At 50.8% G+C, this 57,671-nt stretch carries 52 protein-coding genes (1 of these 52 running past the window's edge); 33 read left to right on the top strand and 19 right to left on the bottom strand.

What is annotated here, in order from left to right; all coding sequences use genetic code 11:
• Positions 1-995 carry the 5' end (the start) of a PKD domain-containing protein gene (locus KK083_RS16390; protein WP_254164657.1) on the bottom strand. Its footprint begins 2,614 nt before the window's first position, so the window shows 995 of its 3,609 coding nt (coding positions 1-995); the start codon lies at positions 993-995; its stop codon lies off the left edge, out of view.
• A gap of 6 nt (positions 996-1,001) precedes the next feature.
• A complete protein-coding gene (locus tag KK083_RS16385; RefSeq protein WP_254164655.1) occupies positions 1,002-2,162 on the bottom strand; it encodes a tail fiber protein in 1,161 nt (386 codons plus the stop codon).
• A 337-nt stretch (positions 2,163-2,499) separates the two neighbouring features.
• Here KK083_RS16385 and KK083_RS16380 point away from each other — a divergent pair, with 337 nt between their 5' ends.
• The 15 genes from KK083_RS16380 to KK083_RS16310 all read left to right on the top strand — a co-directional run bounded on the left by KK083_RS16380 (position 2,500) and on the right by KK083_RS16310 (position 19,491).
• Positions 2,500-3,672: a DNA topoisomerase IB gene (locus KK083_RS16380; RefSeq protein ID WP_254164653.1), complete on the top strand. Its 1,173-nt coding sequence runs from the start codon at positions 2,500-2,502 to the stop codon at positions 3,670-3,672.
• A gap of 164 nt (positions 3,673-3,836) precedes the next feature.
• On the top strand, positions 3,837-4,265 hold the full coding sequence (locus KK083_RS16375) for a CBS domain-containing protein (protein WP_254164651.1): 429 nt from the start codon (positions 3,837-3,839) through the stop codon (positions 4,263-4,265).
• Positions 4,266-4,401: 136 nt separating this feature from the next.
• A complete protein-coding gene (locus KK083_RS16370; protein WP_254164649.1) occupies positions 4,402-4,896 on the top strand; it encodes an NADH-quinone oxidoreductase subunit A in 495 nt (164 codons plus the stop codon).
• Positions 4,893-5,525, top strand: coding sequence for an NADH-quinone oxidoreductase subunit B (locus KK083_RS16365; protein WP_254164647.1), 633 nt, complete (start codon positions 4,893-4,895; stop codon positions 5,523-5,525). Before KK083_RS16370 ends, KK083_RS16365 begins: the two co-directional genes overlap by 4 nt.
• Before the next feature lie 178 nt (positions 5,526-5,703).
• Positions 5,704-7,452, top strand: coding sequence for an NADH-quinone oxidoreductase subunit C/D (gene nuoC, locus KK083_RS16360; protein ID WP_254164645.1), 1,749 nt, complete (start codon positions 5,704-5,706; stop codon positions 7,450-7,452).
• 79 nt (positions 7,453-7,531) lie between these two features.
• On the top strand, positions 7,532-7,996 hold the full coding sequence (gene nuoE / locus KK083_RS16355) for an NADH-quinone oxidoreductase subunit NuoE (protein ID WP_254164643.1): 465 nt from the start codon (positions 7,532-7,534) through the stop codon (positions 7,994-7,996).
• An 18-nt stretch (positions 7,997-8,014) separates the two neighbouring features.
• Entirely contained in the window at positions 8,015-9,298 is a 1,284-nt protein-coding gene (gene nuoF, locus KK083_RS16350; RefSeq protein WP_254164641.1) for an NADH-quinone oxidoreductase subunit NuoF, read from the top strand.
• Between the two features lie 71 nt (positions 9,299-9,369).
• Entirely contained in the window at positions 9,370-12,057 is a 2,688-nt protein-coding gene (nuoG, locus tag KK083_RS16345) for an NADH-quinone oxidoreductase subunit NuoG (protein ID WP_254164639.1), read from the top strand.
• A gap of 4 nt (positions 12,058-12,061) precedes the next feature.
• Positions 12,062-13,027, top strand: a complete 966-nt coding sequence (gene nuoH, locus KK083_RS16340; RefSeq protein WP_254164637.1) for an NADH-quinone oxidoreductase subunit NuoH — start codon at positions 12,062-12,064, stop codon at positions 13,025-13,027.
• 92 nt (positions 13,028-13,119) lie between these two features.
• A complete protein-coding gene (gene nuoI / locus KK083_RS16335) occupies positions 13,120-13,635 on the top strand; it encodes an NADH-quinone oxidoreductase subunit NuoI (RefSeq protein WP_254164635.1) in 516 nt (171 codons plus the stop codon).
• A gap of 1 nt (position 13,636) precedes the next feature.
• Positions 13,637-14,164, top strand: a complete 528-nt coding sequence (gene nuoJ / locus KK083_RS16330; protein ID WP_254164633.1) for an NADH-quinone oxidoreductase subunit J — start codon at positions 13,637-13,639, stop codon at positions 14,162-14,164.
• Complete coding sequence (gene nuoK / locus KK083_RS16325) at positions 14,161-14,469, top strand: NADH-quinone oxidoreductase subunit NuoK (protein WP_254164632.1); 309 nt, start codon at positions 14,161-14,163, stop codon at positions 14,467-14,469. The genes nuoJ and nuoK overlap by 4 nt, the downstream gene beginning before the upstream one ends.
• Before the next feature lie 51 nt (positions 14,470-14,520).
• Positions 14,521-16,404 carry an NADH-quinone oxidoreductase subunit L gene (gene nuoL / locus KK083_RS16320; protein WP_254164630.1) on the top strand — a complete coding sequence of 628 codons (1,884 nt, stop codon included), beginning with the start codon at positions 14,521-14,523 and terminating at the stop codon, positions 16,402-16,404.
• Between the two features lie 113 nt (positions 16,405-16,517).
• The gene (gene nuoM / locus KK083_RS16315; protein WP_254164628.1) at positions 16,518-18,059 is read left to right on the top strand and encodes an NADH-quinone oxidoreductase subunit M; all 1,542 of its coding nucleotides are present in this window, start codon (positions 16,518-16,520) and stop codon (positions 18,057-18,059) included.
• A complete protein-coding gene (locus KK083_RS16310) occupies positions 18,052-19,491 on the top strand; it encodes an NADH-quinone oxidoreductase subunit N (RefSeq protein WP_254164626.1) in 1,440 nt (479 codons plus the stop codon). The genes nuoM and KK083_RS16310 overlap by 8 nt, the downstream gene beginning before the upstream one ends.
• Before the next feature lie 183 nt (positions 19,492-19,674).
• On the opposite strand, the gene KK083_RS16305 is transcribed toward KK083_RS16310, so the two are convergent.
• Both KK083_RS16305 and KK083_RS16300 read right to left on the bottom strand, forming a co-directional pair.
• Positions 19,675-20,589: an aspartyl protease family protein gene (locus tag KK083_RS16305; protein ID WP_254164624.1), complete on the bottom strand. Its 915-nt coding sequence runs from the start codon at positions 20,587-20,589 to the stop codon at positions 19,675-19,677.
• Between the two features lie 350 nt (positions 20,590-20,939).
• Entirely contained in the window at positions 20,940-23,567 is a 2,628-nt protein-coding gene (locus KK083_RS16300) for a putative LPS assembly protein LptD (protein ID WP_254164622.1), read from the bottom strand.
• Positions 23,568-23,772: 205 nt separating this feature from the next.
• Between KK083_RS16300 and KK083_RS16295 the strand changes: the two genes are divergently transcribed.
• The 4 genes from KK083_RS16295 to KK083_RS16280 all read left to right on the top strand — a co-directional run bounded on the left by KK083_RS16295 (position 23,773) and on the right by KK083_RS16280 (position 28,346).
• Entirely contained in the window at positions 23,773-24,558 is a 786-nt protein-coding gene (locus tag KK083_RS16295; protein WP_254164919.1) for an N-acetylmuramoyl-L-alanine amidase family protein, read from the top strand.
• A gap of 41 nt (positions 24,559-24,599) precedes the next feature.
• Entirely contained in the window at positions 24,600-25,565 is a 966-nt protein-coding gene (locus tag KK083_RS16290; RefSeq protein WP_254164620.1) for an MlaD family protein, read from the top strand.
• 204 nt (positions 25,566-25,769) lie between these two features.
• The gene (locus KK083_RS16285) at positions 25,770-27,398 is read left to right on the top strand and encodes an acyl-CoA carboxylase subunit beta (RefSeq protein WP_254164618.1); all 1,629 of its coding nucleotides are present in this window, start codon (positions 25,770-25,772) and stop codon (positions 27,396-27,398) included.
• Between the two features lie 93 nt (positions 27,399-27,491).
• On the top strand, positions 27,492-28,346 hold the full coding sequence (locus tag KK083_RS16280; RefSeq protein WP_254164917.1) for a transglutaminase-like domain-containing protein: 855 nt from the start codon (positions 27,492-27,494) through the stop codon (positions 28,344-28,346).
• 150 nt (positions 28,347-28,496) lie between these two features.
• Here the strand turns inward: KK083_RS16280 and KK083_RS16275 are convergent, their stop codons facing one another.
• A complete protein-coding gene (locus tag KK083_RS16275; protein WP_254164616.1) occupies positions 28,497-29,936 on the bottom strand; it encodes an aminotransferase-like domain-containing protein in 1,440 nt (479 codons plus the stop codon).
• A gap of 214 nt (positions 29,937-30,150) precedes the next feature.
• Between KK083_RS16275 and KK083_RS16270 the strand changes: the two genes are divergently transcribed.
• From KK083_RS16270 to KK083_RS16240, 7 genes are all read left to right on the top strand, one after another.
• On the top strand, positions 30,151-30,372 hold the full coding sequence (locus KK083_RS16270) for a hypothetical protein (RefSeq protein WP_254164614.1): 222 nt from the start codon (positions 30,151-30,153) through the stop codon (positions 30,370-30,372).
• Entirely contained in the window at positions 30,362-30,757 is a 396-nt protein-coding gene (locus KK083_RS16265) for a type II toxin-antitoxin system VapC family toxin (protein ID WP_254164612.1), read from the top strand. The genes KK083_RS16270 and KK083_RS16265 overlap by 11 nt, the downstream gene beginning before the upstream one ends.
• 96 nt (positions 30,758-30,853) lie before the next feature.
• Positions 30,854-31,762, top strand: a complete 909-nt coding sequence (locus KK083_RS16260) for a LysR substrate-binding domain-containing protein (RefSeq protein ID WP_254164610.1) — start codon at positions 30,854-30,856, stop codon at positions 31,760-31,762.
• Positions 31,763-31,829: 67 nt separating this feature from the next.
• Positions 31,830-33,008 carry a threonine synthase gene (locus KK083_RS16255; protein ID WP_254164608.1) on the top strand — a complete coding sequence of 393 codons (1,179 nt, stop codon included), beginning with the start codon at positions 31,830-31,832 and terminating at the stop codon, positions 33,006-33,008.
• Positions 33,009-33,300: 292 nt separating this feature from the next.
• Positions 33,301-33,624 carry a hypothetical protein gene (locus KK083_RS16250; protein ID WP_254164607.1) on the top strand — a complete coding sequence of 108 codons (324 nt, stop codon included), beginning with the start codon at positions 33,301-33,303 and terminating at the stop codon, positions 33,622-33,624.
• A 107-nt stretch (positions 33,625-33,731) separates the two neighbouring features.
• Positions 33,732-34,244 carry a YfiR family protein gene (locus KK083_RS16245; protein ID WP_254164605.1) on the top strand — a complete coding sequence of 171 codons (513 nt, stop codon included), beginning with the start codon at positions 33,732-33,734 and terminating at the stop codon, positions 34,242-34,244.
• Between the two features lie 66 nt (positions 34,245-34,310).
• Positions 34,311-35,621, top strand: coding sequence for a TAXI family TRAP transporter solute-binding subunit (locus tag KK083_RS16240; RefSeq protein WP_254164603.1), 1,311 nt, complete (start codon positions 34,311-34,313; stop codon positions 35,619-35,621).
• A 218-nt stretch (positions 35,622-35,839) separates the two neighbouring features.
• On the opposite strand, the gene KK083_RS16235 is transcribed toward KK083_RS16240, so the two are convergent.
• The 12 genes from KK083_RS16235 to spt all read right to left on the bottom strand — a co-directional run bounded on the left by KK083_RS16235 (position 35,840) and on the right by spt (position 47,683).
• Complete coding sequence (locus KK083_RS16235; protein ID WP_262899548.1) at positions 35,840-36,442, bottom strand: TetR/AcrR family transcriptional regulator; 603 nt, start codon at positions 36,440-36,442, stop codon at positions 35,840-35,842.
• A gap of 232 nt (positions 36,443-36,674) precedes the next feature.
• A complete protein-coding gene (locus tag KK083_RS16230; RefSeq protein ID WP_254164599.1) occupies positions 36,675-37,628 on the bottom strand; it encodes a phosphatase PAP2 family protein in 954 nt (317 codons plus the stop codon).
• Positions 37,618-38,235 carry a sterol desaturase family protein gene (locus KK083_RS16225; protein WP_254164597.1) on the bottom strand — a complete coding sequence of 206 codons (618 nt, stop codon included), beginning with the start codon at positions 38,233-38,235 and terminating at the stop codon, positions 37,618-37,620. The genes KK083_RS16230 and KK083_RS16225 overlap by 11 nt, the downstream gene beginning before the upstream one ends.
• Positions 38,236-38,240: 5 nt before the next feature.
• Positions 38,241-38,795, bottom strand: coding sequence for a DUF4833 domain-containing protein (locus tag KK083_RS16220; protein WP_254164595.1), 555 nt, complete (start codon positions 38,793-38,795; stop codon positions 38,241-38,243).
• 5 nt (positions 38,796-38,800) lie between these two features.
• On the bottom strand, positions 38,801-39,556 hold the full coding sequence (locus KK083_RS16215; RefSeq protein WP_254164593.1) for a CDP-alcohol phosphatidyltransferase family protein: 756 nt from the start codon (positions 39,554-39,556) through the stop codon (positions 38,801-38,803).
• 9 nt (positions 39,557-39,565) lie between these two features.
• Positions 39,566-42,148 (bottom strand): DUF5686 and carboxypeptidase-like regulatory domain-containing protein, encoded by a 2,583-nt coding sequence (locus KK083_RS16210; RefSeq protein WP_254164591.1) that lies wholly within the window; start codon positions 42,146-42,148, stop codon positions 39,566-39,568.
• A gap of 25 nt (positions 42,149-42,173) precedes the next feature.
• Positions 42,174-42,545 (bottom strand): GtrA family protein, encoded by a 372-nt coding sequence (locus KK083_RS16205; RefSeq protein WP_254164589.1) that lies wholly within the window; start codon positions 42,543-42,545, stop codon positions 42,174-42,176.
• 5 nt (positions 42,546-42,550) lie between these two features.
• Positions 42,551-43,003 carry a phosphatidylglycerophosphatase A family protein gene (locus KK083_RS16200; RefSeq protein ID WP_254164587.1) on the bottom strand — a complete coding sequence of 151 codons (453 nt, stop codon included), beginning with the start codon at positions 43,001-43,003 and terminating at the stop codon, positions 42,551-42,553.
• Positions 43,004-43,014: 11 nt separating this feature from the next.
• Positions 43,015-44,340, bottom strand: coding sequence for an inositol-3-phosphate synthase (locus KK083_RS16195; protein WP_254164585.1), 1,326 nt, complete (start codon positions 44,338-44,340; stop codon positions 43,015-43,017).
• 33 nt (positions 44,341-44,373) lie between these two features.
• On the bottom strand, positions 44,374-45,360 hold the full coding sequence (locus tag KK083_RS16190) for an NAD-dependent epimerase/dehydratase family protein (RefSeq protein WP_254164583.1): 987 nt from the start codon (positions 45,358-45,360) through the stop codon (positions 44,374-44,376).
• Positions 45,357-46,478, bottom strand: coding sequence for a GNAT family N-acetyltransferase (locus KK083_RS16185; RefSeq protein WP_254164581.1), 1,122 nt, complete (start codon positions 46,476-46,478; stop codon positions 45,357-45,359). Before KK083_RS16185 ends, KK083_RS16190 begins: the two co-directional genes overlap by 4 nt.
• Complete coding sequence (spt, locus tag KK083_RS16180) at positions 46,475-47,683, bottom strand: serine palmitoyltransferase (RefSeq protein WP_254164579.1); 1,209 nt, start codon at positions 47,681-47,683, stop codon at positions 46,475-46,477. Before spt ends, KK083_RS16185 begins: the two co-directional genes overlap by 4 nt.
• A 991-nt stretch (positions 47,684-48,674) precedes the next feature.
• Between spt and KK083_RS16175 the strand changes: the two genes are divergently transcribed.
• The 7 genes from KK083_RS16175 (at position 48,675) to KK083_RS16145 (ending at position 56,175) form a co-directional block, all read left to right on the top strand.
• Positions 48,675-49,571: a transporter gene (locus tag KK083_RS16175; protein WP_254164577.1), complete on the top strand. Its 897-nt coding sequence runs from the start codon at positions 48,675-48,677 to the stop codon at positions 49,569-49,571.
• A gap of 72 nt (positions 49,572-49,643) precedes the next feature.
• The gene (locus KK083_RS16170; RefSeq protein ID WP_254164575.1) at positions 49,644-50,024 is read left to right on the top strand and encodes a response regulator; all 381 of its coding nucleotides are present in this window, start codon (positions 49,644-49,646) and stop codon (positions 50,022-50,024) included.
• Entirely contained in the window at positions 50,014-52,038 is a 2,025-nt protein-coding gene (locus tag KK083_RS16165; protein WP_254164573.1) for a chemotaxis protein CheA, read from the top strand. The genes KK083_RS16170 and KK083_RS16165 overlap by 11 nt, the downstream gene beginning before the upstream one ends.
• 30 nt (positions 52,039-52,068) lie before the next feature.
• Positions 52,069-52,569: a chemotaxis protein CheW gene (locus KK083_RS16160; RefSeq protein WP_254164571.1), complete on the top strand. Its 501-nt coding sequence runs from the start codon at positions 52,069-52,071 to the stop codon at positions 52,567-52,569.
• A gap of 20 nt (positions 52,570-52,589) precedes the next feature.
• Positions 52,590-54,254 carry a methyl-accepting chemotaxis protein gene (locus KK083_RS16155; protein ID WP_254164569.1) on the top strand — a complete coding sequence of 555 codons (1,665 nt, stop codon included), beginning with the start codon at positions 52,590-52,592 and terminating at the stop codon, positions 54,252-54,254.
• Positions 54,254-55,090 (top strand): CheR family methyltransferase, encoded by an 837-nt coding sequence (locus KK083_RS16150; RefSeq protein ID WP_254164567.1) that lies wholly within the window; start codon positions 54,254-54,256, stop codon positions 55,088-55,090. The genes KK083_RS16155 and KK083_RS16150 overlap by 1 nt, the downstream gene beginning before the upstream one ends.
• A gap of 17 nt (positions 55,091-55,107) precedes the next feature.
• The gene (locus KK083_RS16145; RefSeq protein ID WP_254164565.1) at positions 55,108-56,175 is read left to right on the top strand and encodes a protein-glutamate methylesterase/protein-glutamine glutaminase; all 1,068 of its coding nucleotides are present in this window, start codon (positions 55,108-55,110) and stop codon (positions 56,173-56,175) included.
• Between the two features lie 16 nt (positions 56,176-56,191).
• Here the strand turns inward: KK083_RS16145 and KK083_RS16140 are convergent, their stop codons facing one another.
• Both KK083_RS16140 and KK083_RS16135 read right to left on the bottom strand, forming a co-directional pair.
• Positions 56,192-56,644 (bottom strand): PepSY-like domain-containing protein, encoded by a 453-nt coding sequence (locus KK083_RS16140; RefSeq protein WP_254164562.1) that lies wholly within the window; start codon positions 56,642-56,644, stop codon positions 56,192-56,194.
• Between the two features lie 124 nt (positions 56,645-56,768).
• Positions 56,769-57,671, bottom strand: a 903-nt coding sequence (locus KK083_RS16135) for a T9SS type A sorting domain-containing protein (protein ID WP_254164560.1), incomplete at its 5' end; no start/stop codon positions are given.

The raw sequence follows: 57,671 nt of genomic DNA, 5'->3' as shown, positions 1-57,671 counted from the left end.
TCCAACATAACAATACTGCTCAAATACCGACCTAATTCATCTTCCCTCCCCGGTAAAGAATTAAACCGCATCTTCCCCAGCGTTGAAGAAACCTCATATAGATACCTGGGGCTGCTGATGGTGATCTCTACATTTTTATCACTCGTCGTACCCGTTGTACTCATATCACAAGCACCACTGCCATCGATATAAAATGAATAAATTTTAGCACTATTAACCTGCGTATAAAAGTTGTAGTTTATCGATTCGCCCGGCTGATAGGTAAAAGAGATGGTTTCACCTGAAGGTGTTTTTATTTCTGATAGGTACCATGACGAAATATAACTAACCGCATTTGCAGCACCTGACATCTTAGAGCTGGTTGTTTCTCTGGAAGCATTGTCGCCCCCAAATGTATAAACTGTTCCGTCTGCATCAGTCAGGACCCATTTATCGCTTATACCACAGATTGCCGGGATCAAGCTGATATTGGAATGAGGAAGAAAAACGGGCGCACCGGTCTCGCTTAAAATAAAGGCCCCCGACTTGCCCATAAAATTGAAGTAAAACATATCTGGTTCACCATCCCAAGCTCCTCCGCTAAGATTCTGAACGTAGGACGCATTCAGGGATTGATACGCTTTTTCCCCTACATTATTACTTCCGCAGTAACCATTTACCTTTTCATCTGGCAAGCCCCGAACAACCCGAGAGATAAGTCCGCCCGCATTTAAAGACCATCCTAAACCAACCCAACCAGGAACATCCTGGACTTTGATTCCGGCTGTATGATAATTTAGTGTAACAGGCAGCGATAATTTACGCCCCTTTAATTCCGTAATAGGAAGAGTAACAGCCGCTGTTCCTGTATACGGGCTAACAGGGATACTGGCATATTTGATAGCACCATAGGCATTAGGCGAAGGAGGTGAGTAAAGATTATTATCCTCCACGTCCTGTGCAAAAGCTATATTTAAGGAAATTACCAAGCCAAGCAGTGATAGTAAACGTTTCATCTAATACTAGTTTTTAATCCGTGAATTAGTTTCTTTAAGGCCATTGCGAAGGTCATCGATCTTTTTATTCGCTTCAATCAAATGCAACGTCAACTCTTCCACCTTCTTCAACAACAACAAATTCATCTCTTTCAAATTCAACCCATCTTCTGCCATCTCCTTCGCCGAAGGCACCTCCGGTAAATGTTTGTTGGCCTTGATATAAGCTTCGAGCTCGGCCAGTGAAAGAAGGTCATAGTCCTTTTCGAAGACGTAGTCAGGACCCTGGATCGGTGATTCCATGTCTACACGGACCTCATTCGTATGGATCACACCTTTCACCGTGAGCTTGGTATCAGGGGTAGTGGTGCCAATACCAACATTCATGTCTTCATTGATCGCCAGCACAGGTGTAAATAAGGCGGCGTTGTCTTTCCATCCCAGCCTCAGGTAACGGTTGGAAGCGCCGCCAACGCTTGGGTCATTCTTGATCTGTATGGCTCCACTGCTGGAAGTTCCGGAGATGGTTGAAATGGCGCCATCTAGGCCGAACGCTACGTCGCCGGCAACGGTGAGCTTATGCGAAGGCGTGGTTGTGCCGATACCAACTTTATAATCTTCAGTGATAGCCATAACAGGATAAAATACGGCGTTGTTGTCTCTCCATCCCAATCTCAGGTACCGGTTTGCCGCGCCACCATTGCTCGCATCGTTCTTGATCTGTATGGCACCGCTGCTCGACGTACCAGAAATAGTTGAAACGGCTCCACTCAAACCCAGGGCGAGATCTCCGGCAAGGGTAAGCTTGTGACTGAATGTTGATGAACCGATCATCACGTGCCTGGCGCTGGCCGCAATGTTCAATTGCCCGTTGGTCACCCAAAAATCACCATGATGCTCTACGCCGCCATCATACACCATAATGCCGCCAGAACCTCCTCCATAGTTATAGTTAAACCTGATCTGGCTATCCCCACTTCCTGAAGAAATACACAGGTTCCCCGCATTATTACGTTTGATCACCGCGTCGCCGCTGACGGGTTCAAGCTTCACTCCATAGGTGGTCGTGCTGATGAATGATCCGCCAAGGGTGAGGTTTCCTGTAGAGGTATTATTACCGCTATTGTTCCACTGACAATAGCCCTTGAGCGTGAGCAATACAAACAGGATCAATAAATTCTTTTTCATATCGTTATTCAGTTGGGGTTTCTTGAGGAAATAGCCTGGTCAGAAATGAGTTAATTTTGACATCAAGCCCATTAATTTTTCCAGCCATAAATATCTCTGGTCATCGTGACAACTAATGACAATGACCTGGAAACCCATGTTAGGGTAGCCGTTATTGAATAGTTGGTTTTCAGATGGAGAGGTTTTCATAAAAGATCACAGCGCCAGGCAAGCCGCAATATAATAATACTGCCGGTTGCTCCCGCCATATTCTAATGAGTGGTATAAAATTCCCGATGCCGAATTAAAAATTCAGCGTTGGCATCGACTTTTAACAGTTCCATGGAAAGGAACAATTATGATCACCGCAAGCCCGGCTCTGTCTCATCGCGATTTTCTGAAGATCGACAAAGACTACGAAGCAGCAGCCTCGGCGGCTAATCTTGTGTACGTAAGCGACGGTGAACCGGGCATTGTTAGAATAAAAAAGGGAAAAGGTTTTACTTATACTTATAAAGGCGAGGCCGTTGATGACCCCGAAACACTCGAGCGTATCAAAAAGCTGGTGATCCCGCCGGCGTGGACCCGCGTGTGGATCAGCCGCTCGCCCAACGGCCACATCCAGGCTACCGGCTTTGATATCGCCGGAAGGAAGCAGTACCGGTACCACCCCCGTTGGGCCGCCCTGCAGCGCGAAACAAAATTCCATCGCATGTACGAATTTGGCAAAGCACTGCCAACGCTGCGCAGACAACTGGAAAAAGATCTGGCTCAATCCGGATTCCCGGAATCAAAAGTGCTCGCCATGGTGGTAAGCCTGATGGAAAGAACTTATATCCGGGTAGGCAACGAGGGATATGAAAAACAATATGGATCTTACGGCCTCACTACGCTGAAGAACAAACACGTTGCCGTGCAGGGCAGCACTGTAACGTTTTCCTTCAAAGGCAAAAAGGGTGTTTATCAGAAGATCACGCTGAAGAACAAAAAATTCGCGCGCATCATCAAACAATGTAAAGCCATTCCCGGCAGCGAGCTTTTCCAGTATTACAACGGTACGGGTGAGCTACGAAAGGTCGATTCGGGACAGGTTAACCAATATATCAAAGCCTGTATGAATCAGGATTTCACCACCAAGGATTTTAGAACCTGGGCCGGAACGTTGATAATGCTCAGGCTGCTGAAACAGGCCGATGCATGCACATCGCTGGTCGCCTATAAAAAAACGGTGGCCGAAGCTTTGCAGCAGGTAAGCCGCAAACTGGGCAATACAGTCGCTGTATGCAAAAACTATTACGTTCACCCTGGCCTGGTGGATTATTACCAGCAAGATCAGCTCACGCGTTTTTTTGCGGATGAGAAGAAAGAAAAAAAGGGCAAATACGCACTTTCTCACGAAGAGGAAGTGTTAATGAAGATCCTGAAGTTCATCCAGCGTGAAAAAGCGAATCCGAAGCTCACTTCGCGGTTGCTCAGGGCATCGATCAAAAGAGAATCGCGCAAACCCGCCAAACGCGTACGTGTGGCCTGATCACACAATATATATAGTGTAGACCTTATGTATACCACAATACGTTTCTTCCCGTCCCGCAAAACATCCGCACTTACCTTCCATTAAAATCAATGACCGAAATCGTTTGTTATTTCAAACGAAATCATTTACCTTCAATTCACCGCCTAACGAAACACCGCCCTATGGGAAAAGTCAGAAATATCATCCAGACAAAAGGCAGTGCTGTCTTCTCCATTAACTCAGGCACCACTGTGTACAATGCCCTTGAACTGATGTTCGAGAAGAGCATTGGGGCCCTCTTGGTTGTTGACAACGGCAAATTTGTAGGCATTTTTACGGAGCGTGACTATGCCCGCAAATTGATTCTGAAGGGTAAGTCTTCCAAAGATACCCTGATCCGGGAAGTAATGACGGAACGTCCCATCACTGTGACACCCGACACGAGCATTGAAGATTGTATGAAGATCATGACCGACCGAAAGATCCGCCACCTTCCCGTGATGGAGAATGACGGTCTGGTGGGATTGGTCTCTGTGGGCGACGTTGTAAAATTCATTATCGAAGAACAGAAATTCATTATAGAGAATCTGGAACAATACATCACCCACTGATCGTATTGGCTTCACAAACTGTCTGCCGCTGGCGGACAGGCACAGAGCAGCAAGAATAGCGTGGCTATAGTTTAAGACTCAAAAGTGGTTTGCGGGAGGCAAACACGTTTTGGACAGCTTAAATGAAAACACCGGATTGCTTTGGCCCATAATCGCTTATGGAGCTATCGTTCTGAGCCTGGTATTAGCAATGCTGGGCCTTTCTTTTGTATTGGGGCAGCGTCATAAGGAACGTGCCACAGAAGATCCGTATGAAGGCGGAATTCTGAGCACCGGATCTGCGCGCCTGCGCTTCTCTTCCCAATTTTATCTTATCGCCATGCTCTTCGTCATCTTCGACGTGGAAACGATCTTCATTGTGTCGTGGGCTATCGCCTTCAGGGAACTGGGCTGGTATGGCTACGTGGGCGTGATGATCTTCGTGATCCTGCTGTTCGTGGTGCTCATCTACGAATGGAGAAACGGCGCCCTGGACTTTGGTCCCGACGGCAAGAAGATCCTGAAAGCATATAAAAAGCTGAATCAGAAAAAATCCGCTGCAGAAAATATCGTCAGCAAGGTCAACGGCGCATCCCAACCGCATGTTCCGGCTTTGAAGAACAAACACACTAATCAATCGACAACAGCATGAAGTGGTGGCTCAGTAAACCGGATGAACAGGCCGTGCGCGGCACAAGCTCCCTGGAGGAAACCATGAAGCAGAATATCATGCTCACCACAGTGCAAGACCTGCTGGCATGGGGGCGCCGAAATTCCATGTGGCCTTTCCACTTCGGACTCTCCTGCTGCTTCGTTGAAATGGCCACCAGCATGACACCCAAATATGATGTGGCACGCTTCGGGGCAGAAGTGATCAGGGGCACCCCCCGCGAAGCAGACGTGATGATCATTGCCGGCACCGTATTCATCAAAATGGCGCCCATCATCAAACGCCTGCACGAACAAATGATGGAACCGCGCTGGGTCATCTCCATGGGCTCGTGCGCCAACTCCGGCGGCATGTACGATATCTATAGCGTTGTGCAGGGTGTGGACAAGTTCCTGCCGGTGGATGTATACGTACCTGGATGTCCGCCACGACCCGATGCCTTCATAGAAGGTCTCACATTGCTCGCCGCCTCGGTAGGAAAAGAAAGAAGGCCCTTGAGCTGGGTGATCGGTGAGCAGGGCGTGATGAAGCCCGAAAAAGTTGATGTTAAAATAAGAAGACAGGAGAAACGAAAGGAGATGACCACCTTCCGATCGCCTGACGAGATATAAAATGCAGTATCCCGCAGATTTCGCAGATGGCCGCAGATCAACGCACCAAAAAATCAGCGTTAATCCGCGTGATCTGCGGGAACAAAAAAACCAACCCCACTTAATAAAACCGATTTGATGATGCAGTAGACAGGACGTTGAACATTAAACACTGAACACGGGTGTGTTTAGTTTTACCATGGACAAAATATTCAATCCGATGGAACAACTGCGGTTGAAATTCGGTGAAGGTGTCTTCACTGAACAACCGGCCAAAGATGGGATCCCCACCTGTTGGCTTCCGTTGGACCGTTTGAGAGCGGTGTTCACATATCTCAAATCAGAAATTTCGCGGCCATATCCCCTCTTGTACGATATCACCGCCATTGATGAACGCAGCCGCAGCAAGAACAACGGCTACCCCTCCTCGCAGTTCACCATTGTTTACCACCTCTTTTCTTTTGAACGCAACAGCTTCCTGCGCCTGAAGGCATCGCTCAAGGGCGATTACCCCACTGTGCCCAGCATCACTTCTTTGTGGGCCAACGCCAGCTGGTACGAAAGGGAAGTGTATGATATGTTCGGCATTCGGTTCGAAGGCCACCCCAACCTCAGGCGTATCCTCATGCCACTGACGTGGGAAGGACATCCCCTTCGCAAAGAGCATCCTGCCCGGGCAACGGAAATGGGACCTTTCAGGTTGTATGACGAGAAGCAGGACCGCGAACAATCGGCGCTGCAATTCAAACCCGAAGACTGGGGCATGGAACGCCAAAGCCAGGATTCGGATTTTATGTTCCTCAACATCGGCCCGCAGCACCCCGGCACGCACGGCGTACTCAGACTCATTCTGCAACTGGATGGCGAAGATATTGTCGACCTTGTTCCAGACATCGGCTTCCATCATCGTGGTGCAGAAAAAATGGCCGAGCGCCAATCGTGGCATACCTACATTCCTTACACCGACCGTATCGATTACCTGGGCGGCGTGAACAATAACCTCGCTTACTTGCTGGCGGTCGAAAAACTTGCCGGCATTCAGGTACCTGCACGCGCGCAGATGATCCGCATCATGATGTGTGAGTTCTTCAGGATCGCCAGCCACCTGGTATGGTATGGCACCTTCTCGCAGGACGTAGGACAGCTCTCCCCCGTCTTCTACATGTTCACCGATCGTGAGAAGATCTTCGATGTGGTGGAAGCAGTTTGTGGCGGACGCATGCATCCCAACTGGTTCCGCATCGGCGGTGTTGCACAGGACCTTCCCAAAGGTTGGGAAACGCTGGTGAAAAAATTTCTCGACTACTTCCCGAAAAAGCTCCGCGAATATGACAAGCTCGTGATGGCCAACAGCCTCTTCAAGGCCCGTACTGTTGGCATCGGCATCTTCACCCTCGACGAAGCCATCGAATGGGGCGCAACCGGTGCCAACCTCAGGGCGTGTGGACTGGAGTGGGACTTCCGCAAAAAACAACCTTACTCCGGTTATGAGCAGTTCGATTTTGAAGTGCCCATCGCCATGAACGGTGATTGTTACGACCGTGCCCTGGTAAGGGTAGCTGAAATGAGACAGAGCCTGCGCATCATCGAGCAGTGCCTGAAGAATATGCCTGAAGGTGCCTACAAGGCTGACCACCCGCTCACCACCCCGCCGATCAAAAAGCATACGATGAAAGACATCGAAACGCTGATCACACACTTCCTGAATGTGAGCTGGGGGCCGGTGATCCCGCCCGGCGAAGCCATGAGCTGCATCGAAGCAACCAAAGGAGCAAACAGTTATTACGCGATCAGTGATGGTAACACATCGCCCTATCGCGTTCGGGTGCGTACGCCATCGTTCGCACACATGCAGATGATTCCCTACATCAGCCGCGGCTATACCGTAGCCGACCTGCTCAGCATCCTGGGTGCAATGGACTATGTATTGGCGGATATTGATCGATAGATTAACGCTTAACCCTCAAAGGGTTCAGAACCCTTTGAGGGATGAATGAACGGAAAATCGTACCTCGTACTTAAATATTATGTTATCAACTGCCGAAATACACGAGATCGAAGAAGCGATCAAGGTGGTGCCGGTGAAAAAGGCCGCGTGCATCGAAGCCTTGAAAGTTGTGCAGGCACATCGCCGGTGGATCTCAGACGAGAGCTTGAAAGATGTGGCCGAGTACATGAAGATGACGGCTGAAGAGCTTGACTCCGTGGCCACCTTCTACAACATGCTGTTCCGCAAACCGGTGGGCCGGCACATCATCCTGGTATGCGACAGCGTGAGCTGCTGGGTGATGGGGTACGACAAGCTCCGCGATCAGCTCATACAAAAGCTGGGCATCAAATACGGGCAAACAACACCTGACGACCGGTTCACGCTGTTGCCCAACTGCTGCCTCGGTACTTGCGACACGGCACCTGCCATGATGATCGACGACGACCTCTATAAAAATGTAAGGATCGACCAGCTTGACGACATCCTGAAAAAATATTCGTAACACCAAAAGTGCCTGAACATGGAGAAGCCACTGACACACCACATCCGCGACGACAAGCGACCCCTTGACCTGAAAGAATACGAAAAGGTTGGCGGATACGAAGCGCTGCGTAAGGTGATGAAGGGCATGTCGCCGAAAGCCGTTCAGGACCTTGTGAAAGAATCGAACCTGCGCGGAAGAGGCGGCGCCGGGTTTGCCACCGGACTCAAGTGGAGCTTTGTGCCCATGGATGTGCCGGGACCAAAATATCTCATCGCCAATGCAGACGAAATGGAACCCGGAACATTCAAAGACCGGATCCTGCTGGAGAGCACACCTCACCAGCTCATCGAAGGTATGATCCTGTCTGCGTACGCGATCCAGGCAGACCACTCCTTCGTCTTTCTGCGCTGGGCTTATAAGACGGCAGCACAGGCCATTACCCAGGCACTGCGCGAAGCATACGAAGCAGGATATCTCGGCAAAAATATTTTGGGCTCGGGGTACAACCTCGAAATGCACCTGCACACGGGCGTTGGCCGCTATATGTGTGGTGAAGAAACGGCGTTGCTCAACTCGCTGGAAGGCAAACGTGCAACACCCAGGGCCAAGCCACCTTTTCCACAGATCAGCGGTTTGTTTGGCAAGCCTACCATTGTGAATAACGTGGAAACCCTCTGCAATATTCCGCACATCGTGAACAAGGGCTCCGACTGGTTCCGCACGCTGAGTCGCACAACTGACACCGGCACCAAGATCTATGGCGTGAGCGGCAAAGTAAAAAAACCTGGCGCATGGGAGCTGCCCCTGGGAGTGACCATGCGTGAGCTCATCGAAGAGTACGCCGGCGGCATGCAGGATGGTGTGAAATTCCGCGGCGCCCTGCCCGGTGGAGCATCAACGGACTTCCTGGTGGAAGAGCACCTCGATGTAAAAATGGATTACACACACGTAGCCCAGGCCGGAAGCCGGCTTGGCACGGGAACACTGATCATACTCGACGACAAGACCTGCCCCGTGGGATTTGTACAAAACATGGAACACTTCTTCGCCCAGGAGTCATGCGGCTTCTGTACACCCTGCCGCGAAGGATTGCCATGGGTAGACAAGATCCTGGCATCGCTCGATCTCGGCGAAGGAAGAGAAGAAGACCTGAAGCTTCTCGACTTTCATACGAAGTACCTGGGGCCTGGAAACACTTTCTGTGCGCTTGCTCCCGGCGCGATGGAACCCTTGCAAAGCGCGCTGAAATATTTCCGGAAAGACTTTGAACAACACGTGCACGATCACCGATGTCCGTGGAAGGAAAACGGTCATCGGTAATCAGTAAACGGTAATCGGTGACCAGGTAACTTGAAACTTTAAACTTCAAACCTGAAACTTGAAACGATCCCATGCCTACCATATACATCGATAACAAACCTTACGAAGTAAAATCAGGCAAGAACCTGCTCGAGACCTGTCTTTCGCTCGGCTTCGATCTCCCCTACTTCTGCTGGCATCCTGCCCTTGGTTCGGTGGGCGCCTGCAGACAGTGTGCTGTAAAAGTGTATAAGGATGAGGACGATAAAAAAGGCCGTCTCATCATGTCGTGTATGGAGCCGGTGAATGACAAACAACGGATCTCCGTAGCCGACCCGGAGGCAAGCGAGTTCAGGGCCAACGTGATCGAATGGCTGATGACTAACCATCCGCACGACTGCGCGGTCTGTGACGAAGGCGGCTCTTGCCACCTGCAGGATATGACCGTAATGACAGGCCATGCCTACCGGCGATTCCGTTACGACAAACGCACTTACCGCAACCAGGACCTCGGGCCGTTCCTCAATCACGAAATGAACCGGTGTATCCAGTGTTACCGTTGCGTACGCTACTATCGCGATTATGCCGGCGGTCACGACCTCGAAGCTTTCGCCTCCAAAAACAACGTTTATTTTGGACGCGCAGAAGATGGTCCACTTGAAAGTGAGTTCAGCGGCAATCTTGCCGAAATATGCCCCACAGGTGTATTCACCGATAAAACTCTGAAACAACATTACACCCGCAAGTGGGATCTTACCATGGCCCCTTCGGTGTGCCAGCACTGCAGCCTGGGTTGCAACACCATTGCCGGAGAACGTTACGGCGAGCTGAGATTGATCAGCAACCGTTACAACGGAGAAGTTAATGGATATTTCCTCTGCGACCGCGGCAGGTTCGGTTATGAGTTCACCAACTCTGAAGACCGCATCCGTCAACCCTTCATCGGGCGGAAGCCGGTAGACCGTACCGCCATCCTCCACGAGGTTGCGCAGGCCGTTAAAGATGGTAAGGTGATCGGCGTTGGTTCTCCCCGCGCCTCATTGCAGTCGAACTTTGCGTTGAAGAAACTGGTAGGTGAAGATCATTTCTATCACGGGGTTTCAGACAACGAGCACGACCTGGCCGAGCTTGTCATCAAAGTGCTGAAGGAAGGTCCCGCACGTACGCCATCGTTGCACGAAGTGGAGAAAGCAGATGCCGTCTTCATTCTTGGAGAAGACCTTATCAACACGGCTCCCATGCTGGGGCTGGCCGTACGGCAGTCGGTGAAGCAGCAACCGATGAAACAGGTAACAAATGCACACATTCCTGCCTGGCATGATGCTGCCGCGCGTGAGCTGATGCAGGACAGCAAAGGCCCGCTCTTCATCGCTACCGTCAATACAACCAAGCTCGACGATATCGCCACGCAAACCTATCGCGCGGCACCCGATGAGGTAGCCCGGCTTGGATTCGCCGTTGCCAACCTGCTCGATCCAACCGTTCCCCCTGTTAAAAACCTGCCGAAAGAAATACAACAGCTTGCCGGTGAGATCGCCAAAGCCCTTTCCGAAGCAGAGCGCCCTGTGATCATTTCAGGCGCATCGTGCGAAAGTCAGTCGGTGATCAAAGCTGCCGCGAACATTGCCTGGGCACTGCAGAAAAAAACAGCCCAGGCGGGCATCGTGCTCACGCTGCCCGAATGCAATTCACTGGGCCTCGCCATGATGGGCGGCCACCGCCTCAACTCTGCTTTCGACTGTGTGCTGAACGGACACTGTGATACCGTGATCATCATGGAGAATGACCTTTATCGCCATGGTAAGGCCAGCGTCGTGAACGAGTTCTTAATGAAATGCAAGAAGGTTATCGTATTCGATCACATCGTACACGCTACGATCGAGAAAGCCCATATGGTGATGCCCGCCGGAACCTTCGCGGAATCCGACGGCACGCTGGTAAACAACGAAGGGCGTGCGCAACGGTTCTTCCAGGTGTTTGAAGCTACAGACGCGGTGCAGGAAAGCTGGCGATGGATCCTTCAGCTGGCAGCGCTGACCGGGAACCAGAAGATCACCGCCTGGAAAAATTTTGAAGACCTGACGGAAGCCATTGCAAAAGAAGAGAAGCTGCTGGCAGGTGTTGAAAGGGTAACACCCAGTGCAGCGTACAGGGTTGCCGGACAAAAAATACCACGCGAGCCGCATCGCTACAGTGGCCGCACCGCCATGCTTGCCAACATCAGCGTGAGCGAGCCCAAACCTCCTGTCGATCCCGACTCTCCCCTGTCGTACACCATGGAAGGTTTCAGAGGACTGCCGCCATCGTCGGTGATACCCTTCTTCTGGTCACCGGGCTGGAATTCAGTTCAGTCTGTCAACAAGTACCAGGACGAGGTAGGAGCCTCTTTGCGCGGTGGTGATCCGGGCCTGCGATTGATCGAGCCTCACCTCAACGGTCGCGCGCCCTATTTCACACAGATCCCCGAGATCTTCACGCCGATGAAAGATCACCTCTGGACCGTGCCGTTGCATCACATCTTCGGATCGGAGGAATTAAGTGTGCGCGGTGATGCCATCGCAAAAAGAGCACCCGGGCATTACGTGATGATCAATGTCGACGACGCAGTACAGCTCAAGCTCGCCGAAGGACAGAACTTCGAATTCGAGATCGAAGGCCAGCCTTACCGTTTACCGGTTACCATCAGTACGTCGATACCAAGAGGTGTTGCAGGATTGCCTTATGGATTGCCGGGATTACCGTTCGTTGACCTTCCCGCGTGGGCAATATTTAAAAAATGAATTTATGGAAGCGCCTATACATCCAATGCTGATCGTGGCCGGTGTTCTCGGTGGTGTCATGCTTGTAGCACCGGGATTGATCTGGCTCGAACGCAGGCTTCTCGCGCTGTGGCAGGATCGCTATGGTCCGAACAGGGCCGGTCCGTTCGGAGTGCTCGTAGTCCTGGCAGACACACTCAAACTTTTCTTCAAGGAGGACTGGACTCCTCCTTTTGCCGATAAGAAAGTGTTCATCGTTGCGCCGGCGATTGTTGTGATCACGGCCCTGCTCGGTTTTGTGGTGATCCCTTTTGCGCCGGGCTTCATTGTGTCTGACCTCAACATCGGCATCCTCTTCTTCCTGGCCACATCGTCTATGGGCGCTTACAGCATTATTCTCGGAGGTTGGGCATCGAACAACAAATATGCGCTGCTGGGTGCCATGCGTGGTGCCGCGCAGATGATCTCGTACGAAGTATTCATGGGCCTTTCCATGATGGGCGTTGTGCTGCTGACCGGATCATTCAGCCTGCAGACCATTGTGAACGCCCAACAGGATCTGTGGTTCGTTGTTCCGCAGTTTGTAGGTTTTGTAACGTTCCTCATCGCGGGCATCGCCGAAACGCACCGGCTCCCATTCGATATTCCGGAATCGGAAAGTGAGATCATCGCAGGTTTTCACTCCGAATATTCGGGTATGAAGTTCGGAATGTTCTTCGTCGGTGAGTACATCGGCATCATCCTGATCTCCAGCATCACGGTGTGTCTGTACTTTGGCGGATGGCTCGGCCCCGCTTTTTTGCCGCCAGTGGTGTGGTTCATTCTCAAGACATTCGTATTCATCATCCTGTTCATACTGCTCCGCGCTTCACTGCCGCGGCCGCGGTACGATCAGCTGATGGATTTCGGCTGGAAGATCCTGCTGCCGGTCACCATCATTAACCTGATGATCACCGCGGCTATTGTATTGTTCAATGAAAACAGTCCATAGTCGATGGTCCATGGTCCATGGCAGTACAGGCAATAAACGCAGTCACGGCCATGGACAATAGACTATTGACCATGGACATAACAGAAACAAATATGTTCAGTATTATTCAAAGCATGTGGCTCACGTTCCTGCACATGTTCCACAAACGTGAGACCATCCAGTATCCCGAAGAGAAAGTGAAGCTCACCACGCGTTGGCGAGGACGGATCGTGCTCACCCGTGATCCGGATATGGGAGAGCGTTGCGTGGGTTGTTACCTGTGCGCAGCAGCCTGTCCTGTGGACTGCATCTCGCTCCAGGCAACCGAAGACGAACACGGAAGAAGATATCCCGAGTTCTTCCGCATCAATTTTTCGCGTTGCATTTTCTGTGGCTATTGTGAAGAAGCGTGTCCCACGTATGCAATCCAGCTGATACCGGATTTCGAAATGGGCGAATATAATCGGCAGAATCTCGTGTATGAGAAGAAAGACCTGCTCATAGACGGGCAGGGAAAATATCCCGGCTACAATTATTATAAAGTGGCGGGACTGGCCATTGGTGGAAAAGACAAAGGGGAAGCGGAGCACGAAAGCCCTCCGGTGGATGTAAAAAGTTTATTACCCTGATATGGAAGCTACGTTCTACATCGCTTCGGCAGTAGCCGTGCTGGCAACGATCATGGTGATCACGCGCTACAACATGGTGCACGCGCTCCTGTACCTGATCGTTTCCTTTTTGGCCATTGCCGTGGTGATCTTTGTTCTGGGTGCGCCCTTTATAGCAGCGCTTGAAATAATCATTTACGCAGGCGCCATTGTGGTGCTCATCATCTTTGTGATCATGATGCTCAACCTGCGCGAAGAGACTGTCACGCAGGAGAAAACGTGGCTTACAAAAGAGGTCTACGTCGGTCCCGCACTCTTGTCTGTGGTCTTGCTGGCGGAGATCGTCTATATCATTACTTCGGGCGAAACAACAAGCGTCAATCAGCCCGTGATCGATGCTACCGCAGTGGGTGTTTCACTCTATGGCCCTTACGTGATCGGTGTTGAGCTGTGCGGCATCCTGCTGATGTCAGGCATTGTGGGCGCTTATCACCTGGGCAGGCAAAAGAAAAAGATCGTACACAGGTTCCTAGAAAAGATAGAAGAATGAACACGATATCTGTAGAAGCAGGACTAATCCTGGCAGGGATCCTCTTTATGTTAGGCCTCATCAGCGTGATGATCAGGCGAAACATCATTTTTATGCTGATCTCCGTGGAGATCATGCTCAACGCTGCCGGGCTCGCCTTTATCGTGGCCGGCGCCAGGTGGGCACAACCCGATGGCCAGGTAATGTTCATTTTCATCCTGACCATGGCTGCCGCTGAAGTTTCGGTGGGGCTTGCCCTGATCCTGCAGCTTTACCACCAGCTGAAAACACTTGACGGTGATGCTGCAAACAAAATGAAGGGATAACAACCAAGGATGACATCCTTCAAAAGGATGTCATCCTTTAAAAGATAATCTATGGAAGCATTGTTATGGCTTATTCCCGCGTTGCCTTTAGCAGGGGCCGTCATCCTCATCGTCACGGCCGGGAAGCTCTCACGCAACCTGTCAGCCCTGGTAGGTGCCGGCAGCGTGGGGCTGGCCGCATTGATCACCCTCATCATCGGCTTCGGCTTTATCGCTGATCCTGCGCATACGTTTCACCAGACGTTGTGGACGTGGATCAACGTTGACGGCTTCAAACCTACCTTCGCCTTTCACCTCGACGCGCTGTCGATGGTGTTTATTTTTGTGATCACTTTCGTGGGATTCCTCATCCATCTCTATTCCATCGAATTCATGCATGACGATGAGGGCTTCTCCCGCTTCTTTGCATACCTCAATCTCTTCGTGTGCTCCATGCTCATTCTGGTGCTGGCAGACAACCTTGTGCTGATGTACCTTGGCTGGGAGGGCGTAGGATTGTGCAGCTACCTCCTGATAGGTTTCTGGTACCAGGAAGAAAAGAACGGTTATGCCGCGCGCAAGGCTTTCATCATCACCCGCGTGGGAGACACCGCCATGGCTATTGGCCTTTTCATGCTCTTCCAGCATTTCGGCACGCTGAACATCCAGAACATCCTCACGCAGGCGCCGCAGACCTGGACCATAGGTTCTGAAACAGCAACCGCCATCGCGCTTCTGCTGCTCGGTGGGGCGGTGGGCAAGTCGGCCCAGCTTCCGTTGCAGACGTGGCTTCCTGATGCCATGGCCGGTCCTTCGCCCGTAAGCGCGTTGATCCACGCTGCCACCATGGTGACAGCAGGTGTTTACCTGATCGCCCGCACACATGTGATCTTCGAGCTGGCGCCCGTAGCCCAGCAGTGGGTCGGTATCATCGGGGCCGTTACGCTGCTCATCGCCGGCTTCAGCGCCCTCACGCAATTCGACCTGAAACGGGTGCTGGCATACTCTACCATCAGCCAGATCGGGTACATGTTCCTGGCGCTGGGCGTAGGCGCGTGGTCATCGGCCATCTTCCATTTTATGATCCACGCGTTCTTCAAAGCTTTGCTCTTCCTCGGGGCCGGCGCGGTGATCCTGGTGCTGCATCACGAGCACGATATGTTTAAAATGGGCGGATTGAAGAACAGGCTCCCGGTGATCTACTGGACTTTCCTGATCGGATCGGCATCGCTGGCCGCACTTCCATTTGTCACCGCAGGGTTCTACAGCAAAGACCAGATCCTGTGGCTGGCATGGGCCGGTGAAAAAGGAAATCTCTGGTTCTTCCTGGCGGCGCTGATCGGCGCGTTCGTCACATCTATCTACACCTTCCGCATGGTGTTCCTTACTTTTTTTGGCGAAGAGAAAACGCATGTCGGGCATCACGCCGGCAAGCTGATCACCATTCCGCTGATCGTGCTGGCAGTGCTTTCGTTGGTCGGCGGCTTTATCGAACTACCGCATACGCTTGGCCATGTGGAGCTGTTCTCAGGTTTTGTGAAACCGGTGCTTCCGGCTGTTGAGATGAGGCCAGGTGCTGAAAGTGGAGAATGGATCATCCAGCTCACTGCCGCAACGCTCTGCCTGGCGGGTATTTATGTAGCGTACTACTTTTACATGAAACGTCCCGACCTCCGCCGGGAGCTCAAAAGCTCGATGATCGTGACGAACCGGTTCTGGTTCTCCGGCTGGGGCTTCGATGCACTGTATGATACCCTATTCGTAAAACCGTTCGTCTATTTATCCACCCGGAATAAAGATGACGCAGTGGACAGAATTTATGAAGGTATTGTATCCGGTCTCAACCGCGTTCACAACGTATTTGCGCAGACCCAAAACGGCGTGATGCGATGGTATATCATGGGCATTGTGATCGGCGCGATCTTCGTTTTATCGATCGGGCTTATCCTTACTTAAAATGGTAATCGGTAAGTGGTAATCAGTAATCGGTCATTGCCCCAATCACTGATCACCGAATACCGATTACCGAATACTGATTACGCAATAACAGTTATCTAATTCATGAACGAATGATCTTAATTTGGTTTATCATAATCCTGATGGGCGGTGGCATTCTCGCCTGGATCGCGGAGCAGTGGCAGGCAGGACTCTCACGGTGGGTCTCGCTGGCAGCAACGCTGATCAACTTTGTACTGGCAACGGTGTTATGGATCCAGTCTCCAGGTCAGGTCACGGTTGCAGGCTCGTCGTGGATCAGCACTTTTACGGCGCAATGGATCCCCAGCTTCGGCGTAAGTTTTAACCTGGCGCTTGACGGCCTCAGCCTGCTGCTGCTGTTACTCACCTTCTTTCTGGGATTGCTCGCCGTGCTCACTTCCTGGAACGAGATCCAATACCGCTGTGGATTTTATTATTTCAACCTGCTGTGGGTTTTGGCCGGCATCACCGGTGTGTTTCTCACGATGGATCTTTTCCTGTTTTACTTCTTCTGGGAAGTAATGCTCATCCCCATGTATTTCCTCATCGGCATTTGGGGTCATGAGAACAAGACCTACGCAGCTTACAAATTTTTCATTTTCACACAGGCCAGCGGGTTGCTCATGCTGCTGGCGATCCTGGGATTATACTTCATCCATGGCAGCAATACCGGCAACTATACCTTCAGCTACTTTGATCTGCTGGGTACAGCGCTCACACTCGAAGCATCACGTTTACTCATGCTGGGTTTCCTGGCGGCCTTCATTGTAAAACTTCCTGTGGTGCCTTTTCACACGTGGTTGCCCGACGCACACTCACAGGCTCCTACCGCGGGCAGCCTGATCCTGGCAGGACTGCTGCTGAAGACGGGCGCTTATGGTCTCATCAGGTTTGTAGTACCACTGTTTCCGCATTCGGCAGCAGAGATCGCACCCTGGGCCATGCTGTTTGGTGTGATCGGCATTTTATATGGCGCCGTGCTCGCCTTCTCTCAAACTGATTTCAAACGCCTCGTGGCTTACACCAGCGTGAGTCACATGGGCTTTGTGATGCTGGGCGTTTTTGCTTTCAACGCACTGGCGTGGCAGGGTGTGGTGATGCAGATGATCACACACGGCGTCAGCACCGGCGCATTGTTCATCCTGGCAGGCACACTCTACGAAAGGATCCACACGCGCGACATATTAAGGATGGGCGGGTTTTGGGCAAAGATGCCTTACATGGCGGTGATCGCGCTCATCTTTGCCATGGCATCGTTGGGATTGCCGGGACTCGGAAACTTCGTAGCGGAGTTCCTTACACTGATCGGGTCATGGCATGCAAGCCGCGTGCTTACAGTGCTGGCTGCCATCGGACTGGTGGGTGCCACGGCCTACTCACTGCGCATCATGCAAAAGATCTTTTACGGCGGCATAGCAGAAACTCATGGTCTTACTGATCTGTCGCGACGTGAGAAACTTATTTTCCTTCCCATGGTCATTGTCATCATCTGGCTGGGTGTATTTCCGCAACCCGTGATCGACACTGCCAAACAAACATTAACCGGCGTGCTGGAACAGGCGCATGTTCGCAATGCTTCACCTCCAGCGACAGAGAAACCAATATTAAGCGCGAAAGGAGGCATCCATGAGTAAGACCGATTTCCTCAATGTTATTCCGCTGTTCATGCTCACGAGCTCAGCGATCCTGATCATGTTTTCCATCTCGGTGAAGCGCAACCACAAGCTCATCTATATCATTACGGCTGCGTCGTTCGTAGCGGATTTCTTTTACCTGGTGATGTATCATCCGAAAGTAAAATGGGTCATCGAGCCGCTTTTTATATTCGACGGCTTCGGCGTCTTCAACATGGGCCTGATCTTATTAACGGCGCTGGCGGTGACCATGATCTCGTATGCTTACTTCGAGCAGCGCGAAGAACGCAAGGAGGAGTACTATATCCTGCTGATCCTCGCCACCCTGGGCGCCGCCGTACTCGTGATCAGCAAACATTTTGTGTCCCTGTTCCTCGGGCTCGAGATCCTCAGCGTGTCACTGTACGCCATGATCGCCTACCTCAGAAGGCGCGAACGTTCAGACGAAGCCGGCATCAAGTACCTGATCATGGCGGCCTTTTCATCGGCGTTCATCCTCTTCGGCATGGCGCTGGTGTACGCGGTTACGGGCGCCATGGAATTTTCTGGCATCGCCAAGTTTTTATCCACCGCACCACAAATGCCACTGCTGCTGCTCACCGGTTTCGGCATGATGATCGTAGGTGTTGGGTTCAAGCTCAGCCTCGTACCCTTTCACATGTGGGCTGCCGATGTTTACGAAGGAGCACCCGCGCCGGTCACCGCTTTCATCGCCACGGTTTCAAAGGGAGGTATGATGGCCCTGCTGGTGCGGTTCTTCAATCTCGTGGATGGGTATCGTTATACTTCGCTGGTGGTCATCTTTACCGTGATCGCCATCGCCTCCATGCTGGTTGGTAATCTTCTGGCCCTGCGCCAGCGCAATGTAAAACGCATCCTGGCTTATTCTTCGATCGCGCACATCGGTTATCTGCTGGTGGCTTTCCTGGCGGGTGGTGCCATGGGTATTGAGGCGGTGAGCTTTTACCTTGTTGCCTATTTCATTACTACCGTAGGCGCGTTTGGGATCCTGGCTACATTGTCGGACCGCGACCGCGACGCTGAACAGATGGAAGATTATCAGGGCCTGTTGTGGAGACGCCCCCTGACAGCAGCCATTCTTTCGGCCATGCTTCTTTCACTGGCAGGCATTCCGCTCACCGCCGGCTTTGTTGGCAAATTCTATCTTGTTGCCGCAGGTGTGAATAATCACCAATGGCTGCTGGTGTCTATGCTTGCGCTCAACTCGGCCATCGGCCTGTACTACTACATCCGCATCATCGCCGTAATGTTCGAGCGCCACGAAGGTGAAGAAGAACCCGCAGACATGCTGCACCCCTCCGTCTACATCGTGAGCGGTGTTACCATGGCTGTGCTGGTCGCCTTGTTGCTGTGGGTAGGGGTCTATCCCGAATGGATGATGGATGTTATTAAGACTTATGTAAATAGCTGATCTTTAGTTGCCGGTTGCCGGTCGCCAGTTACCGGTTTAAAGAGGAGTGCCTTCTACTGTGTCGCTACTAAAACAAGACACCTTGAGCCGCTCACAACTTGAAACTTGAAACCTCAAACTTTAAACTAACCCAATCGAACCGGAAACTGGCAACTGGCAACCATTCACAACCGATTTGTAAACTTAGGTGTGTTTCCTAAAACAAGCGTATGATTTGCAATAATTCAACACCAGCACATACTCTTTCAGCACCTCCATACCAATAGACGCATAGTTATGCCAGGGCGACTCGATGATGCCGGTGGGCAGGTCTTCCATGTGCATACCTTCTAACTGCAGGCGATCGGCAGTGGTTCTGTATCCATGGATCGGGCCGTTGAACCCGAGACCGATCACACGTTGCGCGGTGCTGTGATCAAAATCCTTCATGTTGGTGGTCTTCAGCAAAAGCCCGAGTGTTGACCCGGTGTCGATCATCAGGTCGTAGGACTTGTCTTTTTCGGCTCTTACCAGGATGTTCGAGCTCATGATGGGCCGGGAATCAACGATGCGCAAAGGAACCTGCACATAGCCGCTCGGCGCCGTTGCCTTCATGGCCGGGCGAAAGGTGATGGTCCTGGCCAGTGTATTGAGCTCGATCTCGAATTTCAGGAAGATGTCGTAGCCGATGACGCCATGAACGTTCTCATACACGCCGAGCACGTTTCTTTCAGGCACCACCACCACGGGAATACTTTCACCCAGCACCTGCTCGATAGACACTTTGTTCTGCAGCGACAGGAAGCCATGAACGGGTTTCCCGGATCCAAGTCCGGAGAACTGGATCTGGCGCGAAGGGTTCAATTGCAGCAATTTCTGAAAACGCTTGCCGAACAACACGAGGTTACGGCAGCCTGTGTCCAGAATGAGGTTGAGGTTGATCGAGTCGTTGATGATCACGGGCAGCACGATCAGGCCTTTCACGGCCTTGTACCGGAGCGTCATCTCCTCTACCGAGTCGGGCAGGTAAAAACCTGAGCGGGTGGGCGAAGAGAATGTAACATTGCAAAAAAATACCAGGATCGTAACCTGAAGAATTATTGGGCGAAGGGATTTCATGGTCGGGAAGTTTTCGATATGAAAAGCTACCCTCCTTATATTTGGAATTAAACACGCATAAAGGCGGATTTTTCAGCCACGCCGAATCATCGAAGCCAGATCACCAACGCAGGGTTACACCCAAACTCGGTAAATGTATCGGTAAAATAGTAGTGAAAAGCATCACGCGACTTGGGTGATTTAATAGTAGGCAGTAGGCAAATCCGATCGCAGGCGATCGGGGCAGTTGACAAAGGACGAGTTACAAGAATTCCGGTGAGCTTCGCATTTATTGGCCTCTGAACGCAGCTCAGTCTTGTAAGCCAACGCCCGTTCTTTGTCAACTGCCCTTTGCCTACTGCCTACTGTTTTTACAGGTTATCCAGGAACGGTCTCCTGCGTTCAAGCTTGAGGTCCTGAAGCACAGAAGCTTTCACTGCGATGGTGAAGTTGTATGACTGGAATCTTCCGAAAGGCACCCACATCAGGTTCATCTGCCAGCAATGGAGCTCGCGTGAAATGCCTAGATTGGTTTGTGTGAATTCCTTCGACTCAAAATGGTAACCTGAGTTGTAAGTGATCTTCCACTTCTGCGAGACGGAAATATCTCCGGAGAATTGCAGGGTCTGTGTGATGTTCGGCTTCTGATTGACGGAATGCCCGTAGTTCAGGTTGTAGCCGATATTCAAGCTCCATGGAATGTCAAAATCTATATAGGCATGCGGGTTCTGAATGATGTGCTGCTTCTCGTTCTCAGGAATATTTGACTGCGCTACTTTTTCGCGTGTGGCAGCCTCTTTGTTCCGCATCTTCGGGTTGAGGTTTGTGTTCACGGCCAGCGTTGCGTTGGTGATCCTTCCGAGACCGCCGCCCGTATTCCAGGCATACCTATTATGTCGTACCTCCGTATACTTTGTAACTTCATTCTCTCCTGTACCCGTCACACCTACCGAATCCATCCTGTACTGATACGGATCGAGTGTTGCCGAGAGATTCACGTTGAGCATATTGTTCAGGATATTGGTATTGGCTGAGATCGAAATGGTGCTCAGCTTGAATTCCTCTGCCATCAGGTTGTAGCTACCACCAATGGAAAAGTTATTGAGCAGCATCACCTTGCGCTCAACGGTATCTTTGGCACCTTTCACTTTCATCTCGAGGTTGTTACCAAGGGTGAAGCCGATGGCTCCCGCTCTTCCCTGCGTGGAAGCTCCGTACACAAAACCCTGGTGCCTTTCTTTCAGTATAACAGCAGAATCGACTTCAGTACCTTTAAATTTTAGAGTCTCCTTAAAGAAGTACCGGCTATCGTTCGTAAAATCAGGGGTATAACCAAAAGAAACGCTGGGGTTAATGATGTGGCGTATAGCCTTCACTTTGCTCAGCTTGTTCTTGAAGAAATACATTCCATAGATCCGGGTGGTGAGACCGGTGCTGAAAGAATAGTTGGCGATCCTGTTGAAGGTGCGGCTTGTGTCAACAATAACAGCTGATTTCGAGGCCTTATCATACGCCCAGTTAAGGCTTTCAAAATACCACTTCTCTTCATAGTTCACCGACGGCGACATGGTGAAGTGCTTCAGCATTTTGAATGAATACGACAACGGCATGGAATGACGGATCCCTTTTCTCGCATTCTCCAAAAAGAACGGAAGGTTGTCGAAAGTAAATGGCGCGATACTGTCTTTGGTAGCCGTGGGCGACATCCTGCCCAGGTTGTTGGTGATGCGGTTGGTGGCCGTCATGGCGTAGCCGATGGAAACATTGTCCAGTGAGCTGGTCTTTCCTTTCCGCTGAAAAGGATAGATGTTGGTCATGTTCACCGACAGGTTGGGCGCGGGTATATCTACGAGCCCTGTTTGCAGGTCCTGGCTGTGGCTGAGATTCACACCTGCCGAAAAGGGTGTGCCTGTAAACCGTTTGTTATAAGAAACGTTCGAGTTCAGTTTCGTACTGATGTTGTTCAGCGAGCTCGACGAAAAATCGTTGCTGGTGCCATACATCATGTTGTTGTTCTTATTAAATGTCGACGTTGCTGCGTTCACCGAAGCGGCAAAACGCCCTGTGCCTTTCGATTGTGGCGAGTGGCTCCAAGTGAGCCTGAAGTCGTTAGACACATCCGTGTCTTCGATGTTGGTTCCCATCCTGTTCTTGGAATAGGTGAAGTTGAAGCTTCCGTTGTAGGCATACCGCTTCATGTAATTGGAGATGACATACAGGGCATGGCCTCCTTTGGAATAGATGTCGCCCATCACCGCCAGCTTCACGTATTCATTGATATCGAAGAAATAACCGCCATTGCGCAGGTTGAAGCCCCGCCTCCGCTCTTCGCCATAGGAAGGGAATATGATACCCGACTTGCTTTCGCGTTGGGCGGGGAACATGCCGAACAGGAATCCGGCCGGCAGGGGAATATCATTGAACTCCATGTAGAAAGGTCCCGCAACGATCTTGTCGTTGGGAATGGCCTTGGTCTTGGTGGCGCGGATGCTGTAGTGCGGATGCTCCAGGTTACAGGTTGTATACCGGTTCCTGACGCTGAAGATCTCGTTCTGATCATTTTTAAAGGCCACACCGCTGTGCATAATGGCTTCACCCTGCTGCGTGACCACTTCCATGATGCGGGCGCGTTTGGTCTTGAAGTTGTAAATGATGCCCTTCGTTTCATACAGCTCGCTGCCGTTTTTGAAAAGCGGATACCCGATGCGGTTGCCGAGGGAATCGCGCACTCCCTGCGCCGTGACCGTGCTGTTGGCGTAATCGATCACGATCTCTTCTGCCTCGAGCTCAATTTCGCCGTATTTGATCTTGGCCTCCCCAAAGAGCCAGATCTGTTTTCCATCAAAGGTAGCCCGGATGGAATCTCTGGCAGTATAGTTGATGGTTGTTTCAATATCACTTTTGCGGGGTGGAATGCTGTCGTTCTTGGCCCGGAGCGTATCCGACGGGCTGACGAGCGAATCCGCAGAAATGCGGAGGGAATCAGACTTTACGCCCACCGTATCCGTTTTTATAGGTAACGGCCGGGCAGGATTTTTTAAGGGTCTTTCTACCTGAGCAACCGTGGGAACCGCTATAAAAAGAAATGCTGCAATGAAAATGACAGAATACCGCACAGGCCCCGAATTGATGGTCAGATCTTTAGGTTTTAGGGAAAAATTCTCAACTTTGCGTAAAGTTATTGCAAATAGTTTGAACATTGTAATGCCTGTGAGGAATATTGGAATAACCGCGGTCCTGGTAGCAATAACCTTGCTAAATTCTTCGAGTACCCTGATCAAGCCCGAATTTAAAGTCGATGTGGTGGTTATTGATGCCGGCCACGGAGGCAAAGACCCGGGAACCAGGGGTAACAAAACACTTGAAAAGGATGTTGCGCTCAAAATTGCCCTTAAACTTGGCCATCACATCGAAAAGAATGTGCCAGGCGTGAAGGTGATCTATACCCGCAAAGACGACCGGTACCTGGCCCTCGATGAACGGGCCGACATCGCCAACAAAAGCAAAGCCGACCTTTTTATCTGCATCCACGCCAATTCATTGCCTGGCAGCAAAGCCCTCGGAACGGAGACCTATGTGATGGGCCTCCATAAGGACAACAGCAACTTTGAGCTGGCCAAACGCGAAAATGCGGTCATTCTGATGGATGACAACTACAAAGAGCGTTACGAAGGTTTTGACAACAGCCCCGAATCCTACATCCTCTTTTCCCTGACCCAGAGCGCCTACCAGGAAAGCAGCCTGCTGTTTGCCTCGAAGATCGAAGACCAGTTCAAGCTGCGGGCAGGGCGGAAAAGCAGGGGCGTGAAACAGGCCGGGTTCGTTGTGCTGTGGCGCACCACCATGCCCAGCGTTCTGATCGAAACAGGTTTTTTATCCAATTCTACTGAAGAGCAATTCTTACGCACAGATTCAGGCCAGGAGCTGATCGCGTCAGGAATATATAGGGCATTCAAAGAATACAAAAGTGAAGTAGAATCTATAAATTGAGCCCAAATTCCAGGGTACTGCCCTTATCTAACTAACTCAGGATGAAACTATCGAAGGAAGTAAAAGTAGGACTGTTCATGGTATCGTCCATTGTATTGCTATACTTTGGATTCAATTTCCTGAAAGGAATAGACTTTTTTTCGTCAGACAAAAAGTATTACGCGATCTATAAGAACATCGACAAGCTCGCTGAATCAAACCAGATCTTTCTGAACGGATACGCCATTGGCCGCGTGAGCGATATCGAGATCCAGCAGAACAAGAACAGGGTCATCGTGGAACTGTCCATCGATTCCGAGATCATTGTAAGCCGCTCGTCCATTGCCGTGCTGAACGGTGAGTTGCTGGGGGGCCGATTCATTACGTTGATGGTAGGACCGCCAGACGAGGTATTGAAGGCAAAAGACACCATTCAGACCGATGTGGCCAAAGGACTCACCGACCTCATTGCAGAAAATGCCGAGCCCGTTGCCGCCAACCTGCAGACCACATTGAAAAAAATTAACGGTGTGCTAGATACCCTCGGCCAGAGTACTGTGCTGCTGAGAAATATGCTGGTAGACCTGCGCACCACGCCCAAGCTGCTGAACAGCACCATCTCTTCCGTAAAAGGCAACGTCGGTGAGATCTCCGGCACTTTTCAGACCGTTGGCACCAACCTGAACAACACGCTTACCGACCTGAAGCCCACACTCCAGAACTTCAGAACGTTATCCGATTCCTTGAAGATGATCCAGCTCAATGGCACGCTGATCAAAGCGCAACAGACCATCGGCAAACTGAATGAGACCCTGAGCAAGCTGAGCAAAGGCGATAACACGGCCAGCAAGCTGATGACGGAAGATTCATTGTATGTGAACCTTAACAGCCTGCTTCAGAACCTTGACTCGCTGGCGAATCATTTTAACGAGAACCCACGCCATTTTATGGCACCCCTGGGCAAAAGTCGCAAGAAGATCGAACGTGAGCTGAAAGACCAGAACAAAAATTCCGGGAAGAAAGACTGATCTTCTTCATCGGGAATAGTATTTTACCTCACAAAGCCTGCAGTTTTATACAAAGGCATTTGGGAATTAGACATTAGGGCATTGGAAATGCAGGAAACCTCTAATGCCTGATGCCCTCCCGATAACTATCGGGATTCCTGATGCCAGATCCCGGAAGGACAACAGACAGCTTAAACAAGACCGACACCTGATCATCGGAGAACTATGACAGATTTGGAATTCAACAAGAACGAAGACCAGCTCAAGCAGCTTGTCTACCAGCTTCGCACAAAAGAGAAAAAAACAAAGCTTGGCGGCGGCGAAAAGAAGATCGACGAACAACATCAGAAAGGAAAACTCACGGCACGCGAGCGCATCGCTTACCTCATCGACAAAAATTCTGAATTCCAGGAGATCGGGTTGTTTGCCGGGGAAGGAATGTACAAAGATGTGGGTGGATGTCCTTCTGCGGGTGTGATCACCGGTATCGGCCACGTTGAAGGACGCCTGTGCATGATCGTGGCCAACGACGCCACCGTAAAGGCCGGTGCGTGGTTTCCCATCACCGCCAAAAAAAATCTGAGAGCCCAGGAGATCGCCATGGAGAACCGCCTGCCGGTGATCTACCTCGTTGACAGTGCGGGCGTTTTTCTTCCCATGCAGGATGAGATCTTTCCCGACAAGGAACATTTCGGAAGGCAGTTCAGGAACAACGCCCGGATGTCGTCTATGGGTATCATTCAGGTGGCGGCCATTATGGGCAGCTGTGTTGCCGGTGGCGCGTACCTGCCCATCATGTCTGACGAAGCGATGATCGTAGACAAAACAGGGTCTATTTTCCTTGCGGGATCGTATCTCGTGAAAGCTGCTATCGGAGAAGATATTGACAACGAAACCCTCGGCGGTGCTACTACCCACTGCGAGATCTCCGGTGTGACCGATAATAAATTCCCCAACGACCAGGCCTGCCTGGATTACATCCGTTCACTGTTCAAAAAATTCGGGCATCAGGAAAAGGCTGGCTTTGATCGTGTTGCGCCAACACCACCGGCAGAGAAGTCAGAAGGCATCTATGGTCTGTTCCCGTCAGACCGCGCCAAACCTTATGATACCATGGAGGTGATCAAACGCCTTGTAGACAATTCTGCGTTTGACGAATACAAAGCGCTTTATGGAAAAACGCTCATCTGTGGCACCGCACGCATCGATGGCTGGGCTATCGGCATTGTGGCCAACCAGCGTAAGGTTGTAAAAACAAAAAAGGGAGAGATGCAGATGGGTGGTGTCATTTACTCGGATGCGGCAGACAAGGCAGCCCGTTTTATCATGAACTGCAACCAGCGTAAGATCCCCCTGCTCTTTCTGCAGGATGTAAGCGGTTTTATGGTAGGCAGCAAAGCAGAGCACGGAGGCATCATCAAAGACGGCGCAAAAATGGTGAATGCCATGGCCAACTCAACGGTGCCCAAGTTCACCATCATCATGGGCAACTCCTATGGCGCCGGTAACTATGCCATGTGTGGAAAAGCATACGACCCCAGGTTCATTTATGCATGGCCTACTGCGCAGATCGCCGTGATGAGTGGTGCCTCTGCCGCCAAAACCCTACTGCAGATCAGGGTAAATACGCTGAAGTCACAGGGACAGCAGATCACGAAGGAGGAAGAAGAGAAATTATTGAAGGAGATCACGGATCGTTACAATGAGCAGCTGAGCCCCTACTATGCTGCTTCACGATTGTGGGTGGATGGTATCATTGACCCTTCCGAAACCCGAAAAATAATTTCCCTGAGCATCGAAGCGGCAAATCATGCGCCTGTAGAGAAATTTAACGTCGGTGTGATCCAGACCTGAACTTCACGCCCGCCAAAGAGCGTTTGTAAATTATAGAAAATTTCTACCTTCATGGCTCGAAAGAGCCGTAGGAAAACAAAGATTGGAATGGGAATGGAGTCAAAAGAATTTAAAGCGCTGGTCTCGCTGTTGGATGATGACGACGAGCAGATCATCTCGCATGTTCAGGAAAAAATACTTTCGTTAGGCACTTCCGTGATCCCTTTCCTGGAAGAGGAGTGGGAGAGTAATTTCAATTCGCAGGTACAACGCCGCATCGAAGATCTGATCCACGCGTTGCAATACGAGCTGCTGAAGGAACGGCTCAGACAATGGTACGAAAGTGAAGACCAGGACCTGCTCACAGGCATGTGGCTCATTGCCACCTATCAGTATCCCGATCTCGAGCTGATGAAACTGAGGCAGGAGCTCGAACAGCTCTATTATGACACATGGCTTGAATTCAAACCCGACCTGTATCCTTTCGACCAGGTGAAGCTCATCAACAGTGTGCTCTTCAACAAGCTGAAGTTTGGCGCCAACACCAAGAACTTTCACTCACCCGGCAACTCCATGATCAACGTGGTGCTGGAGTCGCGCAAAGGGAACCCTATCACGCTCTGTGTGATCTACATGCTTGTGGCGCAAAAGCTGAAGCTGCCTGTATACGGTGTGAACCTCCCCAACCTGTTTGTGCTCACGTATAAAGACGAGCGGCACCAGCAGTTCTATATCAACGCCTTCAACAAAGGATTGATCTTCTCCAAGCAGGACATCGAAAACTACATCAACGAACTCCACCTCGCCCCGCAGGATTCGTTCTTCCAGCCTTGCTCCAACCTCGAGATCATTCGCAGGGTATTCCGCAACCTCATCATGTCGTTCGACAAAATGGGCGAACACGCAAAAGCAGAAGAAGTGAAAGAGCTGCTTTTGATCATTGCTGATGGAGGAGACCTGGGCGTGTAAGAATAGTTGACAATTGACAATCCCGATAGCCATCGGGCAGTTGACAACGAGCAGGGTAACTATCTGGACTTTCCTTCGAATTGAAAGACACCCATCAGGGTATTCTCCAAACGTTGTCAATTGTTCTTTTGTCAATTGTCAACTTCTATACTACCGCATATCCTTCATAAGTTTCCCAAGCATCTGCAACCCCTGCCCTATTCTCTCGGTCCACGGTTGGCCATAGCTGATGCGGAAGCAGTTCTCGAAACGGCCTTGTGAAGAAAAGATCTGACCGGGTGCAATGCCGATGTTGTGCTTCAGGGCACGCTTGTGAAGCTTATAACCATTGATCTTCTTGTTCATCTCGATCCACAAGGTGAATCCTCCCTGCGGCCTGGTAATGCAGGTGTCATCCGGGAAGTAATCGGACACTGCCTGAACGTAACGCAGTGATTGTGTGTGCAGGGCCTTGCGCAGGTGGCGAAGGTGAAGCTCGAACCTGCCGTTGCTCAGGAAGTCGGCCACCGCAGCCTGCGAAAGTGTGTTGGTCGATACAGTGTGCATGCGCTTGAGGCGAAGCACTTTCTCCTTGAACCTTCCGGGAATTGTCCAGCCGATGCGATAGCCCGGTGCCAGCGATTTTGAGAACGAAGCGCAGTGAAGTACCAGCCCTTTCTTATCGAACGTCTTGCATGTTTTAGGCCTGGTCTTGCCGAAGTAAAGCTCGCCGTAAATATCGTCTTCGATGAGCGGAATGTCTTTCTTAGCAAGCATGTCTACCAGCCGCTTCTTATGTTCATCAGGCATGCAGCTCCCTAACGGATTGTTAAAGTTGTTCACGAAGAGGCAGGCCTTGATATCGAACCGCGGGATCGCCTTTTCAAGATAATCGAGGTCTACCCCGGTTAACGGGTCTGTTGGGATCTCCACCACTTTCAATCCGTGGCTTTCCAGCACCTGGAAAATGGCAAAGTAAGTAGGACTCTCAATGGCAATGGCGTCGCCCGGTTTGGTGATAGCCTTCACACAAAGTGAGAGGGCTTCCACTGCACCCGCCGTCACAATGATGTCGTCTTCGCTGGGTGTGCCTCCCCAGTTGAAGGCCTGGCGCGCGATCTGTTTTCTCAGCGCCGGGTTGCCCTGAATATGCTCGTAGTTAAGACAACAGGTCTTTGACTGACGCAGCACATGCATCACCGCCTTGTTCAGCTTGGCGGTAGGCAGCAGCTCAATGGCCGGCGCCCCCATGGAGAAGTTCAGCAGCTTCTCGTTGTTCAGGTCAACGTAAACGCTGTTGATCATATCATCAACGCTTACAGGAATGGCATCATCGGGCGGATCGCACGTTTTAGGAAGATCAAGCGTATGGGCGTGCGAGAACTTAACGTAGTATCCCGACTGCGGCCTGGCTTCGATCAATCCCTTGCTCTCCAACATATAGTACGCCTGGAAAGCGGTGCTCAGGCTGATGCCCTGCTCTTTGCTGAGGGCCCGGACTGAGAGCAGCTTATCGCCTACCTTGAGTACTTTCTTTTCAATAAGCGTTTCGATACGCTCCGCTACTTCAACGTATTTGTGATCCTGTTTTATTTCCAACGTCTCATTCATGGAATTAAAGGTTTTAGCGTTGACCTCAAACTGATATGCCCGAAATTAACAAAATAGAAACTGTTTTTCAACCCTCTTTAAACAGGATGTTCCTTTTTCTGTAACAGGATGTTCCTTTCTCTATCTATCTAACAAGGCTTCTGAAAGCTTTGAGACCTGTGAAACTAAAATCTGGGGAATGTTGTATCTTTATGATAGTTCAAAACCGAAAACGATGTCAAAGGCTTTCGAAAATGAATTCTTTAAAAATCTCGGCCTGCTGAGCAAGGAGCAGCAGAGCAAGGTATTGGCTTATATCAAAACGCTGCTGAAAACACCACCCAGCAGCAGTCATGAGCTTCTTCGATTTGCCGGAAGCATAGACAAGGCAGAGGTCGAGAAGATGCGCGCTGCTATCGAAGCAGGGTGTGGAAACATCGACAAAAATGAGTGGTAATATCTATCTGCTCGATACAAACATCATCATCGGTCTTTTCGCAAACGAATCCTCCATCACTGAAAAAATAAAAACCTATTCTGGTGATGTCTTCGTCCCGAGCATTGTGATGGGTGAATTATTTTACGGGGCAGAACAATCAACAAAAAAAGAAGAGAACAAAAAGAGGCTCGAGGCATTGGCCGAAGTGTCTTTTATACTTGATTGTGATACCGCCACGGCCAGGGTTTATGGGAAAATAAAAAGTCAATTAAAGGCCAAAGGCACGCCCATATCAGAAAATGATATTTGGATCGCTTCACTTGCTGCCCAGCACCAGTTAACGCTTGTCACCAGAGATAAGCACTTTCTTAACGTTGACTCCCTGTCAATGGAAACCTGGTAGCGCATCAAAGTCACTAACAATTTAGGAAGTGCCTTTGACCGACGTTTTCAAAAAAGGTTAATTCTTTATGCTGCCGCGATACCGTAATTTTAGGGTATGCTTTCATTCAATCACGAAGTTTTTCTTGAAGTGGCGCGGCAACTGAGCTTCACCAAAGCCAGCCAGGTATTGTACATCAGTCAGCCCGCGATAACAAAACACATTCAGCAACTGGAGAAACATTATAAAGCAAGCCTGTTCAATCGCAAGGGCAACACCATCTCACTATCGGAAGCGGGGCGTACGTTATTCGATTTCCTGATGAGGGCAAAGAGCATCGAAAAACAACTGGAGTACGAGATCAACACACACCGCGACAAGTTTCACGCAAAGGGCGAGCTGAAGTTAGGTGCGAGTACTACCATTGCCTTGTACATTATTCCCACAGTACTGTCAGGCTTTCGGAAGAAACATCCCGAAGTGCGGATAAGCCTGCTGAACCGGAATACTGAAAACGTACTGAAAGCCCTGCTTGACAACGAGATAGACCTCGGTATCGTGGAAGGAAAAAATAAAATGTCGCAGGTGCACAGTCAGCCGTTCCTGGCAGATGAAGTTGTTCCGGTATGCTCGGCGCACAGCTACCTGACAAAAAAAATGAAGTACACCATCAGCGATATCAAAGACATTCCCATCGTTCTGCGCGAACGTGGATCGGGTACACTGGCCGTGGTGAAACATGCGCTGGGAAGCCATGGCATCAAAATGTCTGACCTGAAGATCAGCATCAGGCTTGGCGGCACAGAAGCGCTCAAAAACTTTGTGCTGGCCGATGACAGCATGGGTTTTCTTTCCATGCGGGCTGTATCAAAAGAGCTGGCGTCAGGCGAGCTGGTGAGGCTGTACATCGACGGCTTCACCGTGGTTCGCCAGTTCTATTTTATACAACGGCACGGCGATGAAAACCACGGCCTGAACGATGCCTTCATCAAATTCGCGAAAAGCTATTATAACATTAAGTTATAGCTGATAATAAATCAGTATTGGCTGGAGAATAGCAAACCAGATACATTCGCAGCAGGCAAACGATAGTATGACTGCCACGAAAACCATAACATCACGTATTACTTCATTAAAGTGCTCGGCGTGTGATCGCCAGTTTTCAGTGCATGGGGTAAACACCTATGCATCGTGTGAAAAGTGTCAAAGAAGTCCGTTGATCAGCCAATACAACCTGTTACCAGGATTGCAACAGGAATTGATAGACAGCAACGAGCGCTCTATGTGGCGGTATGCGGCGCTGCTTCCCGTGCTCGATAAAAAGAACATTGTAACCCTTGGTGAAGGCTGGACTCCCCTGCTGAAGATGGACCGTCTATCCAGTATTCTTCAAATGGGCAGCCTCTCCATCAAGGATGAATCGTTAAATCCCACGGGCTCTTTTAAAGCCAGGGGATTGAGCATGGCCATTTCCAAGGCGAAAGAGCTCGGGTTATCCGACTGCATTATTCCCACGGCAGGAAACGCAGGCGGGGCCATGGCAGCCTATTGTGCACGTGCCGGCATGAATGCAACCGTAGTGATGCCCAGGCACACACCCCGGGCATTCAAAGTAGAATGTCAGTACTTTGGCGCACGGGTCATAGAAGTAGATGGCCTCATCAGTGATTGCGCGAAAAAAGTTGGTGAAATGAACAGCACCGGCGAGTATTTCGATCTCTCCACCATGAAAGAGCCTTATCGCCTCGAAGGCAAAAAGACCATGGGCTACGAGATCGCCGAACAATCTGGCTGGAAATTGCCCGATGTGATCCTATATCCAACAGGAGGCGGCACGGGCCTGATCGGAATGTGGAAGGCTTTCGAAGAAATGATGGCACTCGGATGGATCCCTGATAAGATGCCACGCCTCATCGCTGTTCAATCGGAGAACTGCAGACCGGTAGTGGATACTTTTTTCGATAACAAGGCGCCCGTTCCTGGCAAACCTACCCTTGCCAACGGACTCGCCGTACCGCATCCATTTGCGCATAAGCTCATCCAGCAGGTCTTGCACGAAACCGGTGGCCGGGCAATATCAGTAACAGAAGACGAGATCGTGACTGGTGTGAGAGCCATCGCGACGGCAGAAGGTATTTTTGTTGCACCCGAAGGCGGTGCGTTGCTGGCAGCCCTGAGAAACCTGCTCGACAACGGCCATATCAGAAGAGACGAGCATGTTTTGTTGCTGAACACCGGCTCGGGTTACAAGTATATTGAAAATCTCACGTGAAAATAGATGTGAGGCCTGAGATGTGAGTCCCGATAGCTATGGGAATGAGACGTGTGAGATTTTTGCCAGTTGGCGCACCCCACATATGGCTCTTTCCGATATGATTACACGGCCGGAAAATTTCACACCTACCGAAACCGGCAAACCGGTAACCGGCAACCAACTGCCCTTCAACGCACTTGCGTGGGTTCTCATCTACAAGAATATACAAGGGGTCGCACATTTTTAAAATAGTGTCCTAACGACACTTTCAAAGGAATCTTTTCAGCGGCTTTTCCGTACTATAGCCTGAATGGCCTACCTGAAATTCCTGATCGCCACCGTCATTGCTACCTGGAGCATCCTCTCCTTTGCTTATTCGGCGCCATTCGCGACTGATCCTTCACATCAGCAGGGGTTATTTAAGCAGACTTCTTATTACACCGTATCCAGCTGTGCCGTATTGGAGGAGACCCTTGAAAACGATTGCAAAAAAACCAACGATCAGGATACCACCGGAACCACTATCATCCTTTCGGCATCCGTTACCATCACATCGCTGGCAACACCGGTAACGCATCAAAAGGTACAAGGCACCTCACCGCTGTATTTGCTTCACCGCAGGCTGCTGATCTGAACATTACTCCCCATTTACGGCGTCACTCCAGGCTCTTTTGCTGCAGCCAACATTGTGACGCGCTTATCCAACTACTGTTAACGCAACATTAAATCTGTACTTACTTTATGAAAAGGCGATTCATCATATCTATGATCCTGTTTGTGCGATTTTTTTCAACGCTGGCTCAATCAGAACACGACCAGGCTCACGCGCTTCTGTTGCTGGGCATCGCACAGAATACTGATTTCCCGGTAACGTCAAAGGAATACACGATCACCATCCTCGGAAAATCTCCTATCTACGAGGCGCTGGTGGCGCACTCCAGGAATATGCACATCAACGGTCTTCCTGTTAAGGTGGTCGAGGTGCATGACGTGCACGAGCTAACGCCTGCGCAGATCATCTATGTTACGAACGAAATGAATGTTGTGCTGGCTTCGCTGGCCAGTAAAACAGCGCAGCAACCCTTGCTGATCGTCGGTGCCCATCCGGATCACTTCAAAATGGGCGCTGAGTTCAGCATTGTTCAGCTCGACAGCAATACATTCCGCTATAACATCAATAAGCAGGCACTCGACCGAAGGAACATCAGGGTCTCCAGAACGCTCATCAACTCAGCCCACACGGTGATCCAATAACCCAACGCCTGCACGATTTTTTAAACCACACGCATTTCGAACCTAATCCTAATCTTACCAAACCCCATGGATCGGATATTCATCTCATTGCTGATTGTATTGTTATTGACCAGCTGTACCTCCAAGAAAACCATCACCGTGCTCACAGACCGTTATGAAAGCAGCATGCGTGCCGATCATTCTGTGGTGGCCCAGCTCTCTGCCGTGTTGCATTCCATAGACATTAACCTTCAGGAAAATGTTGACACCGCCAGCCTGGAGCGAACATTTTTAAAACGTGTCAAGGCCAAGGAAGCAGATATGGCAATTGTAAAAAATGACATCCTCATTGACGACTCGCTGGCAGACCTGCGAACGGTGATGCCGCTGTTCCCCGACGTGTTCCTGATGCTGTGCAAGAAAGAAACCTCGTACAAAAATATAACCTCGCTGATGGAACACGGGCGTGTTGTCATGATCACCGACAAGAAAGAAGAGATCCCTATCATCAACGGTTTCCTGGAGAGTCTCAAACTTGATCCCAGGAATGTGATCTTCCTCAAAAATCCGCAGGAGCCAGCCACGCTGCAACGGGCAAAAGAAAACGCCGATGTGATCATCATGTTCTCTTCGCTGAACAACCCGATGGTTGGTAACCTGTTGGCAGAGAAGCCAGGCTTCACGCTTTACAGCACAACAGGAAAGGAGCCTGGCTCCGTCATTGACGGCTTCAGCCTTAAATTTCCGCAGGTAGTGCCGTACCTGATCCCGCAAGGCATCTTCAATGGATTTCCCAACGAGCCTGTTCAGACATTTGCGATCTACGATGTGCTGGTCTGCCATAAAGATGTGGAGCCCGAGCTTGTATATGACTTCAACGAATCAGTATTCAACGCGGAGGCCAGGCTGGCGCAGGACAATTTCGAATTCGGCCTGCTCACGGAAAAATTCAACAACCACACCTTCCTGTTCCCGCTGCATGCCGGCACCGTTGCTTACCTGAACCGCAATCAACCGAGCTTCTGGGAGCGTTATTCCGAGTTGGTGGGACTGGCCGTTTCCATCCTGGCAGTGATTGTCGGCGCCATTTCCACGAGCTATCACAAGCTGAAGCAACGAAAGAAAGACAGGATCGACGAGTATTATAAAAGGATCATCGAGATCGACGACCGGGCCCATGCGTTAAGCGTTACCCGCCAGGAGCTGGAAAGTATGCTGCAGGAGCTATCGCATATCAGGAAACGCGCTTTTCAGTTGCTTGTATCGGAGCGCATCGAAGCCAATCACGCGTTCATTATATTTCTGCTGCTGATGCAATCTACAGTGCAACGCATCGACACAGAAGCCGAGCACCTGCGCCACCTGTCGAGATCGACGTTTGTTCCGAGGGAGAATTGAGCATCTGCTTCGGAAGCTTATTTCGCGTTGATAGTGAAGGACGTGCCAGTTACTAGATTCGCTTCTGGTTGCCGGTTGCCAGTTACCGGCTTTGTGTGGTGTGACTATCTGACCTGGTGTTACTATATCAGAAGAGAAACCTGCACGTTGAGAACGTGGTGCGCCAACTGGCAACCGGTAACTGGCAACCGGCAACCCTTTCACGTAACTCGCTAGTGTCACCGCTTGATCCCATGACACATCAGGTCGAGAACGAAGTCGAGGCGGTCGCCCATTTTTTTAGCGCGGTTGTCTTCGAGCAGGCCCATTTCAATTCCGCGGAGCGAGCTCAGTATGATGTAGCTTACGTCTTCGAGGGTTTCGTCACTGATCTTTTTGAGCTCCTGGCGGGCAATTCCGAAAGACAGAATTCCTCTCAAAAGCTCGAGTTCTCTTTCTTCGTAAGACTTTTTCAGTTTTTTGATGAGCTGAGGGTTTTCGGAGATCTCACCGAATACGATGCTATACAGTGCTGCTTTCTGGCTGATCGCCCGGATCTTGCTCGATGTAAAGTTCCGTAGTTTTTCCTCGGCGGTGGATGCCTGCTCTACAGCGTATTTAACCGAATTGAAGACCTCCTCCATATCTTCCTTGATCACTGAATCAAAGATCTCGTCCTTGCTCTGGTAATAATAATACAATGTGCTTTTCCCTTTACCGGCTGCCTTAGCAATATCTTCCATGGTCGTTTTGAAGAGACCAAATCGCTGAAACAGCCCTCGGGCAGCATTAAGCACCTCAGCTCGGATCAATTCATCTTTGGATAATACTATAGGGCACATGATTTCTGACTTATTTCATTTTTTAGGGTTTAATGATACGGTTTCGCAACCGAAGGGAAAAACCGTTGGTAAAAGGACTTCAAAAGAGACGTTCCCGGTCCATTTTGTTCATTTACAGACCTCTACCAATCGTCTAAGATACCGATAATTCCGCAGATCGAAGTAACCGTCATATGAATCTGTGGTGTAATAAATGTGAACGATTTTAAAATTTCTTAACCTTCAATTGAAGTCACGAGATCAGCGCAACGTAACGGCTGAAGAAACGCCGGAACTTCTGATTCTTTTGCAGCAACAGCTCGAACAGCGTGATACCCGCCACAGCGGTAACGATACCTGCCAGCACATCGAGCACGTAGTGATGGTTGGTATACACCGCCGCGAACCAAATGCCTGTGGTGATCACTGCAAACACGAGGGTTGCCACGCCCAGCCTATTCTTCCAGGCAGCATATACCACCACCATCGGGTAAGCCGAATGCAGCGATGGCATGGCGGCAAACACGTTGGAGCTCTTGGAATACAACGACTGAAAGATGGTGACACCGAAAAAGCTATCGAACCTGGCAAGGCCCGCGGTATTGCCCGGCGTAGACTGCACCAGGTCAAAGCCGTGCTGGCTGACATACCAGGGGGGCGCCGCGGGATACAGGTAATATACAACAAATCCCACCAGGTTCACGATCAAAAAAGAAAGTGAAAACCTGAGGAGCTGCTCGCGATCGCGAAAGAAAAGAAAGACCGCAAAGCCCAGTGGCACAGGGATCCAGCAGAGATAAAAAAGACCCGAGAGCACATCGGCCAGTGCATAACTGTGCAACTGAAAATATTCGTTGGGCGTAAGCCGCGCGTCACCTTGCTGAATACCGAAAAACCCGACCTCCGCGTTGTACAGGTCCCTGATGTGCACATCGTTGAACAGGTAGTTCGGAAATGCCTTCATGTAATCGAAGATGATCCAGAATACAATGAAAACGGAGAAGCCGAGAATGAATTTCCGCGTCGCCGCCGAAGCCAGGTAAAACGTGCAGAAGATCGTAGCCAGGATCAGCTGATCCGTTTTAAAACCGATCAGGAAAAAGGAAACCAGAAGGTATCCAATGGACACTGTCAACGCGGTCAGCACTTCGCGCCAGGATAATTCTCTTGGTATCGGGGCTACCGGATAGTTCATATTACTTTTCAAAATCAGATCTGAAAATTTTATCCCACAAGGCAGAGCTCACACCATAACCTTTAGAGGCATCCGTATAATGATGAAGCATGTGGTGCTGCTTCAGCCGTTTCCAGAAAGCGCCTTTGAAAGTAAAATGATGCATAGCGTAGTGTGAGATGTCGTAAAACAGATAACCGCTCATAAAGGCAGCGAAGAACGCCGCCACCCATGGCGTTGGCAATACAAAGTGAAAAAGAAAATAGAAGCCTGTAGCCAGCGGGATGCTGACAGACGGAGGCATGACCAGGCGCATGGCATCGTTGGGATAATCGTGATGCACGCCATGGAAAATAAAGTGGATCCGTTGTCCCCACCTGGAGCTGGGCTCGAAATGGAAGATAAACCGGTGAAGCACATATTCGGTCAGGGTCCAGAACAACAGTCCTCCGAGGAAGCTGCCGATGAAAGTCAATGCGTCGTTATGAAGCACGGCAAACGCCCTGTAAATGAAATATACGATCACCGGCACGTAGATAAAGAGCGGCACAGTGAAATGTACTTTCGAAAGGCTTTCCAGCAGGTTGCTTTTGAACATGCGGGTTGACTCTTTTCCGTTCGACACAAAATTCTTCTTCATAAACATCAAGGCTTAAATGTTTGGGTGATCTCTTTACCCGTTGCCGGGTCCGTTCCCTTCACTTCAACACAGACCACATTGGGCAGCCAAAAGCTACCACCTTCGATCTGCAGGAACACGCGTGATACTTCGATCTCGGCGCCGTTAATGGTGGCCACAATACGATAGCGGTCGTCACGCGATGACCGCGTCAGGTAAAAAGGCATTTTCTTGTACGAGACAAAACGGAGCTCATATTTGTCGTGAAGCTTTTTGGTCTTCAGTCCATAAGCATAATGTTCCTGGATAAACGACAACTCTTCTTTCTGACCCTGCTCGCCGTAACGCAGCCAGTAAACATGCACGGGCTCTTCAGGATCAGGAACGCCGCCATGCAGGTTAACGTCGTACATGATGGTGTTGGTATTCGGTGTGCGCTGGATATAAAACAACGAGCTGTTGTCTGCAGGAGGAACCGGGAATTTTTTTTCGATCCTGCAGGTACATGGCTCTTCTTTGGCCTCAGCATTGACGCGAAGGCCTGGAATGATGATCAGCAAAAAGCTTATCAGCAGGTTCATGATCGCTACTTATTAAATTCTTTTTTGTCGAGTGCTCTCTTTGCATCGCGAAGCCGGTTGATGGCCGTAATGTTTGTCAATACCGCCATCACCGTAATGGGAATGGTGAACACGGAAATGGTCTCGAACACGTGGAACGGAATGCCGGGAACGAAGAGCTTGTAGTTACCTCCGATATAATAGGAAGTGATCCCGCAGGCGATGGCTGACACGCCTACCAGCACCACACGTTCAGGCCGCTGCATCAACCCACCTTTGCATTCCACACCAAGTCCTTCGGCACGCGCACGGATGTAGCTCACCATCATGGAACCGATGAGGGCCACAAACGCGAAGAGCGAGCTCAGAAAATAATGATGTCCGATGAGGTAATAACAAATGCCCAGGAACATAACCAGCTCACTGTAGCGGTCGAGCACCGAATCGTACAGGGCGCCGAACGACGAGCTCATATTGCCCAGCCGCGCCACCTGCCCGTCGAGCATATCGAACAGGCCTGCGAAAAGCGTCAGCGCTCCGGCCCATCCTACGTACGACAGATCGCCACGATTTCCTTCTTCGGCACCCATCACAAAGATCACCGCCACACCCATGTTCAACGCCAGCCCCACCGTAGTAACCGCATTCGGCGTGAAGCCTATGCGTACCAGGAATCTCACCACAGGATTGATCACCTTATAGATCACCTGCTGCAACACAATCCGAAGCTCCTGCTTCTGCATCGTTTTTTTATCTATTGTATTTTGGATAGTATGGTTCATAAATAAAAATCAAAAATCAAATTTGAATCTCGCACGCAGGCCCCACTTCGATACACCCGGATTGTCCAGGTACGAAAGTCGCTTCACTACATCCACCCTGATCAGCTTGAAGATGTTGGCGATACCCACGCTCGCTTCCATGTAAGGCTCGCGCTGAAGCGAGTACGTTGTAGTGACCCCTTCTGCATTCACCGGAAATATGAATGCCTGGTGATTTTTCTCCGGATCGTTCTCCGGGCGAATGCTTCCATAAAGGAGCTTGAAGGTTGCCACCTCTCTCCATTTGAGTCTTTTGAACAACGGTATTTTGTTAAAAATGAATCCATTGAAATAATGATCTAAATTCACACTCACATATTTGTCGCTGACAAACTCGAGGAAGTTCATCAGGTTATACGACTGCAGCTGGTATGAATACGTCTGGTTGGCACGGTGTATGGCAAGCAACGGGAAGGGTACATTCCCGAAAATATAGCCGCCTTCTGCAACCACATCAGTATAACCGAACTGCGACAGGTATACACGTTTATAAACATTCAGTGCCACATTCTGATAGCTGTATTGACTGTTGAACAATCCATCCACACCTGCGATCAGCCTGCCGGTGAAGATCGGATACTTGTTGGGGATCGGGATGCGGTAAGATTTTCCCTGGTAGAATTGCTCATCCGGCGCCCAGCGAAGCTCGACCAAAAATTCCGACGTGGTTACGTTGGGAATAGAAACGGAGGAATCTTCATTTCTCACCTGGTACGTCAATCCACCAGCAGGGGTCTGCTTCCAGTTCTTGAAGCCGATGCGGTAAGAGAAATGGTTATCGAACTCATGCACGTAGTCGATGTTCCAGATGTCGTTATACAACCACTTATCGTTGACACCACGCTTGAATGATAATAAGAAGTTATCTTCCTGCACAAACTGCAGCTCCTGGCCCGGGATCTTCGTATCGTGCTGGTAGCTCGCCCGTAGCGTCCTTACCGGGAATTCGAGGAAAGACTTGCCCGTGAAAGAATAGGTGGCACTCAGGAAATACTTCCATTTTTCGTCTTTGAATCCATAGGCACCATAGGTTTCGAAATACAGCTGCTCGTTGAACTTGGGCGTGGTGCGTCCGCCAACCCTGAGCCTGAAGCCTTCCACCGGGTTGAAACTGTAGAAGGTGTTCACAGGTCCCAGCTCCCACCATCCAAATCCTTTGTAACCTGCCAGGAGCAGTGTGGCGATATCCATGGTGCGCCTGAACGACGGAACTTTCTGAAGGCTGTCGATATTCTGGTACACTTTTGATTCGGCACGGGTGAGTGAATCGTGGCGGTTGGTTTGCCAGAACTCTTCTGTATGCTCTTCAGCATCTGTGAGTGTTGTCTCCGCTTCGCCCGAGTAAAAATTCTCGTTGCGGGGATTGTTCACCGTGAAGTTCTTGTACGACACCACACGCTCGCCAAACATGCCGCCGCCAGCTTTAGACAGACCGAAGTCCGCGCGCATGCGGCTTCTCGAAACATGGTAACGGCCGTCTTCGGTCTTTTCAAAATCCTGATCGATGGACAGCTCACGTACCCAGTTCAGGTTGATGTTCTTGTTCACGGTCATATCCGCTTTCTTCACCGCATAGTTGCTGTCAAGCGTTACATACAACCTGCCCTGGAAGAGGAAGTCGGCCGGATTGCGCGGTGCAAATGAAAGCTCCACCAGCGGAGGCGTCTCACTTTTCAGCGTATCGGTAATGTAAAACTTGTAAAAAGTAGGCGCACCATCGGCAATGGGACTTAGGAACTGGTTGGTGAGTAGCGTGATGTTATTATTGTAAATATCGATATCGTTATACAGATAGTTCAGGTAGGTGCTCAGACCCTGGTTATCGATATAATCGTCGAAGCTCACTTTCTGATGGCCTTTGGTGACGGATTTCTTCTTTTCAGGATCGCGCCGGTAATACTGATCCGTCAGCGTCTCCTGAAGGTAAATGGGCAACAGCGCTTTTCCTTCAATGGTAGTGGTGTCTACGTTATCGAACAGCCACTTGTACTTCCGGAAGAGCTTCCGCTGCCTGAACTTATCCGACATATTGCTCAGCGACATCTGAAGTTTTTCATATTGTTCATATTCGGCGAAGTTGTAGTGCTCCATACGGTTCTGGTCTTTACGGGCGATCATCTCGCGCACCAGGTCTACCGCCGGGTTGTTCTTGTTACGATACCGTTCACGTCCTTTGCCGGGGGTGATCACTACTTCTTTCAGCTCCTTTGCTTCGGGCGATAGCTTCACATTGATCACCTGTGTTGCTCCGGGCAGGATCTTTTTGACAACCGTTTTATATCCCAGGAATGAATAATACAATTCCGTATAGGTAATGTTGCTGGTGTGAACGGTGTAGTTCCCATCGGCATCTGCCATGGCGCCTATTGACGTGCCCTTGAAATAAACATTCACAAAGGGCAATGGCTCTTTTGTTTCCGCATCGGTCACAACGCCGCTGACCACCGTAGCCTGGCCGAAAGCCCATGAGGCGCACAGGAACAGGCACACGAATAGCAGGCTTACCCTGAGAGATAAACGACCAAAGCCCTCCAGTTTCCCTGCTATTAACATGGGATCTTTCGTTCCGCTCAGGACACTATTTAAATACAAATCTTTTTTGCAATACATAATTATAACTTACACTCAGGGCAATGGCTACGGCTATCTTGGCAAGTCCGTAGTTGATTCCGGTATAACTTGTTACAGCTACCAGCAGTAAAAAATTCAGCAGCACATATCCGGCCCACACCACCCCGTACCGCCAGCCCTGTTGCCATGCCGGCGTTTCGGTTGCGCCGAACACCCATTTTCTGCCCATCATAAAATGAGTTACGGCGCCAGTGATATTTCCCAGCACGCTCGCCCCGCCATACCAGATGCCTGCAAGCTCGACGCAGGCAATGGTAATGGCAAAGTCTGTCGCCGAGGCAACAAGCGATGCAGTTTGAGCGCGCAAAAATGTGAACATATTTTTCAGAGGATCGATGTTCTTACAGCTACCTGCAGAATGATATTGGTGTAGATGCCTGCAAGCACATCATCTGCCATCACGCCCCAGCCACCGGGAAGGTTTTCGGCCTTCCGGATATACGCAGGTTTTGCGATATCGAAGAACCGGAACAGCACAAAGGCGGTGACCACGGTGACTATGCTCACCGGCACAAAGACGAGGCTGATGCACATGCCTGCTATCTCGTCTATCACAACACGGTTGTTATCAACACCCCAGTACTTTTCCACCCTTCCTGCAGACCAGACTCCAATAGCGGTGATGACCAGGGTCACCAGCAGGGCCACCTTCGGATCATTGCTTCCGGCAGACATCAGATACCATACGATGGCGCAGAGGGCGGCGGCTACCGTGCCACTTCCCTTGCGGATGAATCCGATGCCGAGTCCGGTAGCAATGATCTTATGCAGGTCCATGTTTTGATCTTTTACAACGCCTCCACCAGCTCCTGATAATAATCAAGACCGAGGTGCGTGATGAGGTCTTCGCCCATCATGTGACGCAGTGTGTTCTGAAGCTTGATCAGCTGTTTGAAGATGTCATGCTCAGGACGCAACCCGGGGGCTGTCTGCGGCGACTTGAAGTAGAATGACAGCCATTCCTGGATGCCGCTCATGTTGGCACGTTTCGCCAGGTCGATGAACAAAGCAAGGTCGAGCACAATGGGCGCGGCGAGGATCGAATCGCGGCAGAGGAAGTTGATCTTGATCTGCATCGGGTAGCCAAGCCAGCCGAAGATGTCGATGTTGTCCCAGCTTTCTTTGTTATCGCCGTGCGGCGGATAATAATTGATCCTGATCTTGTGATACAGCTCGCCATACAGCTCGGGGCTCAGCTCCGGTTGTAAAATATCTTCGAGCACACCGAGCTTCGATACTTCTTTTGTTTTGAAGTTATCGGGATCGTCCAGCACGAGGCCATCGCGGTTACCGAGAATGTTCGTCGAGAACCATCCGCGGATACCCAGTGAACGCGCGTGAAGTCCCGGCGCGAGAATGGTCTTCATCAGGGTCTGGCCTGTTTTAAAGTCTTTTCCGCCGATCGGCACATTGTTCTCCTTCGACAGCTCTACCAGCGCAGGAATATCGCACGTGAGGTTAGGGGCACCGTTGGTAAAAGGAACTCCTTTTTTGATCGCCGCATAGGCATAGATCATGCTGGGAGAGATCAGCGGATCGTTGTTACGAAGGCCCGCTTCGAAAGCATAGATGCTCTGATGCACGTCGGACTCTTCGATGTATTTCTCCGTTGACCCGCACCATACCATTACCAGGCGCTCGCAGTTATTCACTTTTTTGAAGTTCTCGATGTCTTCCATCACGGCCAGGGCGAGGTCGTATTTTGTTGCGGCCTCTTTCACGTTCTTGCCGTCGAGGTTCTTGATGTAGGCCTTGTCGAACACTGCCTTCATCGGCTTGATCTTCTCGAGCTCGGCTTTGATGGGCTGCAGCAATCCCAGCTCCAGCACCTTGGCGTGAACGGCAGCCTCATATACGTTGTCTTCATACACATCCCATCCGCCGAATACGATATCGTTCAGGTCGGCCAGGGGTACGAAGTCCTTTATCTTCGGATAGCGATTCTCTGTGCGCTTTCCCAGGCGGATGTTGCCGGTCTGCGTCAGGGAGCCCACGGGTTGTGCCAGTCCCTTCTTCACCGCCTCCACACCTGCGATCATGGTGGTAGCCACCGCGCCCAGGCCGGGGATCAGGATACCTAATTTCCCGTTCGCTTGTTCTATCTGTTCTTTCATACTGTTATGATTAGTGTTTCTGTTGTTCGAGGTTTATTTAAGCCATTGGTTGTCTTTGTACCATTGGATGGTTTCTGCCAGACCGTTCTCAAGACTGTACCGCGGCATGAACCCAAGGTCTTTGCAGATGTTGTCGATGCTGCACGACCAGTTGGCGGTAAGCTCCGCGATCTTGTTCCGGTTGAGCGCGGGAATATTGCCCCGCATCTTCCCCGCTGTTTCCTGCACCAGCGCCAGCGCACGAACCATGGCTGTGGGGATGTGCACCCTGAAAGTTCTCAGCTTCAGGATCTCTTTGGTGATATTGGCTAACTCGTAACGGTCATAGCTGCGCCCATCCGCCACGTTATATGTCTTTCCTGTAATGTTGCTCCGCAGCGCGTCGATGGTAACGGAAGCCAGGTCTTTCACATACACAAAGCTCAGCTGCTGTTCTCCCCACCCGATGTAAGGCTCGAGGCCCTGTGCAAAAGTTTTTAATAAAATAAATATGTCGCGGTCGCGGGGGCCGTATACCGCGGTTGGGCGCAGCGTGACCACAGGCAATGTGTGGATCCCGGAGAGATACCCCTCGGCCTGCAGCTTGCTTTTTCCATACCATGTCACGGGTTTTTCACGATCGTGCTCCGTGATGGCCACACGGTTCTGTGAAGGGCCCGCCGCCGCGAGGCTGCTGAGGAAAACAAATTTGCGCAGTGGCAATTGCACCGCAGCGATGGCTTCCCCAAGGTTGCGGGTATACTCCGCGTTGACGCGCATGTAATCTTCTTCACTGGCTGCCTTCGTTGCACCCGCAGCGTGGATCACATAATCGTACTGATTTGCTTCCAGGTCTTCGCGCAGGGCCTTCGCATCTGAAAAATCTGTTGTCGTGAACCGGATGGGCAGTGCCTTGAGATGATCGACGGCGCTGGTAGACCGCACCGCAGCATATACCTCCAGTCCTTTACGCAACGACTCTTCGATGAGGTGGTAGCCTACGAATCCGCTCGCACCCGTGATCAGCACACGCTCTTTCATATCGCTTTCTCAAAGATCCGGTAACGCTTGTGCGGAACGCCTTTCACATGCTCGAGCGCTTTGTTCATGAGCTCGTTGTGCTCGAGGATCCACGATGCTTCGCAATGTTTGTATTTTTTCTTCCGGTAGGCCTCGATGATGCTTGCATACAAACACGCTTCGATGCCCAGTTTCCGGTATCCTTCTACCACACCCAGTGCAATCACACGGATACCGTTGATCTTCTTCATGCCAAACAGGAGTTTGAAAAGACCGAAGGGCAGCAGCCTTCCGCGGCGGATGTTGATGAGGATCTGGTTGATATCGGGAATGGCCAAAGCGAACCCGACCAGCTTGCCGTCTTTTTCAGCAACGAGGCAAAAATCTGTATCCAGGATCATCTTGAGGTCTTTTGCCAGGTAATCGAATTCCTTGTGCGTCATGGGCACAAAACCCAGGTTCCTGTCCCAGGCGGAATTATAGACTTCCCGGATCTTATCGACTTCAGCCTGAAAATTTTTCTTCACGACGGGCCTGATGACGATGCCTTTGGTTTTCAGGCGATTGACGATCGCTTCTTTCAGCCTCACAGATTTATCGTCATAGCCGTCTTCACCGAAGCGGTAGGCGATCAGGTCAACCTTCTTGTGCAGGCCCACGTTGCCGATCAGTGACTCATAGTACGCTTTGTTGTAAGGCATCATGGCAAACGGCGGTGTATCAAAACCCTTGACCAGCAATCCGCAGGTCTCGTTGGTTGAAAAATTCGCCGGTCCCACGATGGAGGTTGCGCCCTGTTCTTTCAGCCACTGCTCCGCTTTCGAGAACAGCATGCTGCTGATCTCCTTGTCGTTCACACAATCAAAGAAGCCGAAGAAGCCGTCTGTGGTATTATTGAATGCGTTGTGATTCTTGTTGAAGATCGCCGCAATGCGTCCTGCAACCTTTCCATTGTCATAAGCCAGAAAAAGTTGTACGGGTGAATGATCGTGAAAGGGATGTTTCCCGGGGGTCAGCAGATCGCGCTGCGCAATGAACAATTCCGGAACATAACAAGGATCATTTTCATACAGGTCGTGCGGGAAATCGATGAACGCTTCCAGCTGCGCTTTGGAAGTAACTGCTACTACCTGTTTCATTTGATGCGCTCTTTTACTCTGACCACACCTGCGCGGCTGAAAGCTTTTGCGAGCTTTGCAACGGCTTCTTCGATCTGGCCAAAAGTATGGGTGGCCATCAGCGAGAACCGGAGCAGTGACGCATCGGAAGGAACCGCGGGTGAGATCACCGGGTTCACAAACACGCCGTCCTGCTGTAACAGGCTGGTGATGATAAAGGTCTTCTCGTTATCACGCACATAGATGGGAATGATGGGGCTTTCACTTTCGCCGATGTCGAAGCCTTCTTCGGTCAGCAAATGTTTGGCGTAGTGGGTGTTGCTCCACAGCTGCTCCATGTGCTGCGGCTCGTTTTCAAGGATATCGAGGGCCGCGATAACACTGGCGGCAGAAGCGGGTGTCATGCTGGCACTGAAGATCAGCGACCGTGCATGGTGTTTCAGGTAATCGATGGTATCGGCATCGCTGGCTACAAATCCCCCAAGGGAAGCCAGTGATTTACTGAATGTCCCGGTGATGATGTCGACCTGGTCGTTCAGATCGAAATGCGAAGCGGTGCCGGCGCCTTTTTTCCCGATCACACCCAGGCTGTGGGCGTCGTCTACCACTACTGTTGCACCGTATTGCGCTGCGATGGAAACGATCTCGGGAAGCCTGGCGATATCTCCCTCCATGCTGAAGATACCATCTATAACAATGAGCTTAACCGATTCTTCCGGCAATACGCTTAATCGGCGGGCAAGGTCTGCCATGTCGTTATGGGCATACTTGATCACCCGGGAAAAAGAGAGGCGGGTGCCATCATAGATGGAAGCATGGTCGTATTCGTCCAGGATCAGATAATCGTTGCGGCCGGTGAGGCATGACATTACGCCCAGGTTTACCTGGAAGCCCGTGCTGAAGATGAGGGCAGCCTGTTTTCCCGTAAAGGCTGCAATTCTATTCTCCAGCTCGATGTGGATATCCAGCGTTCCGTTCAGGAAACGAGAGCCTGCGCAGCCCGTACCATACTTTTCGATGGCTTTTTGGGAGGCCTCCTTGATGCGCGGATGGTTCGTTAACCCCAGGTATGAGTTGGAACCGAACATCAGCACACGTTTGCCGTGAATGATCACTTCTGTGTCTTGTGCTGATTCGATGGGCCTGAAGTAAGGGTAAACGCCCCGTTCTCTTGCTTCCTTCGCCGTTGTATAGCTGGCGATCCTGGCTTGTAATGGTTTGCTCATGGGTAAAATGTCAAATGTGTCCTGAAACTAAAGCAGGTGATTTTCCGTTTTTCGACTAGTTGATTGGTCGAACAAAATCGTTTTTTAGTCTAATGAATAGTTCGAATGATTTCGTTTTACGGTCCAAAAGTAGAAAAGTTTTTAATTTAGAATTAATAAAGACTTAAATATTTACTCATATATATTTTGATTTGTCCGGAATGTTGTGTAAGTGATGTTCCCATAAAATCGCCTTTTTTAGCTGATCGGCCCATTCTTCCCCTGCCAGGCTCGTTTTTTCACGAAATACCCTTCTCAACCGCTTCCAGGCTTCTTCAAATTCTACCCTTCGGGAATAACCCTTTGAGGGTTTACACGGGGTAATCTCTTAAACTTAGATTCTACCTCTTGAAAAGCCCTCAAAGGGTTGGGTTGACTGACCAAAGACAACCATCCGATCACAGACCCCTATAACACCTTTAAGTTTTTTTCGATCCCGTCATAGCGGTATCATGGAGGATACCAGCATGTCACTCTGGCGCAAGACCACACTATAGCTTTTGCCATCGTCTCCCCGCCAGTTGGGGGCCTGGTGCCTTCGACGCCGAACATGTGCGCATGACAAGGAGGGCTTCGGTGATCAGTACACCCGGAACCATACCAAAGCGAAGAAGTATGCATTGGTACGTGGATCTACTTTGCACTGCCCGTGTATTCACCTAAGCATTCTTCACCGCATTCAGCAATGCATACACAACTACATGACTATAGCATGAATCGTTGCCTACCCACCAGGTTGTAAGATAAGTTAACTTGGTTATATTTATAGAGAGGTTATTTGTATAAACCGATCTTCGCAATCGTGCCAGGAGACAACCGGCATTAGACCCCGTGCCTACAGATAATCTCTTTACCAGCGGCAGTATACATCACTGTTATTATTTCTCGTGTAAGTTTTCTCATGTTCCGCAAAACATCGGAACATTCCAGAAGGATAGTTTTGATCTCATTTATGAAGTTGGCTTTATTGATCGCTACCCTGACGACCTATACCATCTTTTCAACGGCGCAAACCAGCCCCGTCCTGAAAAGCGGAAGCTATCTTTATTACGGCCAACCCTATCTCGAAGATAATTCGATGCTGATCGATGAAGCTTTCAACCAGGAGGCGGGCATCATTCAGCACATTTCAAACATGGTGGTTTCAGACAAGATGCTGAACTACAGCTATACACAAGAGATCCCCCTGGTCAGTCACAAACATCAGCTCAGCTTCACATTTTCGTACGCGTGGTTGAAAAACACCGGGCAGTATACAAGGCCTGCCGGCATTCCGGCGTCAACCAGTGGCTTTGGAGACATTATGCTGAGCTATCATCCGCTGATCGCCGGAAAGCACAACTGGGCACTGATCGTTCCCCGCATCACCATCATCTTCCCTACCGGGAACGCGCCCTCGGGTTTCGGAAACGGAGGCTGGGGCAGTCAGCTCAATGTTGCTGTTACCAAACGATTGAGCAAGAAGATCACAGCCCATACCAATACAGGCTACACCTATATTATCCATGCCGATCATTATTTATATGAGCGCAATGGCACGCCGGCAAGCCGGTATGAAAAGAATATTGCTTCTGTAAACCTTGGTGCGAGCCTGGTATGGCTGGCGCATAAAAAGATGCACCTGCTTACGGAGTATATACTCTCCTGCGGGAAACGCATTGGAGATGATGGTCATCTGATCAATGACCAGCTGATGACAGTAAATCCCGGGATCCGATACGCTTTTGATGTTGGCAAGGTGCAGATCGTACCCGGTGCGGGAATCCCGGTAAACTTCAGCAACGGAGCTTTCGAGAGCGCCGGCACCTTCTTCTACCTTTCAGTGGAACCCTGCTATGCCATGAGATAAACACCATTTGCCGGGTTACCACGCGTCACCTCCCCTCCTGATGAAACCCTAACTAAAAATCCCATACCCCTTATGAAAAAAACAATTCTCGTTGTAGAAGACTTTGGAAGCATCCGCGACTTTGTTTGCGAGACGCTCGAAAGAAAAGGTTACGCCACCCTGGCGGCTACCAATGGCAACGAAGCCTATCAGCTATTGACCGAAAAAGCGGGCGAGGTGAGCCTCGTGCTTTCGGATTACAACATGCCGGGCTGCACCGGGTTCGAGCTGCTGAAAAAGATCAAAGGCCATCCCAGTGTCTCTAAAGTTCCGGTGATCTTTCTGACCACTGAAGTAGATCCTGAAAAAATGAGAAGCGCCAAAGAAGCGGGGCTCTCTGCCTGGATCAAAAAACCTTACCGCACCGAAACGTTCTTTGCGCAGATCGAAAACGCCATCGCTCATGGACAGTAATCAGAAGCGTTTCGTTGAAGACGCCCTCGACCTGCTGAACGAGCTCGACGAAGGCCTCCTGCAGCTGGAGGCCAACGCCCATGCCAAGGCACCGCTTGAACAGGTATTCCGCACCATGCACACCATCAAGGGCGGCGCGAACATGTTCGGGTTCGATAACATCGGCGAGCTGGCACACTACCTCGAAACATTGTTTGACCTGGTGCGACAGGGAAAAACGCAGGTATCTGACAAGCTGATCAGCATCACGTTGCAGGCCTTCGACAAGGTACGCGACCTGCTGAAGGAGAAAACATTCGAAGCCATTACCCGGAAAGATGCGCTGTACGATCACCTGACGGCCGTACACGCATTTCATCGGACGATCGATGCGTCGTTGACGGGTGCCGACCTTGTGACGCCCGCGGGCAACCTGAAAAAAGACGAGTTGGCCACTTTCTTCGTCAACGTTACGCCGCTCATCAGCATGACGGAAGACGGCAATCATCCGCTGGTGTTCATTGTTCAGGACATTGCCGCGCTGGGCACTTCCAGTGTCAAGGTAACCAAGAAGCAATCGCTCGAGATAGCGCAGTGGGAGATCTTCCTTTCCACTACAACTTCGCAGGCGGAGCTCGAGAGCTACTTCATCTTTGTTGAGGATGAGAGCCGAGCCACATTCACCCGGCTGGCTGCCGGAGATCTTTTCGAGCAGCCCGAATTCATCCAGTACCTGAAATCGGTGGAAGACAAACCCGTGAACCTGGATGAGCTTCGTTCCGTTGCCGGCCTGCATGATGACGAGGCCAAAAAGAAAACGCAGCAAATCGAAGAAGAAGCGGAGACGCAAGGCAAGAGAAAAGTGCTTAACGACACGTACATCAAGGTAAGCAAACGCAAGATCGACGACCTGCTGAACTGGATCAGCGAGCTCATCATACTGCAGGCACAATTTGCCAACACGGCGTCCAAGCTCAACGTGGCATCGCTCACAGATACAACGGAACAGCTGGACATGGTAACACGCCAGCTGCGCGATACTTCGCTCGAGATCGGCCTCGTGCCCATCGAAACGCTGGTAACGAAATTCAAACGCCTGGTACGCGACCTCTCCAAGACGCTGAACAAAAAAGTGAACTTCCTTTCTGAAGGCGCCGAAACGGAGATCGACAAAGACGTGATCGAGCTGATGACCGAGCCGATGATCCACATCATCCGCAACGCCATCGACCACGGCATTGAAAGTCCTGCCGACCGCAAGGCTGCGAGCAAGGCCGAACACGGCACGGTAAAATTAAGGGCCTTCACCGCCAGCAGTTACGTGAACATCATCATCAGCGACGATGGCAAGGGTATTGACAAGGAACGTGTGCTTCAAAAGGCAAAGGAGAAAGGCCTGGTGGATGCCGAAGCACAGCTTTCTGAAGACGAGATCCTGAACCTGATCTTCCACCCGGGACTGTCTACCACGGCACAGGTCTCCGATGTTTCCGGACGCGGCGTAGGGATGGATGTTGTGAAACAAAAGATCAACGAGCTTCGGGGCCACCTATCGCTCAAGAGCCTTCCGGGACGTGGTACCTCCATTCACATCAGGCTGCCCCTGTCACGCTCTATTATAGAAGGGCTGCTGGTGAAGATCGGTGTATCGGACTACATCATTCCGCTGGCTGCGGTGGATAAATGTTATGAGGTGCCGTCAAAATCGCTGACACCGGATGGCTGTCAGAAGCTGTTGCTCGACGGACAACCGGTGCCGGTGTTTTATCTGCAGGAGATCTTCCGGGACCAGGCAGCGATACCCGAGGTGATGCAGGTGATCAAGATCAACTATGATGAACACCCGGTAGGCATCACGGTAGATAACATCGTTGGCGAATACCAGACGGTGCTGAAGCCCCTCGGCGATATGTACCAACGCCAGGAAGAATTCAGCGGGGCTACCATCCTCGGCAACGGAGCGGTAGCGCTGGTGCTGGATACCGACAAACTGGTGAAGCAGCTTGTGCGGCAACAGCAGGCATCACTCATGTAAGAATCTCTAACCTAACTTTCTTTATTGTCTATGGAACAACAGACTTTAACCAGTCATTCGTATCTGACCTTCCGGTTGGGTGACGAAACTTTCGCGGCCAGTGTCAACCACGTGCTGGAGATACTGGAGCTGAGCAAGATCACCAAAGTGCCGCGCGCGCCCCATTTCATGCGCGGGGTGATCAACCTGCGCGGCAACGTACTGCCGGTGATCGATACCCGGATCAAGTTCGGGCTCGACAAGGCAGACGACACCGTTAACACCTGCATCCTGGTGATGAACCTCGAATCCGAGAAACAGAAGATCATGCTTGGAGCGCTTGTGGATGCAGTACAAGAAGTACGCGAGATCGAGCAGTCCAGCATTCAGCCTGCTCCCTCCATCGGCTCAAAATACCGTTCCGAGTTCATCGAAGGCATGGTAAAAGTAAACGATCAGTTTGTCATGATCCTGAACCTGGCACTGGTCTTCACCACCGATGAAGTCTCTATTATTCAGGAAACCGCAGAAGAAAAAATATCCATCGCTTAACCTCACTAATCCCCACAGTTATGAAACTCAATATAAAAACCCGTCTTGTCGCAGCCTTCGCTGTGCTGATCCTGCTATCGGCCGCGATCTTTTACATGGGCAATACCAATTCAGCTTCCCTGAACGATCAGCTGAACACGATCGTGGACTCGAACGTGAAACGTATCATGCTGGCCTCGAAGAACGCGGAAGATATCCAGTTCATCACCAAACGTGAAAAAGAGCTGATCCTCACCGGCCAGGTGGAAGAGGTGCAGGAATACGCCAACCTCATCGAGAACAAGAACCAGGAGCTGCAGGAGCGTGTGGAGCTGCTTCGCTCCATCTCTGACGAAAAAGGAGTCGAGATCCTCGAATCGTTCTCCGCCAAGTGGAACGACTACCTCAAGGTTTACGCCCGCATCAAATCGCTGAGCGTTAAAAACACCGATAGCACCCAGGCCGAGGCGTACACGCTCTCAAGAACCGAAGGGCGCGAGGCGGCGATGGGCGCGGTGGCCTCCATGAGCCAGATCCTCAAGAAAAATGAAAAGGCGCTGGCCGATGCCAAACTGCAGGCCGACCAGAATTACGAGAAAGCCCGCATGAACATGATCATTCTGCTTTGCACCGCCGTTGTCATTGCCTGCGTTGTTGCGTACTGGATCATCGCTTCTATTTCGAAATCCATCAGCCAGGCAAAATCAGCCATCAAAAGTATTTCAGAAGGAGACCTTACCATCGAGATCGTGAATGCATCGCAAGACGAAGTTGGTGAGCTGCTCGACCACCTGAGGAACATGGTGGAAAAGCTGAAGGAAGTGCTCATGTTCGTCTCCACCGCTTCAGATCATATTTTTTCTGCCAGCACACAAATGAGCGCTACCTCGCAGCAAATGTCACAGGGCTCACAGGAGCAGGCCGCCTCTGCTGAAGAGATCTCTTCTTCTATGGAAGAGATGGTCTCCAACATTCAGCAGAATACAGACAATGCACAGCAAACGGAAAAGACGGCATTGAAAGCTGCCTCCGACATCCAGGAAGGAAGCAAGTCTGTAAACCAGACCGTGGACTCCATGAAGAAGATCGCCGAGAAGATCACCATCATTGGCGAGATCGCACGGCAAACCAACCTGCTGGCGCTTAACGCAGCCGTTGAAGCCGCGCGGGCCGGAGACCAGGGTAAAGGTTTTGCCGTGGTAGCCGCAGAAGTACGCAAGCTGGCGGAACGCAGCCAGGCAGCCGCTTCCGAGATCAATGAGCTGTCAGGGTCAAGCGTATCCATTGCAGACAAGTCAGGAAAACTACTGGACCAGATCGTTCCCAATATTCAGAACACGGCCAAGCTGGTACAGGAGATCTCCGCGGCCAGCCTTGAACAGAACTCGGGTGCCGAGCAGGTGAACAATGCCATTCAGCAATTCAACCAGGTGATCCAGCAAAACGCTTCGGCCTCGGAAGAAATGGCCACGGGCGCTGAAGAGCTGTCGAGCCAGGCCGAGCACCTGCGCGAAGCCATCTCGTTCTTCAAGGTGGGCAAAGATCATGGCGCCGGCAAAAAGATCACACAGCGAAGACGCCCTGCTCCCGTCGCGGCCATCAAAACAGCGCCAAGATCACAGGGTAAACATGGCGTTGTGCTGGACCTCTCCAACGGCAACGGCAGCGACCACCTGGACAATGATTACGAAAAATATTCAGGCTGATGAGTGATTCCATTCTCAAGATCTCTGAACGTGATTTTGAACGGCTGAGAGGTTTTATTTACCAGGCCTGCGGGATCAACCTGTCGAAACAAAAAAAAGTGCTGGTGGAAAGCCGGTTGCAGAAACGACTCGTGGCCCATGCCATGAGCTCGTTCTCCACCTACTGCGATTATGTGATGAACAGCATGGAAGGGCAGGCCGAGATCGTTCACCTGATCGACTCGGTGGCTACCAACAAGACAGATTTTTTTCGCGAGCCTGGTCATTTTGAGTTCCTGGAAAGGGAGGCACTGCCTTCTTTTTCCAGGCTCCGGATGCCGCGGCCTTTCAAAGTGTGGAGCTCGGCATGCTCAACGGGTGAAGAGCCTTATACGCTGGCCATGGTGCTGGAAGAATTCTACAACAGCAACCCCTCGTTCGAATACCGCATTGTGGCTTCGGATATTTCAACCAAAGTGCTGGAGAAAGCCGTAAAAGGTGTTTACGATGAGAGGACCATCACAGGCATTCCCATGAGCTTGCGCAAAAGGTATTTGCTTCGCAGCAAGAACCAGGAGAATCCAACCATCAGGATCGCACCCGGCCTGCGATCAAAGGTTGCTTTCAAAAGGATCAACCTAACGGACAGCGTACTGGAAGTAGAGCCCGACTTCGATGCCGTGTTCTGTCGCAACGTGTTGATCTACTTCGACCGGCAAACGCAGGAGCAGGTTGTGCGGAAGCTGCTGTCGAAGCTGCGGCTGGGTGGCTACCTGTTCATCGGGCACTCGGAATCCATCTATCATATGCAGCTGCCGGTGAAGCAACTGAGGCCCACTGTTTTTCAGCGCGTTTAAATTAACCTGAGAGCCAAATGAAAAAACGTATACGGGTGTTGATCTGTGATGACTCTGCGCTGGTGCGGCAAACCCTGACCGATATCATCAACACCGATCCGCAGCTTGAAGTGATGAGCACGGCGGCGGACCCGTTCTTTGCGGCGCAGAAGATCAAAAACGAGATCCCGGATGTGATCACGCTGGACATCGAGATGCCGCGCATGGACGGTCTCACTTTTTTGAAGACCCTCATGGCACAATACCCCATTCCGGTAGTGATCATTTCAAGCTTTACGGAAAGAGGAAGTGACCAGGCTTTGCGTGCGCTGGAGCTTGGCGCCATCGAGATCGTGGGCAAGTCAGAGATCAGGAATACGGCGGAGCACATCGAAGAATCGCGCATCCGCATCACCGATGCCATCAAAGCTGCTTACATGGCCCCGGTAAAACGTGTGGCGCTCAACAGGCCCGCGCAGGAGTATACGCCTGCCGTGAAAAACAAGGTGGACTACGCCTCCTTGCATCACGCTACCACTACTGGCAAAGTCATCGCCATCGGCGCATCAACCGGCGGCACGGAAGCGCTTCGTTTTTTCCTGCGAAACTTTCCGCCAGGCAAACCTGGGATTGTCATTACGCAACACATGCCGGCAGGTTTCACAAGATCGTTTGCCGAAAATGTGAACCTCATCACGGAGATAACTGTAAAAGAGGCCGAAGACGGCGAGCCGGTATTGAACAGTCACGCTTACATTGCGCCCGGTGGAAAGCACATGGAGGTTGTGCGCAACGGCCTCCGGTATTGTATCAAGATCTGCCATGGAGAGCTGGTGAACCGGCACAAACCTTCCGTCGACGTGTTATTCAATTCCGTGGCGCGGCATGCCGGAAAAAATGCGGTGGGCATCCTGATGACCGGCATGGGAAAAGACGGCGCCGAAGGTCTGCTGCATATGAAGGAGGCCGGTGCATACACCATCGCACAGGATGAGAAGTCGTGTGTTGTTTTCGGGATGCCGAAAGAAGCCATCCGGATCAATGCTGCCCAGCAGGTGTTGGCCTTACAAGAGATGCCGAAAGCGATCCTGGAGCATTTTCATTGAGCTAAACAGCTTGCGATCACCTGGTCTTTGCTTCGAGGATCCTGCCACTGGCATCGAGCTCAACGGCGAGGTCTTCATCTTCAGACGACACGTCTACTGTGTAATACGTGCGGCCGGGTTCCTCCACAAAAACATAGTTGCTGCCTTCGTATCCTTTGCTCAGGTATTTTTCCCGGATGGTCTTCATCGGGGCGGCGGGAAAATCCACTTCCTGTAAAGCGGTTTGTGTTCCCAGCCACTGCCCTTTCATATCTACTTCGATCAGCTTGAACGCTGTGGGGCTGATGAGCGTGGCGATATACTTACCCCGGTTCTGATCGCGCACCCACATGGTGACGGGTGACCCGCCAGACCTGGCCTTGACCGCCGCCGCGATATTGGCGGGCACATCTTTCTCGTCCACCTTTTGGGCGTGCGAAAAGTGGCACAACAGGAGCAGCAACAACAAGAACAGAATACATCTTTTCATCTTGAGATATCGATTAAAATGAAGCATAAGGCACCGGGATGTCTCTGAACCCATTAACTAAAACCGACTGTTCCCGGATACCTGATGCCTGAGATTGATAATACTTTTAAAATTCAGAAAGCGATCATTTTTTAATGATCTGACGTGTTACCACCTGATGCGCTGTGCTGATCTTCACGTGATAGATGCCGGGCTGAAGATGATCCACTTGCAGTGCCGCGTCTTCTCCGGATGATGCTGTTTCACGGGCGACAACACGGCCCATGGCGTCGAACATTTCAATACGAACCGGGCCTACGGATGCAACGCTGACGCTCAGCGCATCATGCACCGGGTTCGGGTAAACACCCACAAGTACTTCTGCGCGACCTTCCAGGTCAGTAATAAGCTCCACTACGAGTGTTTGCTGCACGGACGAAGCTGCTTCGAATGTATCGTTGCCCGATTGTGTAGCAGTGATGACAGTTGTACCTGCGCCCTGGAGGGTAACCGTGTTATTCACAACTGTTGCCACCGCTGCGTTACTGCTTTCATAGACCACAGGAAGGGATGAGCTGGCTGTCGCCGATAGTGTGAAAGGCGCTTCGCCGAACATCTTCGAAGGCAATTCAGCGAAAGCGATTGACTGGAGGTTCTTCAGGATGTTCAGTATTTGTGGTACCTGCATGGCTGGCTCATAGTTCTCATTACCAGCCTGATTGGCGGCGATTGCTATTTTTCCTGCCTTGTGAAGGATGATCCTGTTGCCATCGATGGAAGCGATGTCAGGATGACTGCTCACGTAGCTGACGGGTAAACCGGATGATGCTGTTGCCGGGAGTATGAATGTTTCATCGCTCAGTCTTTTGTCGGGCAGCGCGTTGAAGGTGATGGTCTGGGTGGCTTTGCTTACAATAAGTGTTTGTTGTACTTCGTCAGCAGGGTTGTACTGCGCATCACCGGCCTGACGGGCCACGATCTTTGCAGTGCCCGCTCCTACAATCGCAACTACATTACCATCAATAGTTGCAACAGCTGTGTTTAAGCT

This window comes from Chryseosolibacter histidinae (assembly GCF_018598225.1).
GTDB lineage: Bacteria > Bacteroidota > Bacteroidia > Cytophagales > Cyclobacteriaceae > Chryseosolibacter > Chryseosolibacter histidini.
The sequence above is the reverse complement of the archived record's forward strand: the minus strand, read 5'-3'. Positions and strand labels throughout refer to the sequence as shown.

Bases quoted from the DNA above. Each gene is read 5' to 3' on its own strand.
- KK083_RS16385 (WP_254164655.1), bottom strand. From the start codon at position 2,162: ATGAAAAAGAATTTATTGATCCTGTTTGTATTGCTCACGCTCAAGGGC.
- KK083_RS16380 (WP_254164653.1), top strand. From the start codon at position 2,500: ATGATCACCGCAAGCCCGGCTCTGTCTCATCGCGATTTTCTGAAGATC.
- KK083_RS16375 (WP_254164651.1), top strand. From the start codon at position 3,837: ATGGGAAAAGTCAGAAATATCATCCAGACAAAAGGCAGTGCTGTCTTC.
- KK083_RS16365 (WP_254164647.1), top strand. From the start codon at position 4,893: ATGAAGTGGTGGCTCAGTAAACCGGATGAACAGGCCGTGCGCGGCACA.
- nuoC (WP_254164645.1), top strand. From the start codon at position 5,704: ATGGACAAAATATTCAATCCGATGGAACAACTGCGGTTGAAATTCGGT.
- nuoE (WP_254164643.1), top strand. From the start codon at position 7,532: ATGTTATCAACTGCCGAAATACACGAGATCGAAGAAGCGATCAAGGTG.
- nuoF (WP_254164641.1), top strand. From the start codon at position 8,015: ATGGAGAAGCCACTGACACACCACATCCGCGACGACAAGCGACCCCTT.
- nuoG (WP_254164639.1), top strand. From the start codon at position 9,370: ATGCCTACCATATACATCGATAACAAACCTTACGAAGTAAAATCAGGC.
- nuoH (WP_254164637.1), top strand. From the start codon at position 12,062: ATGGAAGCGCCTATACATCCAATGCTGATCGTGGCCGGTGTTCTCGGT.
- nuoI (WP_254164635.1), top strand. From the start codon at position 13,120: ATGTTCAGTATTATTCAAAGCATGTGGCTCACGTTCCTGCACATGTTC.
- nuoJ (WP_254164633.1), top strand. From the start codon at position 13,637: ATGGAAGCTACGTTCTACATCGCTTCGGCAGTAGCCGTGCTGGCAACG.
- nuoK (WP_254164632.1), top strand. From the start codon at position 14,161: ATGAACACGATATCTGTAGAAGCAGGACTAATCCTGGCAGGGATCCTC.
- nuoL (WP_254164630.1), top strand. From the start codon at position 14,521: ATGGAAGCATTGTTATGGCTTATTCCCGCGTTGCCTTTAGCAGGGGCC.
- nuoM (WP_254164628.1), top strand. From the start codon at position 16,518: ATGATCTTAATTTGGTTTATCATAATCCTGATGGGCGGTGGCATTCTC.
- KK083_RS16310 (WP_254164626.1), top strand. From the start codon at position 18,052: ATGAGTAAGACCGATTTCCTCAATGTTATTCCGCTGTTCATGCTCACG.
- KK083_RS16305 (WP_254164624.1), bottom strand. From the start codon at position 20,589: ATGAAATCCCTTCGCCCAATAATTCTTCAGGTTACGATCCTGGTATTT.
- KK083_RS16295 (WP_254164919.1), top strand. From the start codon at position 23,773: ATGCCTGTGAGGAATATTGGAATAACCGCGGTCCTGGTAGCAATAACC.
- KK083_RS16290 (WP_254164620.1), top strand. From the start codon at position 24,600: ATGAAACTATCGAAGGAAGTAAAAGTAGGACTGTTCATGGTATCGTCC.
- KK083_RS16285 (WP_254164618.1), top strand. From the start codon at position 25,770: ATGACAGATTTGGAATTCAACAAGAACGAAGACCAGCTCAAGCAGCTT.
- KK083_RS16280 (WP_254164917.1), top strand. From the start codon at position 27,492: ATGGAGTCAAAAGAATTTAAAGCGCTGGTCTCGCTGTTGGATGATGAC.
- KK083_RS16275 (WP_254164616.1), bottom strand. From the start codon at position 29,936: ATGAATGAGACGTTGGAAATAAAACAGGATCACAAATACGTTGAAGTA.
- KK083_RS16270 (WP_254164614.1), top strand. From the start codon at position 30,151: ATGTCAAAGGCTTTCGAAAATGAATTCTTTAAAAATCTCGGCCTGCTG.
- KK083_RS16265 (WP_254164612.1), top strand. From the start codon at position 30,362: ATGAGTGGTAATATCTATCTGCTCGATACAAACATCATCATCGGTCTT.
- KK083_RS16260 (WP_254164610.1), top strand. From the start codon at position 30,854: ATGCTTTCATTCAATCACGAAGTTTTTCTTGAAGTGGCGCGGCAACTG.
- KK083_RS16255 (WP_254164608.1), top strand. From the start codon at position 31,830: ATGACTGCCACGAAAACCATAACATCACGTATTACTTCATTAAAGTGC.
- KK083_RS16250 (WP_254164607.1), top strand. From the start codon at position 33,301: ATGGCCTACCTGAAATTCCTGATCGCCACCGTCATTGCTACCTGGAGC.
- KK083_RS16245 (WP_254164605.1), top strand. From the start codon at position 33,732: ATGAAAAGGCGATTCATCATATCTATGATCCTGTTTGTGCGATTTTTT.
- KK083_RS16240 (WP_254164603.1), top strand. From the start codon at position 34,311: ATGGATCGGATATTCATCTCATTGCTGATTGTATTGTTATTGACCAGC.
- KK083_RS16235 (WP_262899548.1), bottom strand. From the start codon at position 36,442: ATGTGCCCTATAGTATTATCCAAAGATGAATTGATCCGAGCTGAGGTG.
- KK083_RS16225 (WP_254164597.1), bottom strand. From the start codon at position 38,235: ATGAAGAAGAATTTTGTGTCGAACGGAAAAGAGTCAACCCGCATGTTC.
- KK083_RS16220 (WP_254164595.1), bottom strand. From the start codon at position 38,795: ATGAACCTGCTGATAAGCTTTTTGCTGATCATCATTCCAGGCCTTCGC.
- KK083_RS16215 (WP_254164593.1), bottom strand. From the start codon at position 39,556: ATGAACCATACTATCCAAAATACAATAGATAAAAAAACGATGCAGAAG.
- KK083_RS16210 (WP_254164591.1), bottom strand. From the start codon at position 42,148: ATGTTAATAGCAGGGAAACTGGAGGGCTTTGGTCGTTTATCTCTCAGG.
- KK083_RS16205 (WP_254164589.1), bottom strand. From the start codon at position 42,545: ATGTTCACATTTTTGCGCGCTCAAACTGCATCGCTTGTTGCCTCGGCG.
- KK083_RS16200 (WP_254164587.1), bottom strand. From the start codon at position 43,003: ATGGACCTGCATAAGATCATTGCTACCGGACTCGGCATCGGATTCATC.
- KK083_RS16195 (WP_254164585.1), bottom strand. From the start codon at position 44,340: ATGAAAGAACAGATAGAACAAGCGAACGGGAAATTAGGTATCCTGATC.
- KK083_RS16190 (WP_254164583.1), bottom strand. From the start codon at position 45,360: ATGAAAGAGCGTGTGCTGATCACGGGTGCGAGCGGATTCGTAGGCTAC.
- KK083_RS16185 (WP_254164581.1), bottom strand. From the start codon at position 46,478: ATGAAACAGGTAGTAGCAGTTACTTCCAAAGCGCAGCTGGAAGCGTTC.
- spt (WP_254164579.1), bottom strand. From the start codon at position 47,683: ATGAGCAAACCATTACAAGCCAGGATCGCCAGCTATACAACGGCGAAG.
- KK083_RS16175 (WP_254164577.1), top strand. From the start codon at position 48,675: ATGAAGTTGGCTTTATTGATCGCTACCCTGACGACCTATACCATCTTT.
- KK083_RS16170 (WP_254164575.1), top strand. From the start codon at position 49,644: ATGAAAAAAACAATTCTCGTTGTAGAAGACTTTGGAAGCATCCGCGAC.
- KK083_RS16165 (WP_254164573.1), top strand. From the start codon at position 50,014: ATGGACAGTAATCAGAAGCGTTTCGTTGAAGACGCCCTCGACCTGCTG.
- KK083_RS16160 (WP_254164571.1), top strand. From the start codon at position 52,069: ATGGAACAACAGACTTTAACCAGTCATTCGTATCTGACCTTCCGGTTG.
- KK083_RS16155 (WP_254164569.1), top strand. From the start codon at position 52,590: ATGAAACTCAATATAAAAACCCGTCTTGTCGCAGCCTTCGCTGTGCTG.
- KK083_RS16150 (WP_254164567.1), top strand. From the start codon at position 54,254: ATGAGTGATTCCATTCTCAAGATCTCTGAACGTGATTTTGAACGGCTG.
- KK083_RS16145 (WP_254164565.1), top strand. From the start codon at position 55,108: ATGAAAAAACGTATACGGGTGTTGATCTGTGATGACTCTGCGCTGGTG.
- KK083_RS16140 (WP_254164562.1), bottom strand. From the start codon at position 56,644: ATGAAAAGATGTATTCTGTTCTTGTTGTTGCTGCTCCTGTTGTGCCAC.